Annotated in this window: 35 protein-coding genes and 1 tRNA gene; 29 read left to right on the forward strand and 7 right to left on the reverse strand. The window is 66.8% G+C overall.

Annotated features, from left to right (window positions below; translation table 11 throughout):
- Nucleotides 1–237: 237 nt before the first annotated feature.
- Nucleotides 238–1,077 carry an alpha/beta fold hydrolase gene (locus tag ACFWPH_RS33560; RefSeq protein ID WP_378756324.1) on the reverse strand — a complete coding sequence of 280 codons (840 nt, stop codon included), beginning with the start codon at nt 1,075–1,077 and terminating at the stop codon, nt 238–240.
- Between the two features lie 632 nt (nt 1,078–1,709).
- On the opposite strand from ACFWPH_RS33560, the gene ACFWPH_RS33565 reads away from it, so the two are divergent.
- The 5 genes from ACFWPH_RS33565 (at nt 1,710) to ACFWPH_RS33585 (ending at nt 9,532) form a co-directional block, all read left to right on the forward strand.
- Nucleotides 1,710–2,495, forward strand: a complete 786-nt coding sequence (locus ACFWPH_RS33565) for a TetR/AcrR family transcriptional regulator (RefSeq protein ID WP_378756325.1) — start codon at nt 1,710–1,712, stop codon at nt 2,493–2,495.
- A 276-nt stretch (nt 2,496–2,771) separates the two neighbouring features.
- Nucleotides 2,772–4,256, forward strand: coding sequence for a DUF3375 domain-containing protein (locus tag ACFWPH_RS33570; RefSeq protein ID WP_378756326.1), 1,485 nt, complete (start codon nt 2,772–2,774; stop codon nt 4,254–4,256).
- Nucleotides 4,249–4,947 (forward strand): DUF4194 domain-containing protein, encoded by a 699-nt coding sequence (locus ACFWPH_RS33575; protein WP_378756327.1) that lies wholly within the window; start codon nt 4,249–4,251, stop codon nt 4,945–4,947. The genes ACFWPH_RS33570 and ACFWPH_RS33575 overlap by 8 nt, the downstream gene beginning before the upstream one ends.
- 2 nt (nt 4,948–4,949) lie before the next feature.
- Entirely contained in the window at nt 4,950–8,297 is a 3,348-nt protein-coding gene (locus ACFWPH_RS33580) for an ATP-binding protein (RefSeq protein WP_378756357.1), read from the forward strand.
- Nucleotides 8,298–8,332: 35 nt separating this feature from the next.
- A complete protein-coding gene (locus ACFWPH_RS33585) occupies nt 8,333–9,532 on the forward strand; it encodes a Wadjet anti-phage system protein JetD domain-containing protein (RefSeq protein WP_378756358.1) in 1,200 nt (399 codons plus the stop codon).
- A 63-nt stretch (nt 9,533–9,595) separates the two neighbouring features.
- Here ACFWPH_RS33585 and ACFWPH_RS33590 read toward each other — a convergent pair whose 3' ends face one another.
- The gene (locus tag ACFWPH_RS33590) at nt 9,596–10,456 is read right to left on the reverse strand and encodes an LLM class F420-dependent oxidoreductase (RefSeq protein WP_378756328.1); all 861 of its coding nucleotides are present in this window, start codon (nt 10,454–10,456) and stop codon (nt 9,596–9,598) included.
- Nucleotides 10,457–10,766: 310 nt separating this feature from the next.
- Here ACFWPH_RS33590 and ACFWPH_RS33595 point away from each other — a divergent pair.
- Nucleotides 10,767–10,854 (forward strand) — tRNA-Leu (locus tag ACFWPH_RS33595).
- Here ACFWPH_RS33595 and ACFWPH_RS33600 read toward each other — a convergent pair.
- Nucleotides 10,833–12,581, reverse strand: a complete 1,749-nt coding sequence (locus ACFWPH_RS33600) for a recombinase family protein (protein ID WP_245670998.1) — start codon at nt 12,579–12,581, stop codon at nt 10,833–10,835. The two genes, ACFWPH_RS33595 and ACFWPH_RS33600, sit on opposite strands and share 22 nt — an antisense overlap.
- Before the next feature lie 146 nt (nt 12,582–12,727).
- Between ACFWPH_RS33600 and ACFWPH_RS33605 the strand changes: the two genes are divergently transcribed.
- From ACFWPH_RS33605 to ACFWPH_RS33615, 3 genes are all read left to right on the forward strand, one after another.
- The gene (locus ACFWPH_RS33605; protein WP_378756329.1) at nt 12,728–13,042 is read left to right on the forward strand and encodes a hypothetical protein; all 315 of its coding nucleotides are present in this window, start codon (nt 12,728–12,730) and stop codon (nt 13,040–13,042) included.
- A 773-nt stretch (nt 13,043–13,815) separates the two neighbouring features.
- Nucleotides 13,816–14,805, forward strand: a complete 990-nt coding sequence (locus ACFWPH_RS33610; protein WP_378756330.1) for a DUF2637 domain-containing protein — start codon at nt 13,816–13,818, stop codon at nt 14,803–14,805.
- Nucleotides 14,806–14,938: 133 nt separating this feature from the next.
- A complete protein-coding gene (locus ACFWPH_RS33615) occupies nt 14,939–15,547 on the forward strand; it encodes a hypothetical protein (RefSeq protein WP_378756332.1) in 609 nt (202 codons plus the stop codon).
- Nucleotides 15,548–15,559: 12 nt separating this feature from the next.
- On the opposite strand, the gene ACFWPH_RS33620 is transcribed toward ACFWPH_RS33615, so the two are convergent.
- Nucleotides 15,560–16,111, reverse strand: a complete 552-nt coding sequence (locus ACFWPH_RS33620) for a hypothetical protein (RefSeq protein WP_378756333.1) — start codon at nt 16,109–16,111, stop codon at nt 15,560–15,562.
- 367 nt (nt 16,112–16,478) lie between these two features.
- Here ACFWPH_RS33620 and ACFWPH_RS33625 point away from each other — a divergent pair, with 367 nt between their 5' ends.
- The 12 genes from ACFWPH_RS33625 (at nt 16,479) to ACFWPH_RS33680 (ending at nt 28,074) form a co-directional block, all read left to right on the forward strand.
- Nucleotides 16,479–16,682 carry a hypothetical protein gene (locus tag ACFWPH_RS33625; RefSeq protein WP_378756334.1) on the forward strand — a complete coding sequence of 68 codons (204 nt, stop codon included), beginning with the start codon at nt 16,479–16,481 and terminating at the stop codon, nt 16,680–16,682.
- A 332-nt stretch (nt 16,683–17,014) separates the two neighbouring features.
- The gene (locus tag ACFWPH_RS33630; protein WP_378756335.1) at nt 17,015–18,151 is read left to right on the forward strand and encodes a DUF4192 domain-containing protein; all 1,137 of its coding nucleotides are present in this window, start codon (nt 17,015–17,017) and stop codon (nt 18,149–18,151) included.
- Between the two features lie 231 nt (nt 18,152–18,382).
- The gene (locus ACFWPH_RS33635; protein ID WP_378756336.1) at nt 18,383–18,838 is read left to right on the forward strand and encodes a YraN family protein; all 456 of its coding nucleotides are present in this window, start codon (nt 18,383–18,385) and stop codon (nt 18,836–18,838) included.
- A gap of 812 nt (nt 18,839–19,650) precedes the next feature.
- Nucleotides 19,651–20,604, forward strand: a complete 954-nt coding sequence (locus tag ACFWPH_RS33640) for a hypothetical protein (protein ID WP_378756337.1) — start codon at nt 19,651–19,653, stop codon at nt 20,602–20,604.
- Nucleotides 20,592–21,389: a hypothetical protein gene (locus ACFWPH_RS33645; protein ID WP_378756338.1), complete on the forward strand. Its 798-nt coding sequence runs from the start codon at nt 20,592–20,594 to the stop codon at nt 21,387–21,389. Before ACFWPH_RS33640 ends, ACFWPH_RS33645 begins: the two co-directional genes overlap by 13 nt.
- Nucleotides 21,390–21,501: 112 nt before the next feature.
- The gene (locus ACFWPH_RS33650) at nt 21,502–22,719 is read left to right on the forward strand and encodes a hypothetical protein (protein WP_378756339.1); all 1,218 of its coding nucleotides are present in this window, start codon (nt 21,502–21,504) and stop codon (nt 22,717–22,719) included.
- The gene (locus ACFWPH_RS33655) at nt 22,707–23,474 is read left to right on the forward strand and encodes a hypothetical protein (protein ID WP_378756341.1); all 768 of its coding nucleotides are present in this window, start codon (nt 22,707–22,709) and stop codon (nt 23,472–23,474) included. The genes ACFWPH_RS33650 and ACFWPH_RS33655 overlap by 13 nt, the downstream gene beginning before the upstream one ends.
- A 249-nt stretch (nt 23,475–23,723) precedes the next feature.
- Entirely contained in the window at nt 23,724–24,419 is a 696-nt protein-coding gene (locus tag ACFWPH_RS33660) for a hypothetical protein (protein ID WP_378756342.1), read from the forward strand.
- A 115-nt stretch (nt 24,420–24,534) separates the two neighbouring features.
- The gene (gene dprA, locus ACFWPH_RS33665; protein ID WP_378756343.1) at nt 24,535–25,449 is read left to right on the forward strand and encodes a DNA-processing protein DprA; all 915 of its coding nucleotides are present in this window, start codon (nt 24,535–24,537) and stop codon (nt 25,447–25,449) included.
- Nucleotides 25,450–25,531: 82 nt separating this feature from the next.
- The gene (locus ACFWPH_RS33670) at nt 25,532–25,762 is read left to right on the forward strand and encodes a hypothetical protein (protein WP_378756344.1); all 231 of its coding nucleotides are present in this window, start codon (nt 25,532–25,534) and stop codon (nt 25,760–25,762) included.
- Nucleotides 25,763–25,848: 86 nt separating this feature from the next.
- A complete protein-coding gene (locus ACFWPH_RS33675) occupies nt 25,849–27,453 on the forward strand; it encodes a ParB/RepB/Spo0J family partition protein (RefSeq protein ID WP_378756345.1) in 1,605 nt (534 codons plus the stop codon).
- A 141-nt stretch (nt 27,454–27,594) separates the two neighbouring features.
- Nucleotides 27,595–28,074, forward strand: a complete 480-nt coding sequence (locus ACFWPH_RS33680) for a hypothetical protein (RefSeq protein ID WP_378756346.1) — start codon at nt 27,595–27,597, stop codon at nt 28,072–28,074.
- Nucleotides 28,075–28,334: 260 nt separating this feature from the next.
- Here ACFWPH_RS33680 and ACFWPH_RS33685 read toward each other — a convergent pair whose 3' ends face one another.
- Together ACFWPH_RS33685 and ACFWPH_RS33690 are read right to left on the reverse strand one after the other, a co-directional pair.
- Nucleotides 28,335–28,577, reverse strand: a complete 243-nt coding sequence (locus ACFWPH_RS33685; protein ID WP_378756347.1) for a hypothetical protein — start codon at nt 28,575–28,577, stop codon at nt 28,335–28,337.
- Between the two features lie 103 nt (nt 28,578–28,680).
- Nucleotides 28,681–28,932: a hypothetical protein gene (locus ACFWPH_RS33690; protein ID WP_378756348.1), complete on the reverse strand. Its 252-nt coding sequence runs from the start codon at nt 28,930–28,932 to the stop codon at nt 28,681–28,683.
- Between the two features lie 901 nt (nt 28,933–29,833).
- On the opposite strand from ACFWPH_RS33690, the gene ACFWPH_RS33695 reads away from it, so the two are divergent.
- The 8 genes from ACFWPH_RS33695 (at nt 29,834) to ACFWPH_RS33730 (ending at nt 41,454) form a co-directional block, all read left to right on the forward strand.
- Nucleotides 29,834–30,325: a single-stranded DNA-binding protein gene (locus tag ACFWPH_RS33695; RefSeq protein ID WP_378756349.1), complete on the forward strand. Its 492-nt coding sequence runs from the start codon at nt 29,834–29,836 to the stop codon at nt 30,323–30,325.
- Nucleotides 30,326–30,418: 93 nt separating this feature from the next.
- A complete protein-coding gene (locus tag ACFWPH_RS33700; RefSeq protein ID WP_378756351.1) occupies nt 30,419–30,922 on the forward strand; it encodes a hypothetical protein in 504 nt (167 codons plus the stop codon).
- Nucleotides 30,923–31,328: 406 nt separating this feature from the next.
- Nucleotides 31,329–32,921, forward strand: a complete 1,593-nt coding sequence (locus ACFWPH_RS33705) for a hypothetical protein (protein ID WP_378756352.1) — start codon at nt 31,329–31,331, stop codon at nt 32,919–32,921.
- Between the two features lie 100 nt (nt 32,922–33,021).
- Complete coding sequence (locus ACFWPH_RS33710; RefSeq protein ID WP_378756353.1) at nt 33,022–33,384, forward strand: hypothetical protein; 363 nt, start codon at nt 33,022–33,024, stop codon at nt 33,382–33,384.
- Between the two features lie 317 nt (nt 33,385–33,701).
- The gene (gene mobF / locus ACFWPH_RS33715; RefSeq protein ID WP_378756354.1) at nt 33,702–39,965 is read left to right on the forward strand and encodes a MobF family relaxase; all 6,264 of its coding nucleotides are present in this window, start codon (nt 33,702–33,704) and stop codon (nt 39,963–39,965) included.
- 320 nt (nt 39,966–40,285) lie between these two features.
- The gene (locus ACFWPH_RS33720; protein ID WP_378756359.1) at nt 40,286–40,597 is read left to right on the forward strand and encodes a transposase; all 312 of its coding nucleotides are present in this window, start codon (nt 40,286–40,288) and stop codon (nt 40,595–40,597) included.
- The gene (locus tag ACFWPH_RS33725; protein ID WP_378756360.1) at nt 40,597–41,196 is read left to right on the forward strand and encodes a DDE-type integrase/transposase/recombinase; all 600 of its coding nucleotides are present in this window, start codon (nt 40,597–40,599) and stop codon (nt 41,194–41,196) included. The genes ACFWPH_RS33720 and ACFWPH_RS33725 overlap by 1 nt, the downstream gene beginning before the upstream one ends.
- Before the next feature lie 18 nt (nt 41,197–41,214).
- Nucleotides 41,215–41,454 carry an integrase core domain-containing protein gene (locus tag ACFWPH_RS33730; protein ID WP_378756362.1) on the forward strand — a complete coding sequence of 80 codons (240 nt, stop codon included), beginning with the start codon at nt 41,215–41,217 and terminating at the stop codon, nt 41,452–41,454.
- Between the two features lie 39 nt (nt 41,455–41,493).
- On the opposite strand, the gene ACFWPH_RS33735 is transcribed toward ACFWPH_RS33730, so the two are convergent.
- Nucleotides 41,494–43,056 (reverse strand): amidohydrolase, encoded by a 1,563-nt coding sequence (locus ACFWPH_RS33735; RefSeq protein WP_378756356.1) that lies wholly within the window; start codon nt 43,054–43,056, stop codon nt 41,494–41,496.
- Nucleotides 43,057–43,746 lie beyond the last annotated feature (690 nt).

Here is a 43,746-nt window from a genome sequence, read left to right on the forward strand (position 1 = left end):
GCTGTACCCACGCGAGTTCTTCTGTGCCACAAACAACTCCATTCAGCCACCCAATTCTACTTTGGGCTGCTGTCCGAGAATCTTGGGGCACCTCACTTGGCTGTTTCGTCGGTCAGTTTGCGTTGCTGCGTGCATTCGGCTTCGAGCTCGATCACCCGGTCGCGCACTGCGAGAACCGCATCGATTGCTTCGTGCTGATAGTGCATGTTCTGGTTCCTTCGATCTTCAGGGAATCCGCTAGCGGGTGAGGAACGCCGTGGCCAGCGTTTCGAAGTCGTGCTTGCGCTCGACCTGGGCCCAATGCCCGCACTCGCCCAGAATGTGCAGATCGGCCTTCGGCATACGCCGCAGCGCGAAGAACGCGCCGTCCGGCGGGAGCATCCGGTCGTCGCGACCCCAGGTGACCAGAGTTTCGTGCGGGATCTCGGCGGTGCGGGTCCACAGTGGCGCCTTGCCGGGCAGACCCAGCGATGCCATCACCGCACGCATACGTTCGATGGCGCGGGGCGCGGTGGCATTTTGCCAGCGGTCGTCGAGGAGTTGCGGTGTGATCGTCGCCCGGTCGTAGACCATCGAATCGACCCACGCCTCCAGAGCCTCGCGACTCGGTTCGACCAGGAACTCGTGCAGCCGGCGGGCCCCCTCGCTCAACATCGGCCCGAATAGTGGTGCGTACAGGCCGCCCGGTCCCATCAGCACCATACGTTCGACCCGTTCGGGCGCGAGTGCGGCCGTTTCGAGCGAGACCCATCCGCCCATCGAATTGCCGAGCAGGTGAGCCTTCTCGATGCCGAGGTCGTCGAGCAGGGTGACGATGGCCTGCGCCGCTATCTCCGGGTACGGCCGGTCGTACTCCCTGTCGGGGCTCGCTCCGAAACCTGGCATATCGACCACGATCGTGCGGAAGGTACGTGCGAAGACCGGCAGGTTCTTCGCGAAATTCGACCAGCCGGATACGCCCGGACCGGACCCGTGCAGCAGAACGAGGGGATGCCCGGCTCCGGCTTCGTGGTAGTGCAGTCCGTCCGAGGCGGACGGGCCACGAGTGGTGTCTTTGTAGTCGTCCGAGAGGGTCACAAGTCTCCGATGTTCGATGAAAGGCCCCGCGAGCGGACCGGGCCCGTACTGGGCAGCGCCGGTTGGTGTTCGGGCCACTGATGCGGCCGAGGATCGGCACAGGGGGCACGCGCTCAATGGTGACCCCGGTCACTTATTTTGTCAACCATTCGATTGGTTATTGATCAATTGATTGATTGACTCCCGGCAGTTCGTTGCCCTACGGTTGGGACAAGCGTCGCGAAAGAACCTCGACCCCTGCCTTTTCACCCGATCCATAGACGATTTACAGCAACCGGACATGCCGGTGCAGGCGCATCGCCTGCACGATCGGGTTACCCCGGCCGGGTTCACCAATGGTGAAATGGCAACCACTTCCCGGGCACGGTCACGGTCGCCTACCCGGCCGCTGACGAGGGGCCGGACGCCTGATGGCCGTGCGGTGCCCCGGGTTTCGGCCGCCGAGCCGACCACAGAAGCGACGGTCGAGAACACCGCACATATCGTTGCTCACGAGCACAGCAGTAGTTCCTCACCGGGCCTGTCGAAGCCGCCCGGCCCGGCGGCCTGCGCTCGATCAACCGGCTTTGACCTGCTGCTAGCCTCGGTACGGCATAGGGAGACACCGTCAGTCCGGACACGAGAGGTGCACAGTGGCAGCGAGTCGGCGTCAGCTGATTCTGACCGAATCGGCTCGGCTATTTTCTGAACGAGGACTGTCCGCGACGACGATCCGGGAGATCGCGGATGCGGTGGGCCTGAACTCCGGAACGCTGTATCACTATTTCAACTCCAAGGATGCGATCTTCTCCGAGATCCTGACGAGTTTCCTCACCGATCTGGTGCAACGTTACGAAGCCGTCCTGACCGGGACCGGTACGGCTCGTCTCCGGCTCACACTCATGGTTCGTGTTTCGCTCGAAGTCGCAGATCAGCACCCTTATGCCACCGAGATCTATCAGAACGAACTGGAGAGTCTCAGCGCGCTGCCCGGTTACACCCAGATCGCCGAGGCCGTCGAGTTCTCCCATCAGGCGTGGCACGGAATCGCCGAAGAAGGGGTGCGCAACGGCGAATTCAACTCCGGCATAGATACCTTCGAGTTCCAGCGGATGATGCGCGAATGCGTGTTCCAGTCGGTGCGGTGGCATCGGAAAACGCTCGCGGCCGATATCGAAGCGATCACCGCCACAGTGACATCGGTCTTCCTGGACGGATTCGCGCCGGCGCGGCCCGAAAGCTCCGATGCAGTGCCGGAACCGGCACCGCGGGGTGAACGGCGCCCGCAGCTGCCCGCGAAGCTCGTTCGCGAACCGGCCGGCGATGCCGTGGATGCGTTGCGTTCCGAGCTCGATGCGCTGCGTTCCGATATGCGCGCCATGCACGACATGGTCGAATCGTTGTCCAAACCACACCTCGGTGACGTCGGCGGCGATTGATCGAACCGGGCGGCGGCATGCCCGGGCGCGCCGTGCGCAATCCTGCCGCTCCCGTGACCCCGCCGTCCCGCGCGGATACCGCGCACCGGCCGGAGACACACACAGGTACCGGTCGGTGATTCCGGATTGCGTTCGGTAGTGGCGTATTCCGGTACGCGGCACAATCGGGCTTCGATCATCCGGCAGCGCCGGGTCGGTGGACGCCCGCTGCGAGCGGGACGCTCGAGCGGACCAGGGCGAATATCGTGTCGGCCGCCCGACGTACCCTGAGCGCCGATGAGTATTCGAGGCGTAGAGGGTGCGTACCAGGGGGCTCTTCGGGCGTTCAAGACGCCGATGCTCGATTTGCTCCACCAAACGTATGCCCCGTTTGTGGTGACCATGCTGGCGACGGTGTTCACGGCCGATCGGCCCGCGGTCGCGGTGGCGGATGCGCATGCGGAGATCGGTGATGCGCTGAACCAGTTGCGGGCCGCGGGTTACGGCGAGGAGGACAGGTTGCCGCTGCCCGTGGGCAATGCGCGTGACCTGTGCCGGCAATGGGTGAACGCCGGCTGGCTGGTGCGGCAGGTGCTGGACAACCAGGTCGAGGTGTACCGGTTGTCCGCGCACGGGGTGGGCGCACTGGAGGTCGCGGGCCGGGTGGGTGGTTCCCGGACGCGGGTATCGGAATCGCGGGTGCGGACCTTGCTGGATGCCGTGGAGCGACTGGCGCAGGACGCCGACCCGGATGTGATGGCCCGGATCGCGCGGCTGGAGCTGGAGATCCGCCGGCGGCAGCAGGAGTTGCGCAGGCTCGAGCGCGGCGGCGCCGTGGACACCGTCGACGACGATCGGCTGGTGGAGGAGGCGGAGAACGTCCTGCATCTGGCGCGGGAACTACCGGCGGATTTCGCCCGGGTCGCCGAGTCGATCAAGGCCATGCAGCGCGATGTGGTCGCCGATCTGCGGCAGGACGCCCGCCCGACAGGTGAGGTGCTGCGCGAATACCTGGCGCGGGGTCAGCAGATCATGGACGCGACTCCGGAGGGGCGGGCGTTCGCGGGAGCATTACGCCTGATCGGCGACCCGGAGCGCATCGACGACTTGTCGAGCCGGTTGCGCACCGTGCTGCGTCACCCGTTCACCGCGCAGTTGACCGAGCCGCAGCGGCGGGAGTTCACCGATATCGCGCGGCGGATCGAACGCGGGGTCAAGGAGGTGCTGGCCGCGCAGCGGCAGGCGTCACATGTGATCACCACCCAGGTCCGCAACCACGACCCCATGCGGGACCGGCAGGTCGACGATCTGCTGCGGGAGGTGATGACCGGTTTGCACCGCTGGGTCCCCCGCTCGCGCCACCGGGAGCCGATCACACCGCTGCGCCGTCTACCGGCCGCGAGTATCGAGCATCTGCGGCAATCGTCGAGCGATCCCCGCCCACCACAACCGCCCGCGCCCCTTGCCGAATGGGATGAGGACACGATGCCCGATACCGATACCCGGGCCTGGGGTGGTCCGAAATACGCGGCGCTCGACGAGCACCTGGCCCGATTCGCGGCCGGTGGGGACACCGTCGATCTCGCGGCCGCCTTCGCCGCGGCGCCCGAGGAGATTCGCCGTCCGGTCGATCTGCTCGGCCTGCTCGAGCTGGCGCATCGCACGGGGATGACCGAAACGGAGTCCGTCGTCACCGTCGAAGCCATCCGCCCGGACCGGACTCGGCGGCGCTTCGCGCTCGGCGGTGTGGTCGCGGCGAACGCCGAGGCAGCCGATGAGTGAGCCGAACACGGTCGACGAGGCGTGGCCGGAAAACGAGGTCACCGGGTTCATCGACCCGGTGTCGATGGAAGAAGACCCGACCGAACTGTTCGCCGGCGACAGGGGGACGCTCGACGCCGGCGTCCGGCGAGTGCTGGTCCGGCTGCTGCAACGCCGCTTCCTGTCGGCCGACAAGTACCCGGCGCAATGGCGGACACTGCTGGAGAACCAGCAGCTCATCGAATCACGGCTGCACGACCTGTTCGTCCGGCTCGTCGTCGACCACGATCGCGGTATCGCCTACAAACAGCAGGTGCGTTCGGCGGAACTGGACGTGCCGATCCTGTTGCGGGACGACCCCTACAACCGGGCCGAGACGCTGGTGCTGGTGCATCTGCGCACGGTGTTCCAGCAGGAACGGGTCGCGGGTGAGGTCTCGGCGCGGGTCGATATCGAAGAGCTGGAGCAGACAGTGCTGACCTACTTCGACCCTGACGACACCAATATGGCCCGGGGACAACAGGAGATCCGCAGCGCGGTGACACGGTTGGCCAAAGAGGGGCTGATGGAAGAGGAAACCGCGGGCCGGTACCGGATCACGCCGCTGGTGGAGGTCGTGATGAGTACGGAGAAGCTGAGCGAGCTGAGCCGATGGTTGCGGGAGCGCAACGACGGCCCGGGCCACGAGGTCACCGCGGAGGTCGCGCCGTGAACATGATCGACACGTTGTTCGGGCTGGTCCCCGAGTCGTCCCGCGGACAGCAGTGGGTGGCGCTGGACCTGCAGCTGGTGAACTGGGGTGGATACGACGGACACCACCGGGTGCGATTCGCACCCGGCGCGACCCTGCTGTGCGGAGAGTCCGGTTCGGGCAAATCGACCCTGATGGACTCCTATATCGCGTTGATCATGCCGCATACGATGCCGTTCAACGGCGCCTCCAACGGGGGCGTCGTGGGCCGGCCGCGGGGTAAAGATCAGCGCAATATCCTGTCCTATGCGCGGGGCAAGCTCGACGAGTCCCGTGCCGGAGGTGAGACGAAGGCCCGGGTCCTGCGCGGCGACGGCCGTGACACCTGGTCGGCGATCGCGATGACCTGGGCCGACCGGTCCGGGGCGCGGTTCACGGCGATCCGGGCCTGGTACGTGCCGTCGGCAGCGCGCTCCCTCGAAGATCTCGTCCAGATCCGCGCCACCTGCGACCAGCCGTTCGACCTGCGCACACTTGCGGGCCCGGCGAACAAACGGCTGGCCGAATCCGCGGTGAAAGCACTCGGGCTGGCCTGCTACCCCACCGACCGCGAATACACCGCCCGGTTGCACAGCGCGCTCGGTATCGGCGCCGCCGGTGACGGGAACAAAGCGGTCGCACTGCTGGGCCGGATCCAGGCCGGTCAGCAGATCACCACCGTCGATGCCCTGTACAAGACGATGGTCCTCGAGGAACCGTCCACGCTGACCACCGCGGACGAGGTGGTCAAACAGTTCGACGAACTCGCCGGCACCCGCACCCAGATGACCACCGCGCGCCGCCAGGTCCGGGCACTGACACCGATCCGGGAACACCGCCGCATCATCGTCGAGGCGACCGAACGCGCCGAGCTGATCGCCAGCCTCGGTTCGTTCACCGATTCGTCCTCGCCCGCCGGGTTGTGGCGCTACGAACGCCGTGCCGAGCTGCTACGAGCGGCCGAAGCAGAGCTGCAGCGACGCCGGGGACAAGCCGGGGAAGCCGTCGCCGCGGCCTCGGCACTGACCAAGGGGGCAGAAGCCGAACTGGGTGGGATCACCGAGACACTGCGCGCTTCCGGCGGCGACAGGCTGGAAAGGGCCCGCGGGGCACTGCGTGAGGTGGACAAACGGTTCGACGAAGTCGAACGGGCGCGGCACCGGCTCGAGAAGTCGCTGGCAACCATCGGCGCCACGGTATCCGACGGGGACGATTTCGCCGCCCTGGTCACACAGGCACACCGGCTGCTCGGGGACCAGAAGGCCAGGCAAACCGCGCAGAACCGTTTCGCCGAAGCGAAGACCCAGCAGACGAGCGCGACCCGGGAACTGGAGGAATTACGGTCCGAACGCAAAGCCGTCGCCGCCCGCCGGGACAATATCCCCAGCGAGCTGCATCGGGCGCGGGCCGCCCTCGCGGAGGCCGCCGGTCTCACACCGGAACAGCTGCCGTTCGTCGGCGAACTGATAGAAGTACGCACCGAATTCGAGCCGTGGCGCGAAGCGTTCAACCTGGCCCTGGGCGGGTTCGCCACCAAGATGCTCATCGATATCGCGCACCTCAACACCTTCCGCGAAAAGATCAACACCGTGCGCACCGCGCGGCGTATCCAGTTCGAGGGCGTGCGGACCGGGCTCCGCGACGAGATCGGACTCGACGATCGCCGACTGCCCGGCCGCCTCGACTACCGCCCCTCCCCGTTCACCGCCTGGCTCGAGAACGAGCTGGTCGACCGGTTCGACTATGTCTGCGTCGAAACGCCACGTCTGCTGCCACAACACCGCAAAGCGCTCACGATCACCGGCCAGATGTCGGACGGCGCCCGCGGCGCACACGGCGGCCAGGGCCGGGCCAATGTCCTCGGCTTCACCAACGACCGGTTGCTGACCCGCCTCGACGAACAGATTCGCACCGCCGAGGACCGCACATCCGTTGCCGACGCACGGGTCGAGGAGACACAGGCCGACCTCGACTCCTTCGAAGACCGCCGCAGCGCCTACCGAACCCTGACCGAACTGTCCTGGGATCAGGTGGATACGGACTCGGTTTCGGCCGAACGGGACCGATGGATACAGATCATCGACGAGGTCCACTCCGGCAACCCCGAAATCGACCGGTTGCAGAAGCAGGTGGACGAGCTCAGGGACAAGGTCGAAGACCTCAACAAGAAGGCGGTCCGGGCCAAGCTCGAACAGGAAGACCTCGAGACAGCCTGGGAACACACCACGGCAGCGGCCGAACGCGCCGGCCGGGAACTCGACACCGCCCGCCGCTCCGGCCACGAGGTGACCGCCGAACACCGCGACTACCTGGCACGACTGTTCGGCAACGACACCACCGGCGATATCCCGGCCGCCAAAGCCCTGGAGGCGTTCGACGCCGCCACCGACCGCGTCGCCGACCGGCTCACCACCGATCTGCGGGCCTCGGAGAACGCAATCGAGGGCGCCCGGAACAGACTGTCCGAAACATTCTCGACCTTCGTCGAGCGCTGGCCGAACCCGAACCTGGGCACCGACCCGGACGATTCCTACGACGATTTCGAACGCCTGCTCACCGACCTGGAAACCAGCCGCCTGCACGAACTCGAAAACCAGTGGCGCGACAGCCTGCTGAAACTATCCGGCAACGACCTCACCAGCCTGGACAGCGAACTCGCCTCGGCCATCCGGGAAATCCGCGACCGGATCGAACCGGTCAACCGCATCCTCGCCGGCCTCCCCTTCGCCGACGACGACCACCGGCTACAGATCGACCCGCAGGAAAGCCACTCCACCGTCCGCGCCCGCTTCCGCAAGGAACTCCGCGACGTCCGCGGCCTGATCGACCAGGCGAACACCGATACCGAACGGGAACGCGCCTACAACCGGATGGCCAAGGTCATCGACCGTATCCGCCGCACCGCCCCCGATTTCGCCGACCTGATCGACGTCCGCAACCACATCCGCATCAGCGCCGAAAAACGCGACGCCGCAGGCGAACACGTCGCCCTCTACGACCATATCGGCGAAAAATCCGGCGGCGAATCCCAGGAACTCGTCGCCTTCATCGTCGGCTCGGCACTGCGCTACCAACTGGGCGACGCCGGCGCCGAACGCCCCCGCTACGCCCCGGTCTTCCTCGACGAAGCCCTCATCAAAGCCGACGCCCGCTACACCGGCCGCGCCATCGGCGCCTGGCGCGGCCTGGGCTTCCAGCTCATCATCGGCGCCCCCAACGATAAGAACAGCGCCATCGAACCGCACGTCGACGCCGAATACCTGGTCCTCAAGAACGCCGAGAGCCGCTCCTGGGCGAAACCCATCATCGGTATCCCACCGGAGGAGGAGTGAGCCCTGCACTTGTCGCATCGGAGGCGGCTCTCGAGGTGCTCCGGAACAAGATCGAGCAGAAATGGGCCGAAGCGGTCTGCGCCGACTACGGCACCAATGGCCCCATACCCTTTTCAGTCCCGCTTCGTCCGGGTCTGTCGAGCGGGAAAGCAATCGAACGAGCAGACGGCTCCTGGTACGAATGGCACACCACATGGCGTTCCTTCGACCTCCGAGCCATCAGAAAAACCGCGGGTGTCCAAATCATCCGCAAGCCGGTGACCATCCACGGTGTGACCTACGACCTCCCGACCACACTCGTCGCTGAGAACATCGGTGCCGCTGCCGAACTCATCTCCCGAGCCCAGGAGGAACCTCAGGCAGTCGACCTCGGCCGCGCCCGGTCCCTTGCGGCATCGCTCAACGCTGCGGGAGCAACGCCCACCGCGACAACTTTGAAGGCCACCTACCGGCTCACCGATGCAGACACCGCGGTCCTGTTCGCCGCCATGGCTTGGCTCCCGGCTCATCCGGACCTGAGCGCTTGGACCGCCCGCCAGCTCCCCATCCCCGGCATGCACTCGAAATGGCTCGAAACCCATGGTGGGCTCCTGCAGACAGTGACCGGGCGCGAGGTACGCGCCGAAGTCCGGCCACGACTGGCCGTTGTCCACCTCACCTACGTCGATCCCGATTACATCGCCTCGGAAAAACGCAGACACGACGCCTGGACCACCGGCGACACACACGACCTCGCCTACACACCACGCGTAGTCCTCATTGTCGAGAACCGTGACTGCCGCCTCTGGTTCCCACCCGTCGAGAACACTGTCGTCGTCGAAGGGAACGGCAAAGCCGCCGCCGCCCTGCTCGCCGAAATCGCCTGGATACGCACGGCCGAACACGTCATCTACTGGGGTGATATCGACGCCGACGGCTACGCCATCCTCGACCGTCTCCGCGCCACCATGGCCATTCCCACCCCCGACGGTCTACCCGCCAAGGCCGTCCATTCCATCCTCATGGAGGCCACCGACCTGCACCACTACGCCGACCACGGCGTGAACCACAACAAAGCCGGGCGACCGATCAAACCGTCCTCGACCAGGCTCGCGCATCTCACCCGCCCCGAATCGACCGCCTGCGATGCCGTCGCCACTGCCGGGCCCGCACGGTTCCGGCGGATCGAGCAGGAAGCGATTCCGCTCCGCCAGGCCGCGGCCCGGCTCGAAGCACTGATCAGCACCCGGAGCTGACCACGATCCGGCGCCGACAGGTCGCAGGCCCGGCCGTATCTACGCCGATATGCCGAGATCGGGTCACGCGAGTGCGGCGGCGAGGCGGCGCCACTGTTCACGGGGAAACGCCTGCGGGTCGGCGTCGAGCACCTGCACGCACACATGGTCGGCGCCGGCTGCTCGGTGCTCGGCGACACGACGCAGGATCGCTTCCTCGTCACCCCAGGCGATGATCGCGTCGAAGAGGCGGTCGCTCGCGGTGTCGACATCCTCCTGCGTGAAACCCGACCGCAGGATGTTGTTCGCGTAGTTCGGCAGCTGAAGGTAGCTACGCAGCCATTCCGTGCCGATGGACCGCGCCTCGCCGGCGTCGGTGGTGAGGATTGCCGTCTGCTCGGGCAGCAGCAGCGGCCCGTCGCCGAGGGCGGCCCGGGCGGTGGCGGTGTGCTCCGGCGTGACCAGGTAGGGGTGGGCACCGCCGGCCCGGGTCGCCGAAAGGTGCAGCATCTTCGGCCCCAGGGCAGCCAGGACCCGCGCCTCCGCGGGGACCGGCTGGTCGAGCGCATCCAGCGCGTCCAGATATGCCCGGGTCGCAGCCAAAGGCTTCCGGTAGCGCCCTGGATCACCGGCATCGATCAACGGTGCGTGGCTCACGCCGATACCGAGCAGGAACCGGTCGCCGTACGTACCGGTCAGGGACGCGAACCGGGCCGCGACATCCGCCGGTTCGTGCATCCACAGGTTCAGGATCCCGGTCGCTACGACGATTCGCTCCGTGGCCCCCAACAGGTTCTCCACGGCATCGAACACCGGACCGCCGACGTCGGGAATCCACACCGCGGCGTAGCCCAGCTCCTCGAGTTCGGCCGCCGCCTCCGCGGCTTCGGCCGGGTCGCCGTAGCGCAGCTGCGAACTCCAGATCCCCACGCCCGAAAGCTGCACAAACCCTCCTCGAGTCGTGATGCGTACGCCGGTACCGGAATCCGGCCTTGCGGTACGGATGCTACTCCACAGCCGGCCGATCGAATCAACACCTCCGGGAGGGCGTCCAGCCGCCTACGTAGGCTCCTGGCCCGCGGTTACCCGCCCTCAGCCCAGCCCCAGTACGGCGGCGCTCGGCTACCTCTTGACGCCAGTCGCAGCTTCGCGAATATGCCCTGTCTGCGACGCGCGGACCCAATCAGCATTTCCGCAGGTGAGACCCACGATTTTGCCTCGCCCGTCCGATCAGATACTCTTGCTGGGCACACCGGTCCGGGTGGCGGAATGGCAGACGCGCTAGCTTGAGGTGCTAGTGCCCGGTATAGGGCGTGGGGGTTCAAGTCCCCCTCCGGACACCAGTGCTAACCCCACAGGGGGTGGCACCAACGATTATGCGATTGCATATGTGCTGATATCTCGCCTGCAGGCCCAGACTCTGATAGAGCTGGGCCTTATCTGTTGGGTGGCCTGCGGTAAGAACCGCCCCGATGTCACCGAGGGCGTCGACGAGCTTGCGGACCTCTGTTTCGGTGAACCGCCGAGCTTTGGGTAGCTGGTTCAGCTCGGCTTCGGCGGCGGCCTTCTCGGCCTGGGCGGCGTTCATTGCCGCCACCAACGCCTGCGGATCAACACCTGCCTCGATGGCGGTCAGATGCCGAGCCAGCCGGGACTCGGCATCGAGGACACGCTGCCGCAAACTCTGCCGCTGAATATCGGTGTCGTCATCATTCTGCGCGGCCAGAACCGTAGCGATGGTCCTCGCCCGCTGCTCACGACCGAACAGACCGGCCAGCCAGCCATCGATGCGGTCGGTAACGAGGTCTTCGCGCAGGTTCACCGTGCGGGGGTGCTTCTCGAGGGCCGCGCTTCCGGGGGCGAGGGTTTTCGCCCGGCAGCGGTAGTAAACGTTGTCGCGGACCAGTTCGGCCTGCATTCTGCGACCACACCCATCGCAGCGCAGCAGCCCACTGAGCAGATAGACGCGCCGACCGCTACCGTGGCGGGTGCGCTCGAGCGTGGCCCGCGTCCTGTTGCTTGTCCCGGCGCGCCGACGACGAATCAGTTGCGCTTCGGTGAAAGTCGCCACGGATACGATTGCCGGGTGCGCCGGCCGCTGGGACCGGACAATGCGCTGGGCCGGCGCCCGCCGCATCCGGGTCACATGCCCGGCCGCGACATCATCGGGGTCGAGCAATTCCTCATGTTTCTGCCACCGCCCGAACACCGCGTACCCGGTGTAGCGCGGGTTCTGCAGAATCGCCGCAACCGCACTGGCCTGCCACCCGTCTTGGGACCGATGCCGGTTCTGTCCGGGACGATACGCCGACGGGCACGGGATCTTCTCCCTGTTCAACTCGACCGCGATCGCCTTATCACCCCGCCCCGCGATGTAGTGACTGAAAATACGCTGCACAACCGGAGCGGTCGCCGCATCCAACGACAGGATCCGCAACCTCAGCCCGTCGGCGGCCCGGTTGGGATTCGGGTGCGGCGGACCGTCGACCACCAGATACCCATACGGGGGACGGCCGCCCTGATGCCGTCCCTCGTTCAACACCTGCGCGTCCATACTCGCCCGGGTGCGCTGCTGCACGTGCTGCCGCTCGGACTCACTGAGTCCGCCGAGCATGCTCATCATCATCGAATGAGTCACATTCCCCGGGTCGAAACGCCCACCTAGCTCCGGCACCCACACCTGGACCCCGTGCGCCTGGACCCGCGGAGCGACGAGGCTGAACTGGTTACCGAACCAGCAGCGGGTGCCCTCCCCCACCACGATCGCCGACCACCCCCGCGCCGGATCCTTCAGGTCGGCCAGCAACCGAGCGGCGTGCTCGCGCCGATGCCATGGCACCGACCGCGACAGGCCGACGTCGAAATAGCTTGCGACTATCGCCGCCTCGCCCACGAACTTCTCGGCATTGCCACGCTGCCACCGATACGAAGTCTCCGGGTCCTGGTTGTCTTCAGTCGAACAGCGCCCGTAGAACGCGAAGCGCTGATCCGAACCGATATCGACCTCTTCGGTCTCGAGCCCGAGGAGCTCATCGAGCACAGCCCACTCATTGGTCTCGGTCGACATCATCAGTCCTCTCTGGGGAGTGGTCACGAGCATGACCCGCAAGAATGCGCAGCAGAACCCTGGCCGCAGCGACGTTCAGCTCCGGCAGACAGTCAGGGAAAACAACGGTGATCCGCGCTTCGGGATCCTGACGGCCACGATCAGCACTCATGGCTACCAGCACCGGCCGCCGTACCGATGTTCGGCAATACGATCCCGCATCCGAGACCGCTTTCGCAACTACGATTCTGCCCGAGGTTGTGCAGCCGAACACCCACACTTCGCCGACTACGGCGCCCACAATTGACCGCAACAGCAACCGGCCCGCATGCACCAGTTCGAAGTCCAACAACCAGTACGCCAACCGCACCGCCCGAAGCAAACGCCTCGACGCGACACCTCATCAGGCTGCGGCCGGTGATGGCATTTCGCCAGCTCGATCTCTCACCCGACCAGCCACGACCGACGGTGGGGAAACCGATTGATCGGAAGAAGCACGACGGCATATCTACTCCAAACCGCCTGCTGATTCTCCCTGCATCCATGAAAGCCCAACCGCAGCAATCTCGCCACCCACCGACACGATGCCACCGCGTCCACATCGTCCTGGACAACGTGAAAACCATTCCCTGAGCCTCGCCCTGGCACGCGCCTATGGAGGTGACCAGCGGTTGTCGACGGCCGGGCGGCACAGCACCCGGGCCCGAAGCCCTTTAGGCATCCAGGTCAAACCAAATTTTCCACCGTGCACGCCTTCCATCTGTCTCCTCCCTCATCTCTGTTCGGAAGGCGTTGCATTGTGGGCGATCTCGACGTTGAACAGCCAACGTCTGTCCCTGGCTATCAAACTGATCGTCTAATGCGCATATCCACTTATCGCCACTATATGGCCTGCCCCACGGGCATTCTGATGACCGTGTCTTAGGCCAGCATTGCTGGGTCGAGGATCCCCGGGTCGATTGTTACTCGACATACCTGCGATCAGCGTGGCGGCGCCAGTCGATCTCTATGACACCGCCGTGGCTGTGTGGGAGTTCCAGGCGGGGGCGGATCGCTCGACCGATCTCCACACAAAATCGCGTCCCGCGCCGCTCAGTGTCGAACGCTACTCCGTGACGGTTAGCTCAACACGGACCCCGGTTCGTCCCCTTGGACTCGGCGGACTCCCAACGAGGTAGCCGACGAGGCAATTGGTGTGTCACATCGAGCACGCATTTCACCTGTCGCTCTTCGCTTTCTGGAAGGAGTCTCACGCACTATGACCGATCGCACGCCGCCCGTCCCCAGGGCCAGTCCGGCAATGTCCGCACGGGCCTCGCGTGCGCACACCTTCTTCTGGGCAGTCCTGATCACCGCCGCCGCGGTCAGCATCACCGGCAACGCCACCCAGGCGGTACTGCACGACACCCAGTTACCCGTCGTCGCCGCAGTAGTGGCGGTCATCCCGCCGCTGGCGCTGCTTGCTGCCGTGCACGGAGTCTCGGTACTCTCCCGTGCGCACGCCCACGCACGCGGCACCTACCGGTTGGCCACCGCCATGACCGTGCTGATCGCCGCGGGTGCGTTCTGGTTGTCGTTCACTGCACTGCGGTCGCTGGCGATCACTGCCGGGATCCCGCCGGGTGAAGCCTGGCTCTGGCCCGTCATCATCGAGGGCTCGATGGGCCAGGCCACCGTTGCGCTACTGTCACTGGCCCGCTCCCCCACTCCCGACGACGAAGCAACCGATGTACCGCCATCTCCCGCGCGCACAGAAGCCAAGGTCGCTGTGGTCGATGGCCGTGATAGCACGGACGGTTACGACGATGGTCCGGACGGGCACCTCGATGTGCACACACACCCCGCTTCCGTCATAGGCAAACCCGTATCCGTGCTCGGTCCTGTGCGCACGCCACCGGAACTGTTCGTGCGCACACCCGGGGCCCTGCCGGGCACTATGCGCTCACCGTACGGCGCGAGTGAACGGACTCCAGAGACCCTGGCGTTGCTGGCGAAGCAGCTGTGCGCACGCGACCGGGCAGGCCGGCGCGACCCCGATCTGGTGACCCAGATCTTGTTCCTCCACCACGTCGAGGGATTGAATCCATCCCAGATCGCTAAGCAGGTCGCCCCCAGCCGTACCACGGTCAGCCGAATCCTCAGCGATGCCCGCAACCTCCACATCGCGGAGCCTCCATCAGGTCCCGACGAGGACGGCCGCAACGAAGCTGCCGACACATTTCCGTCCCGACCGGAGACAGCCCAGTGACCGATACATCCACGATCGCGCTCGACAACTCGCCCAACAGCGGTGTTGGATTGATTCCGAGGTTCACCCCTGGATCGGTCACCAGCAGCGCTGTTGCGTTCTCCCACGCCGCGGCGTGGGAGGGAATGCCCGGATGGATGTCGATATCACCTGTCCCCACTGTCACCAGCTCGACGGCGTGCAGAGCGTCCCCGCGATCTGCGCCGACGGGTCCTCCACCAGCCACGACACCGGCTCCTATACCGGTGTCAGTATCGCCTCCACCGGGCTGGTGCCTGTAATCGGTACCTCCACGATCGAACGCAGCCACAGCACCGTGCTTGCCAGAAGCCTGGCGAGTGCACCTGCGCAGGAGCCCGCCGGGCGACTCACCGGCCTAGGGCTGTTGCTGCTGGTCCTGCCCACAATCGTGGTGGCAATCGTGATCATTGCGATGTTCTTCCCACCGCCTGGCACGGATCGAACGTCGCTGGTACTCGGCGCGACCGTGTTCGTCGGGATGATCTCGTTGCCCGGTTTGCTCGTGCTGCACAGTGCGTTCCAGCGTGGACGTCGCAACGCCCGGATCGCACGTGGCCGTCCCCGGGCAATGGCGGTGTGGGGTGCGGGTTGGTATTGCCATCGCTGTTATCTGGCTTTCTGGCCGTATTCTCCGATTCCGGAGATTCCGGCCCGCCGAGGTGTCACACCGGAGCAGTTCCGTTGGCTGGTCTGGAAAGCCGGTGGTTACCTGAACCGGTAACCGCACCACCGCTTACTTTTCTGCCAGAGACTCTTCGCGGTTGGCCGCATTCAGTTCAATACCGACATCGTGTGCTGCTTCCGAGGCGTGCGCTGCGGGGTTCGGGGTCTGCTGCTGCCGCCCGCGGTTCTGTAACTTGGGTGCCCGGTCCGATTGCGCTGAGGCGGATTCGGACATGGTGCGGGCCAGTCCGAGAAGCCGGCGTGCCTCTTTCGGGGTGATTTCCAGCAGTTCGGCGATCTGCTCGTCGTTTTGGCCTTGCTCACGCAATGTTGCGGCGACGCCGGCCTGGGTGAGGCGGTGACGGTTGATGTCGGCCGTTGCTTCGGCTTCGACCTCGGTGATCCGGCCGCGCAACTCCTCGAGGTCGTGATCGCGCTTGTTTTCGCGGGCTCTGATTGCGTGCCAGGCGTCGATATAGCGTTTGACCGCCGCGAGGATGGTCTGCTCCTGCAGTCGGGCAGCATCGCGACGGGCTTTCACTCGCTCCCGCGATCGTCGAATACGGTCGAGAACTTCGGGGGAACGTCCGGTTGTCGATGACCCGGGACGGTCTGCGCGCATACGGGACTCCTTGGTCTCGGTTACCCGTGCCAGCTGACCCGTCCCACTTGCCACCGTACCGGATCGAACAACCGTCATACCTGGGTAACCCACTGCCGAATATGGGACACCCGCTTTTGCCTACGGTCGGGTGTGATCGACACCTGACGGATACGGGAAACCGCGCATTCGTCTCGATTTCGTCCCAGGCCACCGACTGCGAGGCCTGAATACCGACGAGGCACCGCCCGGCAGCGTCCGGCCCTCTCGGTACCCAGCCCGGTTTCACCTCGCAGCCAATTCCTGTGAACGCCTCGGCTCGCCGGCCGAGGCGTTTGTCGTCCTCCTCATTGCCAGGGAGTCTGCCATCTCCGATATTTCCCATGCCATGCAGTTGGTCCAGTGGATCCAGGACTGCCTTCCTCCGATCGACGAAGACCGCCGCCACCCCTGGCTGGCCGAGCCCGCCACGCCCGGCGCCTTGGTCGCCCACATCGACGTCCGCGTCCATGTGCCCGGCTACACCGACCGCGCAACACGTTTCACCCTGTCCGCCCCCGTTCTCGACACCGACGACCTGCACCCTTCGTAGTCGCCCAGACAGATCCGGTTCCCTGGGGACCGCGAGGCATCCGCAGGCCCCTACACACGCTCGACGTCAACTGCACCAACCACTTTCAGCGAGCCCGCCTGGCCGTGATTGTTCGAGTATCCCGCCACGGCGATAGGGCCTCCGCACTGTTTCGGACGACAACCGCCCTCACTTCCGGTCAGCCCTCATCCCGCACCGATCGTTCGAACGACTTCTCTGGACGAGTTATGCCTCAGCGCCGGCCAGCGCGGGGCTTACCGATTCATCTGCTCATCTGTTCTCCCCCGCCGTCTTGCCGGGGTCTGTTGCCCTTCTACTCCATGGAGTTCGCCATGTCCCATGCGCATCCCGACCCCGGCCCACGAAACGTCTGGCCCGCCAGTCTGGGTCCGACCTGTTTCGAAGATCCGGGCGATTTCATCGCCGTGCTTCCCGCCATGCTCGGCTTTCTCCCTGAACGGTCTCTTGCCGTTGCCGTGCTGTGCGCGGGTGACGGTGCACCCGGCAAGGCACTGATCGATCTCGTGGTCCGATTCGACCTGTACCGCGGCGAAGCCGCCCGGCCCGCAGATCCGGCGACTATCGCCGTAGCCGCCGCGCGGATCTGCGCACGCCCCGAGGTGATGGGAGTGCTCGCGGTCGTCATCGACGACAGCATTGGGGAACCGGAAGCCGCGCGTGCGCACTCCCATCCTGTTCTCGATGCTTTGGAGCGTCGGCTCGCCGCGGTGGAGGTGCCGGTCCGGGCCGCCTGGGCTGTTGCGGCTATCGCTGCCGGGCAACCCTGGTGGAGCCTGCGCGGTCCACAACGCAGCGGCCACCTCGGCGACCCCGATACCTCCATCGTCGCGTTTCGGCGGGTACTCGATGGGCGCCCGGCCGGCTCCCGCCCTCGCAGCGAGCTCACCGCACAGGTGACCCCGGATCCCGCCCTGCACACAGCAGTGTCGAGGGAACTCGACGGCGCTGTGGACCGGGCGAATCAACGCCACGCCGAGGCCATCGCTCACGACGATGGCCGACGCAGCTACCTGACCTGGCAACTCGAGAATGCGCTGCGCTACGTCTGTCACCTCGGCTCCGCCGAGCCGGCTTCGGCCCGCGCGCTGGCCGAGGTCGCGGTGGCCCTGCGCGAGCACGAGGTCCGCGACTCGCTGTTCGCACTCGCTGACAGCACGCACGCCCAGGCCGCCGAACAATTCTGGGCGCGCCTGACCGGAGCGGTATCGGATGAGTTCCGGGCCGAGGCGGCGACGCTGCTCGGCTACTTCGCCTATGTCCGGGGCGACGGGCCACTGGCCGGAATCGCGTTGGACGCCGCACTTGACGCCAACCCGCAGCATTCGATGGCCGCACTCCTAGAGACGGCACTCGAAGCAGGAATGCACCCCGACCGACTGCGAGACCTGACGCACCGGGCACGCGAAACCGCAGCCGGCCTCGGTGTCACGATTCCCAGGATCGAATAACCGACCGCCCACCTCCGCACCCAGGATGCCCGGTATTCGGTGGCGCGTGTCGCCCACTGGCAGTTCCGTCGCGGTCCGGCTCTGCCCGGTGCCGAATCCCAGCCAATGTTATTCATCTGTCCCTGTTCCAGGAGGATGCCGTGTCCTATGTCGTTGCCTCCCTTACTGCCATGGTGGTGCGCCGTGGCTGATGCCCGATGGTCCACTCGAGCCGACTCCCACACCTCGCACATGCCGCACCCGACCACGCTCACAGCCGCCGGGGAGCTGGCGGCGCGCTACCTCAAGGCAGCCGGAAGCGAGGTCGTCCGCCGCGATTGGCGCTGCGCCTACGGCGGGCTCGATCTGGTGGTCCGCGATGCGGGTACCACCGCATTCGTCACGGTCGTGACCGCACCCGATTCGCGCGGTCGCCGTGCCCCGGTGTCGATGCCTCATACCGAACAGCGGCGGATCCGCCGCCTCGCGCTGCTGTGGCCCACCGAGCAGGACGGTCTGTGGCAGCGCATCCGTTTCGATGTCGTGTCGGTCCTGCCTCGCAGGGGGCCGCACTCCATTGATCGAGCACCACAAGGAAGTGTTCTAGATAAGCCCTCGGTCGCTCTGTTCGAGCCGGACTGCGCAATCCCCGCGCTGGTGATCGAGTCAGGGACGACACCGGCCGACGGCTGCCCGCAGGGCATGTGAGCAGCCTCAAAGATCTTCATCGTGCGGCTTCGATCCGACGGCGACGACACCCCGCGCCCTGAGCCGCTCCATCGACACCGCTCACGCTGCCCAGCCCACTCCCCAGCCACAGGGCCGAGCCATCACATCCGATGCCCCGGCGCACCGCCGGCGTCGTGAAGGCCCGGGTCCGTAGGGCCCCGTCGAGTCAGCAGCGGCAACAGCCACAGCCAGGTAGCGGACAGGGGAATCCACAGCCCTGTGGATAATCGTCCACCTATGGTGGATACCCCGGATTTGCACTGCCACAACGGGTCTCGCCACCCTAGCCGTTCGAACCGAATCAGGCCAGTCAGGCCTGAGATTGCCCTGGGCTGAATCTTTCTCATCGGCCCGTGCCCGCCCTGTGCCATGCGGAAACACCATCCCGCTGTGGCGCTCACTCCCCCAGGCAGCGCGGTCTCCGCGGCTCCTGATCCCCGCGGTGCCGCCGATTCTTCTCCGTCCTTGTTCCGCGACACCAGTACCTATGCCACGTGCTCGGTGCTGGTGTCCGTTGCCTGCCGGAAGGTGCATTCGTCATGCCCGACACCGTTCCCGACCCCGTTCTCACCATCGCCTGCACCGTCTGTCATCGACCTGACCGGTCAGCGCTGCACCCCGTCGGTTCCGAGACCCTGTGCCAGCGGTGTTTCGATCAGCTCGGATACTGCGAGCACTGCCACCGACGCGCTCTGGCCCTCACTTCCACCGTGGGGGATGTGGACCTGTGCCCGAGGTGTGTGGCCGTCTTCCGGCCGTGTGTGTCGTGCCGGCGGCTTACCGCGCCCGGGATGCGCACCGACACCGACGAACCCGTCTGCTACCTGTGCGTGAACCTGTTCGACTCCTGCTTCGGCTGCAGCCGCTACACCGCCTCCAGCCGGTATCTCTCCGGCGGGTTCCGCGCCTGCCCCCGCTGCGCCGACACCCGGTATTCGCCATGCGACGACTGTGGAACATTGCTGCGCGAGCACGGGTCGTGTGACCTGTGCGCCTATCCGCAGCGGGTGCGGTCCTACCGGTACAAGCCCGATCCCCGCTTCCACGGCAACGGCCCTTTGTTTCTGGGGTTGGAGCTCGAGGTGATCGTGCCCGCCCACCGTTACAACGACGCCGCCGCCACCGCGACCGAACGGCTCGGGCGGATGGGGTATCTGAAGACCGATTCCTCGATCCATCCCACCGGCTTCGAGATCGTTACCCACCCCTTGGCGTACCCGTACGCCATCGAGCATTTCCCGTGGCCGCTGCTCGGCGAGCTCGACGAACTCGGATGCCGCGCCGACTCTACGGTCGGGCTGCATGTGCATGCCAGCCGGGCCGGGTTCGACTCTCCCGCTCACGTCTACAGATGGATGAAACTGCTTTACCGCAACGAGGGTGCGGTTTCGACGCTGGCGCGGCGGCGTTCGCGGTATGCGCCGTTCGACCTGGCGGCCCGAGCGCGGGCCCGTGAGACCGCCAAAGACTGTAAGCACGCGGTCGGGTTGGACCGGTATCAGGCCATCAACCCGCACCCGCGTCACACCCTCGAACTGCGGGTGTTCGCCAGTTCTTTGGTTGTGGGGCAGGTGCAGGCGGCGCTGGCGTTCACCGCGGCCTCTATCGACTACACCCGCAACCTTCGGATTCCCGATATCCGGGCCGGTGCCTGGGAGTGGGGTGCCTTCACCGCTTGGGTTACCGGCCGGCCCGAGTATGCGCCGCTGAGCGTGGAGCTGGAGGCGCTGGCATGTGCCTGCTGACCTACTTCCCGCCAGGGGTCGCCCCTGACCCGGTGCTGTTGCGGCTCGGGGCTCTGGTCAATCCGCACGGCCACGGTTTCGCCGTGATCGCTGAACCCGAAAATCGCATCATCGTCGGCCACGGTATGCGCGCGAGCAAGGTGATCGACCGGTTCATCGCCGTGCGTGACCGCTACCCGCGGGGGCCGGCGTTGTTTCATTCCCGCTACGCCACCCGCGGCGTGCAGGGGGTGGACAACTGTCACCCGTTCCGGCTCGGCGGTGATGCCCGCACGGTGTTGGCGCACAACGGGACCCTGCCCAAACGGGTGTGGCCCCGCGCCTACGACTGGCGTTCCGATACCCGTATCGCTGCCGAGGATTACCTGCCGGCGATGCCGTTCGGGTCGATCGACACCCCGCGCGGTTTCCGTGGACTGGAGTCATGGCTCGGGTCGAGCCGGCTGGTGCTACTCACGATCGACCCCGCCTATCGGCGCCAGGCCTACCTGTTCGGTGAACGAGCCGGGGCGTGGGAGGACGGGATCTGGTACTCCAACACCACCTACAAGACCGCCTACGAGAATCGGTTGCGGCGGGCGGTGTGCCGGTACTGCCTGCGCCTGGATCTGGACCGGGTCGGACGTTACTGCACCCGCTGCGGCTGGTGCTTCGCCTGCGAGGACGCCTTCCCGCACTGCTCCTGCACCCGACACGCGCAACTCGAGCCCGCTGACCGTGATCGCACCCCGCCGCCGGTGCGCTTCTCACACTCGCCGCTGAACAGCTCTCGTCTCGGTCGCTGACCCCGCCATGCCTACGGCCCCGCTGCCACCGCCCCGTTTCGGGCACGGCAGCGGGGCTTTCTCGTCTCCACACCCCCTGACCCGCACTTTTTTGGAAGGTCGTGACCTGCCCATGCCCACAGCAGCCTTGCTCGCCGCGGTTGTCTGCGACGACTGCTCACACACCATTCCCCCCGACCAGCACCCGGCCGTGGTCGACGGTGACCGGTTGTGCGCGGACTGCGCCGCGGACGCGGTGTACTGCGACGGATGCAGTGAACGCACCCGCGAACCACACCTGACTGTCCTCGACACTCACCTGTGCACCGAGTGTGTGCGCGCGTGGTCGGAGTGCGATGACTGCCACCGCTACTCCCGCTACATCACCGCTGTCGTCGACGGACCGGATGTGTGCGCCGACTGCCTCGACACCTACCCGGTATGCGACGACTGCGGGCACCGCTGCCGCGGCCGATACGACGTCGAGGGCGGCAACGAAGTCTGCGATACCTGCCGCTTCGACGACTACCACGAGTGCAACGACTGCTGCACCCTGATCCGCTGGGACGAAGGCTACTGCGCCGATTGCGCACCCGATCACCCCCACCACCACGCGATCAACGGCTACGACTACAAACCCGACCCGGTCTTCCACGGCACCGGTCCACTGTTTCTGGGGTTGGAACTCGAGCTGAAAACCCCGAGCTACCAGCTTGAGGACTCAGTCGAGGCCGCGCTCGCCGAACTCGGTGATCTCGGCTACCTCAAAGAGGATTCCTCGATCGGGTCCAGCGGTTTCGAACTGGTGACCCATCCGATGGATTACGCGTATGCGCGCACGCAGTTCCCGTGGTCGCTGCTGGCCCGGTTGCGGCTGCTGGGCGCCTACACCGACGACGCGGTCGGTATCCACGTCCACCTCTCCCGCGCCGGTTTCGACTCGCCGGCCCACATCTACCGGTGGATGAAATTCGTCTACCGCAACCAGGAACCGGTCACGGCCCTGGCGCGGCGTAACTCTTCGCAGTGGGCCGAGTTCGATCCTTTCACTCGTGGCCGTATCGCCGGCTACGCCAAGGGCGACCGCCGTGGCCTGCGTTACGAGGCGATCAACGTGCAACCCGAGCACACGTTCGAGTTGCGGATCTTCGCCAGCTCCCTGCACCGCGGGCAGGTCCTGGCCGCGCTGGCCTTCGCTGATGCCTCGGTCGAATACACCCGCGGGCTGAGCGCCGCGCAGATCGCGCGCCGCCGTGGCTGGGACTGGGCCGCGTTCACCGCCTGGCTCGCGCCCCGTCCCCAGTACGCCGCTCTAACTGCCGAGTTGGAGGACCTCGCATGTGCATCCTGACCTTCGTCAAACCCGGCATCGCTCCCGACACCGATCTGCTGCTGCGCGGTGCTCTGTCCAACCCGCACGGGCACGGCTATGCCATCCACACCCCCAACGAGATCCTGGTCGGGCACGGCCTCGACTCCGCCCGTGTGATCGCCGAGTTCGCGACGTTGCGCGACCGGCATCCCGACGGGCCGGCGCTGTTTCATTCCCGCTATGCCACCCACGGCCTGCACAGTGTGGACAACTGTCACCCCTTCCGTGTCGGTGGTGATGAGCGCACCGTGCTGGCCCATAACGGGATCCTGCCCGCCCAGGTGCATCCCGCGAAGGGGGATCCGCGGTCGGATACCCGCATCGCCGCCGAAGACTTCCTCCCCCGTCAGCCGTTCGGGTCGCTGGATTCCTGGGCCGGTCGCGAACGCTTGGAGCGCTGGCTGGGCACCGACAAATTGGTGCTGCTCACCGTCGACCCCGCCTATCAGCATCCGGCCTACATCTTCAACGAACACCACGGCCACTGGGTCGAGGGCAGCTGGTACTCCAACGACTCCTACCGCTGGGGCCTCTGGGGCTTCTCGGAAAAAACCGTTGGTCGGTGTGAGGCGTGCGGGGAATTCGATCCCGACAGGCTCGGCCCGCACTGCCCCTACTGCGGGCACTGCGAAGACTGCTGGCGCGAGTTCCCGAAATGCGTGTGTCCCGACCTCGAAGGGCTCGAACGCTACGCCGACCTCGACGAATACTACGAACTCTACGGCGCGGCCTGACCTACGCACCCAGAAGTGAAAGGACCGCGACCGTGGACATCCACCTCGCGCTCGACCTGCTCATCCTGTGGCAGCTCTGGCGGCTCGACCGCGCCACCTCCCGGCTGAACCGGCAGCAACCAGTTCGGTGAGAACTGTGTCTCCGGACGCCCTTCTCCTGCTTCCCCACGATATTTCCGCGGGCTTGACCGTGCACCTGCCCAGGCCGATGCACGGCGGCCCGGCCCCCAAGCTGGAACCGAGGTGATCATGACTCCCTCCGTCAATCCATCCGACGCCTCCGCGGAGGGGCCCGACCTGATCCCGCACCGGTTGGCGTCCGCGCCGACCGCTCAGGGCATGGTCGTGCCGTTCGTCACGCTGGCACATCGTGACCGGTCCCGGCCGGTGTGGGGGCAACTGGACGCCACCCGGTTGCGCGCGGCGCTGGTCGAGCGGCTCTGCCAGATCTGCGGTGACCCGCTCGATGATCCAGTCGTGGTGTATGTGCGGCCGGCGGATTTCCTGCGCGGGATCGCGGTGGAACCGGCGACGCACCGCGCCTGTGGTGCGTATTCCACCCGCGCTTGTCCGATGCTGGCCGGGCGCATCCACCGCTACAACCCGGTCACCCGGGACCGGTTCGCCCGCTGCCAGGATCCGGCCTGCACCTGCCGGTACTGGACCCGCGGCGAACCCGAACCTGCCGAAACACCGCGGGAAGGCCAACCCGCCGACGCCTGGTACGAGGTCGAGATCGCGTTGGCCGACTACCGCCTCGCCGACGACCCCGACACCGCGCGGAGCTCAGCAGGAGTAGGAATCGACCTGCGCCACCCGACCTTCCGTCGAATCCGCCGGATCCGAGACGCCGCGCCGGGCACCGACGACCGCCAACCCGTCGATCCACTCGCCATGCTCATGGTCGTCCGTGAATTGTTCCGCGACGGCGGTCCCTTCGCATAGCCCCGCGCCCATTCTCGATCACTTCCGCCAGCGTGACCCGTACTCACCCGCCTCCCCGGACGCAGTCGATCAGCCGGCGCCTTGCCCTCGACGAACCCCCTTTTTTGGAGTCCGCATGCCCGATTCACCGTCTACGCCCGCCCTCGATGACCCGCGCCGCCGGCTGGCGTGGGCGACGGTCGCGCGCGCCGCTCTCTCCCACGCCGAGGTCGTGCACGACCTTCTGCGCGCGCTCCCGGTCGAGGAGGTCACGTTCCGCCTCGACTCCGGCACCATCGCAGAGATCCCGGCGGGTGTGCGGGAGCAGGCCGAACGCGACCTCGACCGCGGGCACCGCTGCGGTGCCCGCTTCCTCACCCCCGACGACGACCAATGGCCCCGCGACTGCCTGGCAGGGCTCGATGCGCCCGGCACGGGCACGACCAGTCCGCTCGGGTTGTGGGTCCGGGGCAGCGCGCGCCTGGACCTGTTCACTCGGTACCGGGTCGCGGTGGTCGGGGCGCGGGCCGCCACCGGCTACGGCATCCAGGTCACCGCCGACTTCGCCGGCGATTTCACCAGCAGGGGCTGGATCGTGGTCTCCGGGGGCGCGTTCGGTGTCGATGCCGCCGCGCATCGCGCCGCTCTGGTGCGCCAGGCACCCACGATCGCGGTTCTGGCCACCGGCATCGACCGCGCCTACCCCGCTCCCCACGCCGACCTGCTCGACCGGATCACCGAACACGGGCTACTCGTCTCGGAATATCCACCCGGCACCCACGCCGCGAAAGAACGGTTTCTCCAGCGCAACCGGCTGGTCGCCGCCTTGTCGCGGGCCGTGGTGATCCCTGAGTGCGGACTGCGCAGCGGCACCCGCAACACCGCCCGCTGGGCCACCACACTCGGCCGGCCCGTCTTCGCCGTGCCGGGGTCGGTGTTCTCCGCGGCCTCGGTCGGCTGCCACGACATGATCGGCACCGGCACCGCGCGCCTGGCCACCGGCGCCGCCCAGGTCATCGACGCCCTCACCACCGAGCCTTCCCCCTTGTAGGGCTGGCCGCGCCGGAGCAGGCGATACCGGCCGCAGTCGGCGCTCGTCCCCTCGAAAATTCCTGATATCGGAGGTCATTGCTGTGCCCGACACCCACCCCGACACCCTGACTCGGACCGACTACGACCGGCTCGAACACCTCGGCATGGCCGGTGCTGTCACCGCTTTCACCGACACCACCACCGTCGACCGGTGGCGCGACCTGTTCCCCGGATGGAAGGCCCGGCACTGGGCTTACGGCGACACCGACGGGGTGCTGCGGCTGGCACCGGTCAACGTCGCCCGCCGAAGCGCCGATCGCGCCGCGGCCTGACTGCTCCAGTTCCGTCCCGGCATGGGTGGTGCACCACGTACCCGGTGGTGCACCAACCGCCTCGTATCCCACGTAAGGAGACTGCTTTGAGTTCGACCACTCTCACCGTCGTCACCGACCCCGACGAAACCCCCGATGACACCCAGACCGCCGCACGGGAGCCGGTGACACCGCGGGCGGAGGCCGCCTACCTGTCTCCGGGCGAGGTGGTGATCGCCGACAATGTCCGCAAGACCTTCGATCTCGCCGATCATCCCGACGAGGTGGCCTCGATCCGGGAGTTCGGTGTCGGGTTGCCGATCCGGGCCGAACGCGGACCCGACGGCACCGTCTACGCCATCGACGGACAGTTGCGTGTGCTGATCGCCCGCGAGGTCGGGCTCGACCACATCCCGGTATGGATCGTCGACACTCCCGCCGGTGTCGATGACACGGAGCAGCGGATCCAGCGGGCGTTGATGCAGATCAACCTCAATGACCGCCGCGTCCCTTTGAGTGCAGGGGATCGGGCGGCCGGGATCGCGCAGATGCTCGACCTCGGCGCCTCGCTTACCCGCGTGGCGAAAGGATTGCAGCGCAACCGCGCCGAGATCCGCAAGTCCGCGGCCGTGGGCCGCTCGGAGGCCGCGAAAGAGCTGCTCGGTCGCCGCCAGTACAGCCTCGACCAGCTCGCCGTGATCGCCGAATACGAAAACCTCGGCGACACCGACGCCGTCGAACGCCTCACCCAAACCCCGAGCTACAACTTCACCTACCTGCGTAACCGGATCGACGCCGACCGCACCGAAACCCGCAACCGCCTCCACGCCGCCCTCCCCTACGCCGCAGCCGGGTTCGGAGTCCTCACCACCGAACCCGACACCAGCGGCGACGACGCCTATATACCGGCCAGCATGCTGGCCACCGCCGACAATGGCGAGGTCGATGAGACAGCGATCTTCGCCGACGCGACCCGGTGGGTTGTCTATCTCAGCGTCGTGGAGAACGCACTGCTGGTCGACCGCGACACCGGCGAGATCGTCGACCGCGCAGAGGTCGACTGGAACACCCGCCGGGACAGTCACACCTCACCCGGCGAGGGGTTGCGGCATGCCGACACCGTCGAATACGCCGACCGGTGGACCCCGCACTACTACCTGCCCGCCCGCGAGCTCGCCGGTAGTGGCTTGCAGTACGCCACCGATCCAGCCGAAGCCACCCGTCTGGCCGCCGCACACACACTGGCCGAACGCGAACAAGCGCGCCAGGAACGGCGGATGGTGCGCGAACTCAACGTACGCGGCCAAGCCGCCAAGAACCGCCGCCTCGACAAGCTGCCGGAAATGGTTGCCAAGGCCACCCCGCCCGCGGGTGCGGCGGTCTTCCTCGCCCAGACCCGCGCCCACACCCTCGAAGGTAAAGCCCTCGACCTGACCGGCACCCTGCTCGGGCTGCCCGCCGGCCGCGATGCTCTGCTCGCCGCGATCGAGACCGCCTCGCCGAACCGGGCCACGACCATCCTGCTGGCGATGGAACTCGCCGACCACGAAACCGATATCGACAAAACCCTGTGGCGCCACAGCACCTCGGCCACCGACCGGTACCTGCGCTACCTGGACGCGATCGGACCCGACTACGACTTCGCGCTCGTCGATGTCGAGCAGGCCGCCGTCGGCGACATCGACCACCACGACATCGATATCGCCGCCTGACTCCGAGGCTCCGATCACGGGGCTCCGCCGCGCGCCGGCCGCTTCCTCACGGAGCTCGGCCGGCGTGCGGCGTGGCGACGGCACTGTCCTGCTCACCGATACCGGGACTCTCCGTCCCGGACCTGCGAAAGGTTCTGTCGAATGCCACGTCCGGACTCGATCGATCTCTGGTTCCCTCTGGGCGAGGTCTTGGTGGTCGCCGAACACACGATGGCCGCCACCGCCCATTCCCGGTGTCCCTACGCCGACGATGCCACCCCGACTGCGCCGTCACTGATCTGGACGAAGAACGACGGCACCTACCTGTGGAGCAACGCGATCCCCCGCCAGCCCCGCGACCCGTCGGACCCGGACTCCGATCCGAGGGTGGTGCACGCGCTGGGCTGGGGGCCCGGCACCGGGCCCCCAGCGATCGGCTCCACACCGGTCGGTGGTGACGACTTCCACGAACACATCGACATCACCGAAACCCATACCGGCGGGCACACCCTCATCGGGTTGATCCGCGAATACAGCACCGACAACGGCTCGCTGGTCATCACCGCCATGCCCGGCCGCTTCGAAATCTCGCTCACCACCACCGGCCCCCGAGCGGCCAGCCGTCGCCGGCCGCGGCGGTAACCGGTGACCACGGCGGGGTGGGTGCAGGCCCCGGAAGGGGGTACACAGGACCGCACCCACCCACGCCACACCGACACCGAACCGGAAAGGGGGAGTCACGGTCGCATCGGCGGGTGCGCCACAAGGAGACGAGAAATCGAGGTCCAAACCCCCGCAACCCCCTGACGCACCAGCCACCATAACCTCCCAAGACACGGACCGGAAGGGTAATCCTGGACGCCGCCTCTCCTACCCGGACTGCCGCGGCGTAGAAGTCGCCGTCAGCTGGGCAGTCGATCAGGGGTGTGTTCGGGCGGCAGCCGGATACTGTCGTAGGGCACCCACTGCCGCACAGTGATCGTCTCCAGCCGGTTGGCGGTAGAAAGTTCCACAGCGATCTCGGCGTACCACGCGGTGGTCCGGCCGAGCCGGGACCTGGCCCACGCGTGCTGGGTTGCCGGGATCCACTCCTCACCGAACCGGGGATCCACGCTCGCGGCCAACTCCCCCAGCCCAGGCCCCATCACCCGCCGCCGTGGCTGCTGCGGCGGGACCCAGAGTTGCGGGGGTCGGCCTGCACCGGCCGCGGCCGCGCCAGCCTCCGCACCACGGAGGGTCCGGACGCCGTCATTGCCCGCTCGCCAGCGGTGCATGGTCTTCGCCGGTGGTGGATGCCGGTGCCTGCACTGTCCAGGTCGTGCGCCCGCCGGCGGTTCCCGACAGCGCCAGTTGTGTGCGCCGCAGCAGGCCGTGCCGTGCGAGGGTCTCGACCTCGAGGTGTAGCTGGCGGATCCGGCCTCGCCCGGCCTCCAGCCCGGTGTAACCGGTCACGCGGGAGCGCAGTAACAGATCGGGGTGCGGCCAGTCCGGTGCGGTCACCAGCACCACGGTGTCGTGGCGGTGAGCGCGCGGCGACGATCCGCGCCCGCGCCGCTGTCACCGCCGCGGTGTCGAGCACCACCACCCCGAGCCCATCGCACAACACCGTCGCCACCCCGACCGGATCGGGACCCGGGTCCCGGATATGCGCCAGCCGCGCCAGCACACCACCCATTTCCGCGACCGCCAGCAACCCTAGCCGGGCGGCCCCGGCCACCGCGGCCCACTCCCCCGCCGCCGTCACCCCGGCGAGTAATCCGGCCAGTAACGCCCCGCTCCCGACGCACGCCACAACGCTGCCCCGGGCCAAACCGCCGTGGGGTAGGACCGCGCCCAACCCTGGACCGATATCGATCACCGAACCGGCCACCGGGCCCAGGGAGGACGGCTCGGTCGCTGCCGTCTTGCCACCCACCTTTCCCGGAATCTCAGCGATCCGGGCCCGCAGACGCATCAGCTCATCGGCACGACCCGACCGGGGCGGGCGCACGCCCACCCGGCTCACCACCACCCATCAACTCGAACATACATTCGAAATGATGACACAGGGCGACTCCCGGTACCAGCACCCCCATCCGAACCGCCCCCGTTTCACAGCAGTGCGCAGAACGCGACATCGTCCAGGCGATCGGTCACCCGACCCAAGCTCGCACGCCGACCTGCCCCGCTGGACCGGCGCGACCGACCGGCTCCCTGAGCGCGGACAGAGCGGATAACCACCCAAGCCCCCGGTCTCGTTCTCCCATTCTCCCTGTCGGGCGCAGGGCCACCACGCCGCGTCAGCAGTGGCGGGTCGCGGCGTGGTTCCGGGTACCCGCGATCACCGAAGAGGTAGGTCCAATAGGGCCGTACCGGGGTTTGTCATTCGATTTGCCCACCACCGAGTTGAAGGAGCATGCTCATGCAGGGAGACACGACCCTGACCGTGATCGGGAATCTGACCGCCGACCCGGAGCTGCGGTTCACCCCCACCGGTATCGCGGTCGCGAATTTCACCGTCGCGTCCACGCCACGGTATTTCGACCGCGCGGCCAACGAGTTCAAAGACGCCGAGCCGCTGTTCCTGCGCTGCACGGCCTGGCGCGACACCGGGGAGAACCTGGCGGAATCGCTGACCCGCGGGGCACGCGTGATCTTGTCCGGCAGACTCAAGCAGCGCCGCTGGCAGACCCCCGAAGGCGACAATCGCAGCACCGTCGAACTCGAGGTCGACGAACTCGGCCCCTCCCTGCGGTATGCCACCGCCACCGTTCAGCGTACCAACCGCCGCAGCACCAACCGCGACGCCACTGCCGGGGCACCCGAAGCCGGGTCGGCCCAGCTCGTCGGGGCCACCGCCGGTGGCGGGGACGCATGGGGCGGCAACGCATGGAATACCGCCGCGGGATTCTGACCAACCTGTGCGCTCAGCACGAAGGGCGGTCCGGTCGTCATGCCAGCGCCTTGGGCGTACCAGGCGCGTACCGAGCATGAGAAAGGAGAGTTGATGTCTGCGTTCATCGTCGGCAACGAACATATCGACATACTGGTCAATGCGATCGCGCAGTACGGCGTGGCCGGGCAGGGTGCGGGGCGGACCGTGTTTCGCAATCTGGGTCAGATGTTGTGGGACGAGAACGTCTGCTCGGTCGATTACCGGTACCGGGAGGACAACCCTCGCTCCCGCTATGTCCTGCACACCACCGAGGGTGAGCTCGACGCGCTGGCGGTGCTCAAGGCCGCCCACTGCTACGAGTACCAGTCCTGCGAACACCCCGAGTGGGACGACAGCCAAGCCCGGACGTGGATCACGCGGCTGCGCGAGGCGATCTATGCCGAACAGCCGGACTACGCCACACCAGTACCGGGCCACTACTCGGGCCACCTGGTGCCCGCCTATCAGCTCCACGTCGAATACCAGCAGTGGCTGTGGCCGTTCGCCCGACTCGAAGACGCCGTGACCCGCCCTACCGACGCCGAGGCGCAATACCGCGCATCCGTCTCCGCTTGAACCGGAGTCGACGGAAATAGGCGCAGACCGCGCCGCCGCCGCGCCGGTTGCGACCGTGGTGGGGTGAGCGGAGGGTGCGGGGTGGGCTGGCCGGCTGCCCCGCCTTCCTGAGTGCTACCAGGGCGCGGTCCCGCCACGGCTTCGGGCCCGCGCCCGGTCACCACCGAATTTCCCCGGGCGCCTCCTCTCGGCGGTCCGTGCCGGTTCGCGGGCAGTGCGCGGGAAATTCGGTGCCGCCCGCGGGGGCGCCTTCCCTGCGCCGTGTCGGGCCCGCGCCCTGGTCGAGTCGCACTCAGGCGGGTCAACCGACCAGCCACCCAGCCCCGTACCAGGGGTGCGTGCGCGTTGCGTACGTGCCCAGTGGTGCGGGGCTGCGTCGTTTCTCCTACCAGTCAGGAGCCCTGTAATGACCGCGACCCTCGCCACTCCGTCCCCCGCTACTCCGACCCTCGCCACCGTCGACCTCACGCTGTCCCCCTTCGCTTATGCGGTGTGGGATGTCGACTACCTGCTCGACACCGATCCACGCCGCGCGCGCCGGGTATTCGCCGAGGCGCTCACCTCGGCCTCGGCCGCGGAGCGGGCGTTTCTGGAGCAGGTCGCCGACATGCTGACCCGTAACCGGTGGCCGGTCGCGGCACGCCAGCTCGGCTGGCTGGCCAAGAGCCGCCCCGAACTGCGCGACATGGTCATCCACTACACCACCGACACCGACCCGGGCCTGCACTTCCCCGCTATGCCCCGCATCAGCGAAGCGCCGATCGAGGCCACCGAATGGGTCCGCCGCTCGATCCGCGAGCAACACGACCGCGACCGCCTCACCGCCACCCCGTCCGAACTCACCGACAAAGCCCGGCTGCGGCCCGAGGCGCTGGCCTACCGCCTCGCTCGCCGACCCCGACGGTTGCCTGCCGGGATGGTCGATCTGCGTCATCGTGGTCGAGACCGCCGTACCGTGCTCCGCCGCGAGGCCGAGTTCGCTGCCTACGCCGCGACCCGGCTCTACGCCATCGACCACGACTTCGAAGCCGCCGACGCGGAGGTGGTGGCGGACCCGCGGAAACCGGCCGACGCGGTGTGGGCGCACGTGCAGGCCGGGCTGTGGGACCGCTCCTACTACCTGCACGTCGCGCAGAACTACACCGACCGCGACCGCGAACTCCTCGACCCCGAACCCCCGGCCACCGGCGCGACGCGCGCGCGGTCGGGTCGCCACACCGCACTCGACGACCAGGCCACGCAGTACCTGCGCGCCCACGGCAGCGACCCGGGGATCAGTGAGGAACGTCGCGACCGGCCGCGTCGCCGTCCCGCCGCTCGCGGGTATGTGCGGGTGCTGGATCAGAATCGGCTCGCCCAGAAACGCACCGGAATTCCGACCCCCAGCGACTACGACGAGTTCCGGCCCTACAGCGAACTCGACGCACCCGAAACCACCTGGGAAGGCTCCGGGCTGGATTACGACCTCGCCGCGATGGTGCCCTACCTCGGCTGGCCGTGTGTGAACTGCTGGATCGACCGCGCCGACATCGACCGCCGCCCCGTCCACCAACGCGTCGGCCGCCTCGTCAGCGACGACGGGCTCTGCGATTTCTGCCGCGACGCCGGACACCCCGGCATCCCGCCACTGTCTGCGCCGTGGACCGGCCGCGACTTCGTCGAATCCCGCTGCGCCTACATCGCCACCACCTACCCGCGCCAGGCGCGCGCACTGCTCGACCGCATCCGCGCCGCCGCCGCCAACTCGGGACCGACCTGGCGACTGATCACCCGTTGGATGGCCACCCACCTCGACGGGCCCACACCCACCCCACGCTCCGCCGCACGCACTTCGGCGTCGCGGCCGCGTCGCTCGTCCGCGCTCGGCGCGGGCCAGCGCATCGGCCGCTGCGACGGCTGCGCCCGCAACGGCGTCGTCCACGCCGACAACCTCTGCACCCAGTGCCGCGTCGACCTCGGCGTCGCTGCCCCACGCGAGCGTACGAGCAGCGCAGCCTGACCCAGTTTCCTTTCTTCCCTTCGACTCCGGTCCGCCGCGGTGTCCACTCCCGCGGCGGACCGGCCGCCAACCGACACCTCCCCCGTCTGTCAGGAGTCTTGTGCGACGCCGACTCAACTTCCTCGCCGCCCTACGCCCCTCGCGCACCGCGCCCACCGCCGCGGCCCGTCGGGTCCGTGTGTTCTGCAACAACGACCGGGACATCCTCGACGGTTACCAGCCCGAGGCCCACCTTGTGCTCGCCTACACCCTCACCGCTCCCACGGCGTGCTCCGATTCCCAGATCCTCGAGTGGGTCTTCGCGATGTTCAACGACCACCCCCTCGACGCGGACGACGAAACACACACCCGCGCCTGGTACGACAGCGGACTACGGTCGCTGTCCGTCGGCGACGTCGTCGCGATCGACGACAACTTCTACGCCTGCGCGTCTATCGGCTGGATCCCGATCGAACCCCGCTGACGCCCGCGCACCCGGCACGCGCCGGGTCGTCACCGAGTTCCAGGGCACGGATACGGAACACGCTTCCGCATCCGTGCCCTCCACCCCACACCATCCACCACACACCCACCGCCCCTACCCCTCACTCACCCCCAAACCCATCGCCCCTCTACACCCCCTCGCGCCCCCACCACCCCTCCTCCACACATTTTCAACAAGCAGACCTCTTGCATTCAGGATTGCAATCTGATAACGACCAGCGCATTCGCGGGAATTCACGCAATTTGCGTGAATTCCATGCCTTGTAAAACATTTCCCCCGGGGCGCTGACTGAGTATATGACCGCCACGCTACACAAGGTCGCTGCAGGAAACGGATATCAGTATTACCTGCGAAATGTCGCCGCCAACGACAGGGAGTCGCGCGGCCGGTCGACCCTGTCCGACTATTACTCCGCACACGGGGAGTCCCCCGGGGTCTGGCACGGCACCGGTTTGGCCGCATTGCGGCTGTCACCTGGCGAGGAAGTCACCGAGGAACAGATGAAATCGCTGTTCGGGTTGGGGCGCCACCCGAACAGCGATCTCATCGAAGCCGAGATCTACGACGAGCAAATCAAGCTCGGCGCCACTCACCAGGAAGCAGCGAAAGAGGCCGACAAGGAATCGCGTTTAGGCAACCCTTTTCGTTTCTACGGTGGCGTTTCCGAGTTCCGGAAACACTGCCAGGCCGCGTTCGAATCCTATAATTCGCTACGCGGAGCCGACCCCCGGGACCCGATTTTCGAATCGGAACGGGAGTGGATTCGCACCACGGTGGCGACCGAGATGTTCACCGAACAATACGGTCGCCTCCCCCTCAACGACCGCGAACTCTCCGGTTGGGTCGCCGTCAACTCCCGGCTGACCACCGCCGTGGCCGGGTTCGACATCACGTTTTCTCCGGTCAAAAGTGTGTCGGCATTGTGGGCCCTGGCCCCCAGAAACGTTGCTGAGCGGATCGAGGCCGCGCATCAGGCGGCGGTCGACGATGCCCTCGCCTGGCTCGAAGACCACGGGATCTACACCCGGTTGGGCCGCAACGGAATACGGCAGGTCGATGTCGAGGGCCTGGTCGCGGCCCGATTCACCCACCGCGACAGCCGCGCCAGGGACCCGGACCTGCACACCCATGTGCTGATCGCCAACCGAGTCCGCCCCGCCGATGGCCGCTGGCGCACCCTCGACGGGGCCGCGATCTACCGAGTCGTGGTCACGGTCTCGGAGATCTACAACACCCGCCTCGAACACCACCTCCAAGACACAGTCGGTGTCGAATTCGCCGAACGCCATGGCCACGTCACCTCCAAACGCCCCATCCGCGAAATCATCGGCATCCCCGTCGAGTTGATTACGCACTGGTCGCGCCGCGATACCGCAATCACCGAACGCCTCGCCGACCTCGCCGCGGCATTCCAGCATGAGCACGGCCGCGAACCGATCGCCACGGAAATGTACGGTTTGGCCGACCGCGCGACCCTGGAAACCCGACCCCCAAAACACGAATCTCGTTCGCTAGCCGAGCAGCGCCGCGACTGGCGCACCGAGGCACTCGAATTGCTGGGCGGTCGAGTTGCACTCGCGGAGATGCTGCAGGCGGTGTCCGATCCGCTCCATCCGGCGCGACGACCGTTGACACCCGCACAGATGGCAGCAACCGCGCAGCGGGTTCTCGACGTGGTCGCCGAGCAGCGTTCCACCTGGCGGATTCACCATGTGCGGGCCGAAATCGAACGCCAGCTCCGCGGGAGAATCGCGGGTCGCGACTGGGCACACACCACCGAAACCGTACTGGCCGAGACCCTGTCACCGGTGCGGGTGATCGCCGCCGACGACCCCGAAATCGCAGAACAGCCCGTACTCGGGCGCGTCCCGGCGGCGTTACAGCGCCGTGACGGGGCCGGCGTGCACACGGTCGCCGGCACTCGTCTGTACACCTCCGCGGCCGTGCTGGCGACCGAGCGTGCGTTGATCGCGTTGGCTGCCCAGCCAGGAGGGCGTCAGCTCGCGCTGGGCACCGTGGCCGAGGCGGTTCGCCACTACAACGAGGCCAATCCGGACCGGCCACTGAACGCCGGTCAGGTGGCGGTGATCGAAGGGTTCGCCACCTCGGGGATGCGGGTGCAGACCGCGAACGCGCCGGCCGGGGCGGGGAAAACGACGGCGATGCGGGTGCTGACCGACGCCTGGAGCCGCGACGGAGGCACCGTGCTCGGGTTGGCGCCGACCGCCTCAGCCGCGGCGGTGCTGGCGGACTCGATCGGCGCACGGGTGGAAACGGCCGACAAACTCCTCGACGTCCTCTCCCGCCACACCTCGATCCCGGCCGATCCGGCTGCCGATCGACCATACCCACCCCTGCTACCGGAGTGGGTGCTCGAGATCGGGCCGGACACGTTGGTGATCGTCGACGAGCACGTCAAGGTCGGCAATCTGAAACGTCTTCGGCTGCTGCGGTTCCTCACCGACCGCGGCGCGACGGTGCGCTGTATCGGCGACGATCACCAGCTCCCGGCGATCGAGGCCGGCGGCGCAGATGCCGATATGGTCGCCGCCGCACCCGAACACACGCTCTCGTTGACGCATGTGGTGCGGTTCGCCTCCCGCGCCGAATCCGCGGCGAGTCTGCGATTACGCGACGGGGCTGCGGCCGCGCTTGGCTGGTATCTGGACAACGACCGCATCCACGCCGGGCACACCGGCGCCACCCACGATGACGCCTACACCGCCTGGATCGCCGATCACCGCGCGGGTCGGGAGGCGATCATGCTCGCCGGAACTCATGATGTGGTGGCCGCGCTCAATGCCCGCGCCCGCGCCGATCACCTGGCCCGTGCCGGTGCTGATCCGGGTGCGGAATGTGTGCTCGCCGACGGCTTGTGCGCGTCGGCCGGGGACATCATCCGTACCCGCCGCAACAATCCTCGGTTGCGTGTCGGGGACCGCGATTGGGTGCGCAACGGCTACGCCTGGACCGTCACCGCCGTTTACCCCGACGGCAGCCTGACCGCGACCCACCGCCGATCGGGCGGCACGGCGGGGCCGAGTGTGGAGTTGCCCGCCGAGTATGTGCGCGAATCGGTGCGGCTCGGATACGCGACCACGATCGATTCCGCGCAGGGAATCACCGCCGACACCTGCCACGTCGCACTCTCCGGCAGCGAATCACGACAGCAGCTGTACGTCGCGCTCACCCGCGGCGTGCACGCCAACCATGCCTACGTGCCCACCGCGCTCGACGGCGCGGAGGGATCGTTCTTCAGCTTCGCCGCGGTCCATCCACGCACCGCCGTAGAGCACCTACTGGCGATCCTCGCCCGCGATGGCGCCCAGAAATCCGCGCACACGATGCTCCGCGATGCCACCGACCCGCACCAAAGGATCGGCCGCGCCCTCGACATTTTCCTCGACACCGTCGGCGTCGCCGCCGAAGAAACCCTCGGCCAAGCGGGCCTGGACCGAATCGACGCCGCTGCCGAACAGATACATCCACATCTGACCGATGCCCCCGCCTACCCGGTGCTGCGCCAGCAGTTGGCGGTCCTTTCGCTGTCGGGCCGCGACCCCGTCGAGGCACTGGTCGACGCAGCGGCGGACCGCGAACTCGATACCGCCCACGATGTCGCCGCCGTCCTACACTGGCGCCTAGCCCCCGCAACCGACACGTCCGGCGCCAGCCCGCTGCCGTGGATCAGCCCACCGCCCAGGTCATTCACCGACACCGAGCTCGCGGACCATGTACGCGCCAGGTGCCGGATCGTGGCAGATCTGGCACGCCGGGTCCACGCCGAGGCGTTCGGTTGGACCACGGTCTCCGCGCCGGCATGGGCGCGGCCACTGCTGCCCAACGAACCGGAGCTGGTGGCGGATCTGGCGGTATGGCGGGCGGCATTGCATATCGACGACACCGATCCCCGTCCCACCGGCCCGACGCGTTTTGCCCGCAACGAACACGACTATCAGCACCTGCTCGATGAACGGGTCACCGAGGGCCCCGGCGATATCGACACCCCCGCGAAGCGGTGGGCGCCGCTGGCCGAGCAGATCGAACCCCGCCTCACCGCCGACCCGTACTGGCCGGTGGTCGCCGCGCATCTCGATACCGCTCGCCGCGCCGGCATCGATATCGAGTCCTTCCTCACCGCTGCATCCGCGCTCGGCCCACTACCCGACGAGATGCCCGCCGCCGCGCTCTGGTCGCGCATGAATCTGGACACCACCGTCTCAGCCCCCTCAGGATCGACCGGTTTGCGGCCGGGCTGGGACGAGGCGCTCACCGGTGTTCTCGGTGACAACCTCGCCTCCGGGGTGCGCGCTGAGGCGGGCTGGCCGCGCCTGGTCGCGGCCGTCGACCTCGGCACCAGCGCCGGATGGGCGGCCCACGACCTGCTGTCCGCCGCACACGACCTACTGTCCGCCGCCCGAACCGGGGCCGAACCCGCACTCGCAGTCCCCAACTTGGTCACCGCCCTCACCTGGCGCATCGAATTGCTCCTCCGCCCCACCCCGACCGGCGACACAACCGACCCGTCGGCCTGCAGCGACCCCCTCCACGACACAACACCACCCGAGGGGCACGCCACCACCGGGGTCGGACCACACGCCGATCACAGGACCCGAGACCCAGTTCCGCCCGATCCCGGCTCCGGCGAACCCCCGCCGCAGAAGCCGCCCGCCGAGACGTGCTCCAGGGACCCCGACACCGGCAACTTGCAGAGAGAAGGAACCATGGCCGACGACACCCGCAGACCCGGTGAAACCTCGGTCGAACCGGACTCCGAACGCACCCCCACCGCAGACGGATCAACCACTGGGTCGGAGTCAGAGGATCTCCCAGAAGGAGTCCGGCGGGTGACCGCATTGTTCGCCTCCGGAAACCTAAACGCCGGCACCCGCGCCCTCAACGACGTCCCGGAACAACATCGCGCCACCATGCGGCGAGTAGCAGAGATACTGCACGCGCACGCGTTCCCTATCGCACGCGCCCGACTGAAATGGGCCGCCGAACAATATCCCGACCTCCGAGCAACCATCCAAGCCTGCACACCACACACCGACCCCGGCCTCTACCGCCCAGACCGCAACCACGACGGATGGCAACCCCCACACGACTACCGCCGCTGGACCGACCCCAGCCGACAGTCCCCACCAGATCCGCGACGAAACCGCCCCGACAGCGCCGACCGCTACTTCGACAACCGACCCGACCTCACCGATCCCTGGGCCGGCGACCGCATCCCGCGAACCGAGGAACGCGACAACGGCGACAGAACACAACGCCCCGACGCAGTGACCGCACGCTGGGCCGGCGACCGCCGCTTCGACCGCGAAACGGGAGCAGGTCGAACAAGGGGGCCGGACGGTTCGGTCAGCCTGCCTCCTCTGCAAGACCCGGCGCCGTATGGAAGCGGCGGCGTGGACCACGAGAGGATCCTCCTCGATACCGTGCGCGACCTACCCTGCGTCGAGTGCGGAATGGAGCGCGCGCTCGCTGATCACACGCCGCGACCAGACCACACTATCCGCACCGACTCTCACGACGACGGGCTCTGCGGGGATTGCCGCGACACCGGTATCCCCGGCATTCCGCCCCATCTTCCCGGCGAACGCATCACCGCCCGCGCCGCTCACTTCGCCGCCACCCGAGCACCGACCGAGGTCCTGGCGTTCCTGCGCCGCGACTGGACCCGACTGCCACTCAGCGACAAGTTCGCCCTCAGCGACTGGGTTACCCGCCACGGACTCGCCGCCGCCGGCCAGCCAAACACCGGCCAAGAAATCTCCGAACCACCACACCACCCTGACAACGACGCCGAACTCCATGCACCCGAGAGCACCGCCGACAATCCGCTGCTCATGCTGACCGACGAAGATCTGATGGAACGCATCGCAGCGTTGCAGCAGCGTCTCGCGCTAACCGACACCGACACCGAGTTGTTCAACCCGCCCGCATTCCGGCGCGGCAGTAGCGCCGACACTGACGCTGCGGTCGAAGGTCATCGCGCCACTCAGGTCGCAATCTGCGCCGCCCGCGCCGCCGATCGCGACCTGACCGCTGCCACCCGCGCAGTACACGCGGCCGGCAGCGCACTGCAGACCGCTCGCACCGAACTCGAGAACATCCCCACCGGTAAGCAGGACGACCGCCGCGCGCTAAGCGCCCGTGTCGATAGCCTCCTCGCCGCACAGCGCGATGCTGCCGACACTCGCGATTCGGCCCGAACCGCCGCGCGCGACGCCACTCGCCGCGCCCTGCGCCTCGCCGGACCACCCGACCGATGGGATAGCGTCCTGGCCCGCCCGACCCCCAGCCCGGTGCTGATTCTCCCAGCTGCAGACCCAGTCGAGGATGCCGATGTCGCTCGTGAAATACAAGACCGCACCAGCGATATCGAGCGCCGACTGGCCGAGATGCACGACGAACAACAGCGCCGCGCGGGACTGACACCCGACCAGCTCGAGACCGAACAAAAGTTCCGACGCCATCAACCGATCAGCCCCGACACGGCAGACCTCACCGAACCTGAGACCGGCCCTGCCCCCGCCGACGAACTAGGCCTGTGATCTCCCACCACCGACATCCGGGAAACGTCAGAGGATGGCGGCGTCACCGATGTTGCGCTGCATACTCCCTGCGTGCTCCGGCAACCGGGGACTGTGGATTTAAATCCACAGTCCCACTCGCCGACACGGTGCCACCGCTGAGACACTCCGGGCAGTGCGCGATGATCGTCGGTGATCGGAGGTTGCGGCCCGATCCAGCGCGGTGTCCCGCCCATGTAGCTTTGACCCGCTCCCCGTGGATGCGACCAAGCTGATCCGGCCCCCGAGTACGTGACCACCGTTACGAGGGTTGAGGCAGACTTGACCACCAGGAGGTCATGATGCCGAAATCGTATCCGCCCGTACTGCGTCGGCAGGTGTGTGTTCGCATGCGTTCCAGGGAACGCGTCGCCGAGATCGCAGCCGAGACGGGTATCTCCGAGGCCACACTATTCAAGTGGAAGGCACAGACCCTGGTCGATGCCGGAGTCCGCGAAGGCGTGCCGAGCGTCGAGGCCGACGAGTTGGCCTCAGCGCATCGCCGGATAGCTCAGCTCGAGGCCGAACTGAAACTCCCCAGGGATGCCTGCGAGTTGTTCGACGAGCAGGCGGAGATATCCCCAAGAGAAAGTACGCGATCGTCGAAAGACTGATCGCACGCGGTCATTCGGGCCGGGCGGCCTGCCGGATCGTCGGCCTGCACCGCGCCACCTTCTACCGACGGCGCAAACCCTCACTGTCCACACGGACATTACGCCGGACGGTCGTGGCCGACGAGATCGGCAGGATCCATCTCCGTTCCCGCGGCACATACGGGCGTCGGCGAATCCAGGCGGCGTTGCTCAGCAAGTGCGACATGGTGTTCAACCACAAGCTGATCCATTCGATCATGAGCGAACTGCGGCTTTCCGGTCTTCCGCGGCAAAAGGGACGAAAACCCAACCTTCTCGGCGTCCACACGTCGTCGGACCTGGTGAACCGCGTGTTCACCGCCGATCGGCCGAACCGGCTGTGGTGTTCGGACATCACCGAACATCCCGCGCGTGACGGAAAGGTTTACTGCTGCGCGATTCTCGACTGCTTCAGCAAGCGGATCGTCGGCCGATCGTTTTCCACGATCCCGGATACCGCGTTGGTCAACAACGCGGTGAACATGGCTGTGCGGGAACGCGCGAAATTCCATGGGGCGATTCTGCAGGCCGACCACGGCGTGCAGTTCAGGTCCTGGTCGTTCGGTGAAAACCTGCGGTAACACAACCTGGTTCCCTCGATCGGCACCGTCGGCGACTGCTTCGACAACGCCGCTATAGAGGCGTTCTGGGGACGGATGCAAACAGAACTACTGGACACCAGGAAATGGGCCACCAGCCTCGAACTCACAGCCGCGATGGCCGACTGGATCGACAACTTCTACAACACCGAACGTCGCCACAGTTACCTCGGCCACATCAGCCCTGACGAGTATGAAACACTGTGGCACGCTATCCAGCCCGAGCCTCAACTCTCGTAACCCTGGCTCCCTTTCCAGGGGCCGGATCAAGTGGTCGCGTTATCGGGGACTGGTCGATTCTCTGGCCCAGACTTTCGCGCCGTTGACCCACGTCTCATCGACCGCGGGGGGTTCGTTCGAATCCAGCTCACCGTCGAGAACGACCAAGTCGGCGCGCTTACCCACAGTGATCGAACCTCGTTCGTTCTCCTGTCCCCCGGCGTAGGCGGCGCCGGCAGTGAAGGCATGGAGCCAGTCCTCCCTGGCCAGCGTCTGGTCGCCTGCGAGTGACGCCGCGCCGGTCCTGCGAATGGAAGCTGCCTGCATATTGAGAAGCGGCCCATATGGCATACAGGGGTCGTCCGAGGAGGCCGAGATGGTGATTCCGGCTTCTGCCATATCGCGAAAACGGAACGTATTGCCGTGGACGTGTTCGCCATGTGAGTCGAGGAAATTGGACATCATCTCTGGCATCCCAGGCTGAACGCTGGCGATAACCCCTAGCTCTGCCATATCTGAGATGTGCTTCGGGCTGCTGAAGAAGCCGTGTTCGACCCGGAAACGGTGATCATCGTCCGGCCGCGTGCGCGCGGCCTCGAGGAAGGCGGACAGCGTGTGATTCATTGCCACGTCACCGATCGCGTGGACCGCGACTCGGAAGCCGAGTGTGATCGCGTGGGCGAGCGCTTCGGGCATGCTCTCGTTGAGGATGCCGGTGTGACCGTGGTCGGCGGAAAAGGCCGGAACCTGGCCGCCGTCGGCAAAGAACTTCACCGGACCGACGCGATACCACTCATCCCCCTCCCCGGTGGCGGGGCCATCGATTCGCCGGTCGCGGTTATCGGAGAACAGGAACTTGGAGTGAGGCATTGCGAGTACCGATACCGGAAGCGCGCCCTTGGCGGCCAGCCTTCGATAGGCCGCCTCTGCTTCGGGACTGCATGCCGCGTCGTGGATCGCAGTGATGCCCTCCTGAAGGAAGGCCCTCGCCCGGGTGGCAAGTGCATCGTCGTACTGCTCAGGATCGTCGAAGCCTTCGATCGAAGCGGCGTAGGCCGGGCCGAACGCGCTCTCGTACAACGCTCCCGTCAATCGTCCTCTGGAATCGCGTGTTCGCAGCCCGCCGCGCGGGTCTTCGCTCTCCTCGGAGATGCCAAGGATGTCGAGTCCTCGCGAGTCTACAACTCCGTCATGGCATGAGGTGTGCCCGATCATGATCGGTCGATCGAATCCGAAGCTGTCGAGCAGGTCGCGATCGATCGGCAAGAACCCCCACCAGTTCGCTCCGCGAATCCACGGTGCGTCCGGCTCCGATTCAGCTTGACGAACGAGCGCCTGCCGCAGATCGTCAGGAGTTTGCACCGGCGACAGATCGACCCATCGCGGGAACAACGCCGATATGGAGAGATGGTTGTGAGCATCGATGAAACCGGGCAAGAGCCAGCGGCCGTTCAGATCGACAACGTTCGTCGAAGGAGCAGTATTCGCGGCTGCCAGTGCCCCATCACCGACTTCGACGATGCGCCCGCCTCGGATGCGGACCGTGGATGCGCTCGGTTGGCGTTTATCCATCGTCTTGACCCGCCCGTTGATGAAGAAGGTCTCATTGGGTGTTGTCGTCATGCTTCTTTCGCTCCAGGGGAATGACGGCGGCTGCGCAAATAGCAGCCCCTACTGTTTCAGTTCACCAGTTGGACACACTCTGCGACCTACACGGTGGTCGAAGCCTCGTTGGAAACGGAAACGCACACGGCGATCTCTTGGCACTCGAGGCACCCCAACTTGCCGTGCCGGTACGATGCGGATTTGACCTCGGCGAGATGCATTTCGACCTCAGTTCGCTTGTCGCACGTTGTCATCCGCGACGCGATCGATCCTCTATTTCAGACTCGATTGACCATTTTTCTACTCTCACCGAATCGAGTCGTCAAGAGGTACCAGCACGCTCGCGATCCACCGACTCCGATGCGCTGCGCGAGAGAGGTCTCGTGAGCCCCACGCCGCTGACCGACTCTCGCGAGGGCGCGTTCCGTGGACGAAGCGGCTCAGTCCCGACGGACGCCTCAGCCCGAACAGCGGAATTGGTAATAATCCGCGGTCGTCGGCGCCAGCGTTACCAAGTCTGCAGCGGCACGGCACCTCGCCGATGCGCACTCCTCGACCCGGTCGGCGACCACAGGAGTGGCACCCTGGCCCCTGCCAGCTGTGGCGAATACGCGCTAGCCTCCCCTGTTCGTGCAATTCCGGCACGTAGTGCCGGAATTGGCGAAAGGGTGCTCTGACCTGCGATAATCGATTTGCTTAAGACCAAAA

Source organism: Nocardia sp. NPDC058499 (assembly GCF_042719915.1).
Lineage (GTDB): Bacteria > Actinomycetota > Actinomycetes > Mycobacteriales > Mycobacteriaceae > Nocardia.

Coding starts and splice junctions, on each gene's coding strand:
- ACFWPH_RS33570 (WP_378756326.1), top strand. CDS start 2,772: ATGAGTATTCGAGGCGTAGAGGGTGCGTACCAGGGGGCTCTTCGGGCG.
- ACFWPH_RS33575 (WP_378756327.1), top strand. CDS start 4,249: ATGAGTGAGCCGAACACGGTCGACGAGGCGTGGCCGGAAAACGAGGTC.
- ACFWPH_RS33580 (WP_378756357.1), top strand. CDS start 4,950: ATGATCGACACGTTGTTCGGGCTGGTCCCCGAGTCGTCCCGCGGACAG.
- ACFWPH_RS33600 (WP_245670998.1), bottom strand. CDS start 12,581: ATGATGTCGACCGAGACCAATGAGTGGGCTGTGCTCGATGAGCTCCTC.
- ACFWPH_RS33605 (WP_378756329.1), top strand. CDS start 12,728: ATGGCTACCAGCACCGGCCGCCGTACCGATGTTCGGCAATACGATCCC.
- ACFWPH_RS33610 (WP_378756330.1), top strand. CDS start 13,816: ATGACCGATCGCACGCCGCCCGTCCCCAGGGCCAGTCCGGCAATGTCC.
- ACFWPH_RS33615 (WP_378756332.1), top strand. CDS start 14,939: ATGGATGTCGATATCACCTGTCCCCACTGTCACCAGCTCGACGGCGTG.
- ACFWPH_RS33620 (WP_378756333.1), bottom strand. CDS start 16,111: ATGCGCGCAGACCGTCCCGGGTCATCGACAACCGGACGTTCCCCCGAA.
- ACFWPH_RS33625 (WP_378756334.1), top strand. CDS start 16,479: ATGCAGTTGGTCCAGTGGATCCAGGACTGCCTTCCTCCGATCGACGAA.
- ACFWPH_RS33630 (WP_378756335.1), top strand. CDS start 17,015: ATGTCCCATGCGCATCCCGACCCCGGCCCACGAAACGTCTGGCCCGCC.
- ACFWPH_RS33635 (WP_378756336.1), top strand. CDS start 18,383: ATGCCGCACCCGACCACGCTCACAGCCGCCGGGGAGCTGGCGGCGCGC.
- ACFWPH_RS33640 (WP_378756337.1), top strand. CDS start 19,651: ATGCGCACCGACACCGACGAACCCGTCTGCTACCTGTGCGTGAACCTG.
- ACFWPH_RS33645 (WP_378756338.1), top strand. CDS start 20,592: ATGTGCCTGCTGACCTACTTCCCGCCAGGGGTCGCCCCTGACCCGGTG.
- ACFWPH_RS33650 (WP_378756339.1), top strand. CDS start 21,502: ATGCCCACAGCAGCCTTGCTCGCCGCGGTTGTCTGCGACGACTGCTCA.
- ACFWPH_RS33655 (WP_378756341.1), top strand. CDS start 22,707: ATGTGCATCCTGACCTTCGTCAAACCCGGCATCGCTCCCGACACCGAT.
- ACFWPH_RS33660 (WP_378756342.1), top strand. CDS start 23,724: ATGACTCCCTCCGTCAATCCATCCGACGCCTCCGCGGAGGGGCCCGAC.
- dprA (WP_378756343.1), top strand. CDS start 24,535: ATGCCCGATTCACCGTCTACGCCCGCCCTCGATGACCCGCGCCGCCGG.
- ACFWPH_RS33680 (WP_378756346.1), top strand. CDS start 27,595: ATGCCACGTCCGGACTCGATCGATCTCTGGTTCCCTCTGGGCGAGGTC.
- ACFWPH_RS33685 (WP_378756347.1), bottom strand. CDS start 28,577: ATGGGGCCTGGGCTGGGGGAGTTGGCCGCGAGCGTGGATCCCCGGTTC.
- ACFWPH_RS33695 (WP_378756349.1), top strand. CDS start 29,834: ATGCAGGGAGACACGACCCTGACCGTGATCGGGAATCTGACCGCCGAC.
- ACFWPH_RS33700 (WP_378756351.1), top strand. CDS start 30,419: ATGTCTGCGTTCATCGTCGGCAACGAACATATCGACATACTGGTCAAT.
- ACFWPH_RS33705 (WP_378756352.1), top strand. CDS start 31,329: ATGACCGCGACCCTCGCCACTCCGTCCCCCGCTACTCCGACCCTCGCC.
- mobF (WP_378756354.1), top strand. CDS start 33,702: ATGACCGCCACGCTACACAAGGTCGCTGCAGGAAACGGATATCAGTAT.
- ACFWPH_RS33720 (WP_378756359.1), top strand. CDS start 40,286: ATGCCGAAATCGTATCCGCCCGTACTGCGTCGGCAGGTGTGTGTTCGC.
- ACFWPH_RS33735 (WP_378756356.1), bottom strand. CDS start 43,056: ATGACGACAACACCCAATGAGACCTTCTTCATCAACGGGCGGGTCAAG.